Origin of the sequence: Salinicola halophyticus (assembly GCF_003206695.1) — a bacterium.
GTDB classification, from domain to species: domain Bacteria; phylum Pseudomonadota; class Gammaproteobacteria; order Pseudomonadales; family Halomonadaceae; genus Salinicola; species Salinicola halophyticus.
In genome coordinates this window covers 1-56,408 of record NZ_PZJN01000002.1, presented here as the reverse complement: position 1 = coordinate 56,408, position 56,408 = coordinate 1, and the positions used below count along the sequence as shown (strand labels likewise).

At 63.8% G+C, this 56,408-nt stretch carries 51 protein-coding genes (1 of these 51 running past the window's edge); 20 read left to right on the top strand and 31 right to left on the bottom strand.

What is annotated here, in order from left to right:
• The 3 genes from DOM58_RS01835 to DOM58_RS17425 all read right to left on the bottom strand — a co-directional run.
• A protein-coding gene (locus tag DOM58_RS01835) for a cytochrome b (RefSeq protein ID WP_110691553.1) crosses the window boundary here: on the bottom strand, positions 1–305 show its 5' portion. 232 nt of this gene lie to the left of the window's left edge; 305 of the gene's 537 nt are visible here — the first part of the coding sequence; its start codon is at positions 303–305; its stop codon lies beyond the left edge, outside the window.
• A gap of 142 nt (positions 306–447) precedes the next feature.
• Positions 448–1,503: a hypothetical protein gene (locus DOM58_RS01830; protein ID WP_110691552.1), complete on the bottom strand. Its 1,056-nt coding sequence runs from the start codon at positions 1,501–1,503 to the stop codon at positions 448–450.
• A 203-nt stretch (positions 1,504–1,706) separates the two neighbouring features.
• A complete protein-coding gene (locus DOM58_RS17425; protein WP_075562215.1) occupies positions 1,707–2,024 on the bottom strand; it encodes an I78 family peptidase inhibitor in 318 nt (105 codons plus the stop codon).
• Between the two features lie 359 nt (positions 2,025–2,383).
• Between DOM58_RS17425 and osmF the strand changes: the two genes are divergently transcribed.
• From osmF to DOM58_RS01805, 4 genes are read left to right on the top strand one after another with little or no spacing between them, the layout of a single operon-like run.
• A complete protein-coding gene (gene osmF, locus DOM58_RS01820) occupies positions 2,384–3,328 on the top strand; it encodes a glycine betaine ABC transporter substrate-binding protein OsmF (RefSeq protein WP_110691550.1) in 945 nt (314 codons plus the stop codon).
• Between the two features lie 7 nt (positions 3,329–3,335).
• The gene (locus tag DOM58_RS01815; RefSeq protein WP_110691549.1) at positions 3,336–4,529 is read left to right on the top strand and encodes an ABC transporter permease; all 1,194 of its coding nucleotides are present in this window, start codon (positions 3,336–3,338) and stop codon (positions 4,527–4,529) included.
• A 34-nt stretch (positions 4,530–4,563) separates the two neighbouring features.
• Positions 4,564–5,643 carry an ABC transporter ATP-binding protein gene (locus DOM58_RS01810; RefSeq protein WP_110691548.1) on the top strand — a complete coding sequence of 360 codons (1,080 nt, stop codon included), beginning with the start codon at positions 4,564–4,566 and terminating at the stop codon, positions 5,641–5,643.
• Complete coding sequence (locus DOM58_RS01805) at positions 5,640–6,407, top strand: ABC transporter permease (RefSeq protein ID WP_110691547.1); 768 nt, start codon at positions 5,640–5,642, stop codon at positions 6,405–6,407. Before DOM58_RS01810 ends, DOM58_RS01805 begins: the two co-directional genes overlap by 4 nt.
• An 11-nt stretch (positions 6,408–6,418) precedes the next feature.
• Here DOM58_RS01805 and DOM58_RS01800 read toward each other — a convergent pair whose 3' ends face one another.
• The gene (locus tag DOM58_RS01800; protein ID WP_110691546.1) at positions 6,419–7,333 is read right to left on the bottom strand and encodes a LysR family transcriptional regulator; all 915 of its coding nucleotides are present in this window, start codon (positions 7,331–7,333) and stop codon (positions 6,419–6,421) included.
• A 107-nt stretch (positions 7,334–7,440) separates the two neighbouring features.
• Here DOM58_RS01800 and DOM58_RS01795 point away from each other — a divergent pair, with 107 nt between their 5' ends.
• The 4 genes from DOM58_RS01795 to DOM58_RS01780 all read left to right on the top strand — a co-directional run bounded on the left by DOM58_RS01795 (position 7,441) and on the right by DOM58_RS01780 (position 11,321).
• Positions 7,441–8,814 (top strand): acyclic terpene utilization AtuA family protein, encoded by a 1,374-nt coding sequence (locus tag DOM58_RS01795; RefSeq protein ID WP_188113759.1) that lies wholly within the window; start codon positions 7,441–7,443, stop codon positions 8,812–8,814.
• A 7-nt stretch (positions 8,815–8,821) separates the two neighbouring features.
• Entirely contained in the window at positions 8,822–9,151 is a 330-nt protein-coding gene (locus DOM58_RS01790; protein ID WP_110691545.1) for an AtuA-related protein, read from the top strand.
• A 117-nt stretch (positions 9,152–9,268) separates the two neighbouring features.
• Positions 9,269–10,582 carry a CitMHS family transporter gene (locus DOM58_RS01785; RefSeq protein ID WP_110691544.1) on the top strand — a complete coding sequence of 438 codons (1,314 nt, stop codon included), beginning with the start codon at positions 9,269–9,271 and terminating at the stop codon, positions 10,580–10,582.
• Between the two features lie 7 nt (positions 10,583–10,589).
• Positions 10,590–11,321 carry an alpha/beta fold hydrolase gene (locus DOM58_RS01780; protein ID WP_110691543.1) on the top strand — a complete coding sequence of 244 codons (732 nt, stop codon included), beginning with the start codon at positions 10,590–10,592 and terminating at the stop codon, positions 11,319–11,321.
• 112 nt (positions 11,322–11,433) lie between these two features.
• Here the strand turns inward: DOM58_RS01780 and DOM58_RS01775 are convergent, their stop codons facing one another.
• From DOM58_RS01775 to DOM58_RS01755, 5 genes are all read right to left on the bottom strand, one after another.
• Positions 11,434–12,198 (bottom strand): SDR family NAD(P)-dependent oxidoreductase, encoded by a 765-nt coding sequence (locus DOM58_RS01775; protein WP_110691542.1) that lies wholly within the window; start codon positions 12,196–12,198, stop codon positions 11,434–11,436.
• A gap of 67 nt (positions 12,199–12,265) precedes the next feature.
• On the bottom strand, positions 12,266–12,553 hold the full coding sequence (locus DOM58_RS01770; RefSeq protein ID WP_110691541.1) for a MarR family transcriptional regulator: 288 nt from the start codon (positions 12,551–12,553) through the stop codon (positions 12,266–12,268).
• Complete coding sequence (locus DOM58_RS01765) at positions 12,546–14,897, bottom strand: FdhF/YdeP family oxidoreductase (protein ID WP_110691540.1); 2,352 nt, start codon at positions 14,895–14,897, stop codon at positions 12,546–12,548. The genes DOM58_RS01770 and DOM58_RS01765 overlap by 8 nt, the downstream gene beginning before the upstream one ends.
• Positions 14,898–15,198: 301 nt before the next feature.
• Positions 15,199–16,008, bottom strand: coding sequence for a formate dehydrogenase accessory sulfurtransferase FdhD (locus DOM58_RS01760; protein WP_110691539.1), 810 nt, complete (start codon positions 16,006–16,008; stop codon positions 15,199–15,201).
• A 193-nt stretch (positions 16,009–16,201) separates the two neighbouring features.
• The gene (locus tag DOM58_RS01755) at positions 16,202–16,333 is read right to left on the bottom strand and encodes an entericidin A/B family lipoprotein (protein ID WP_075562204.1); all 132 of its coding nucleotides are present in this window, start codon (positions 16,331–16,333) and stop codon (positions 16,202–16,204) included.
• 222 nt (positions 16,334–16,555) lie between these two features.
• Here DOM58_RS01755 and DOM58_RS01750 point away from each other — a divergent pair, with 222 nt between their 5' ends.
• Entirely contained in the window at positions 16,556–16,981 is a 426-nt protein-coding gene (locus DOM58_RS01750; RefSeq protein WP_110691538.1) for an HIT domain-containing protein, read from the top strand.
• A 48-nt stretch (positions 16,982–17,029) separates the two neighbouring features.
• On the opposite strand, the gene DOM58_RS01745 is transcribed toward DOM58_RS01750, so the two are convergent.
• Genes DOM58_RS01745 through DOM58_RS01730 form a run of 4 tightly spaced genes read right to left on the bottom strand, consistent with a single transcriptional unit; the run spans position 17,030 to position 19,849 of the window.
• On the bottom strand, positions 17,030–18,130 hold the full coding sequence (locus DOM58_RS01745) for a nickel/cobalt transporter (protein ID WP_110691537.1): 1,101 nt from the start codon (positions 18,128–18,130) through the stop codon (positions 17,030–17,032).
• On the bottom strand, positions 18,118–18,810 hold the full coding sequence (locus tag DOM58_RS01740) for a DUF1007 family protein (protein ID WP_245392106.1): 693 nt from the start codon (positions 18,808–18,810) through the stop codon (positions 18,118–18,120). The genes DOM58_RS01745 and DOM58_RS01740 overlap by 13 nt, the downstream gene beginning before the upstream one ends.
• Positions 18,807–19,268 (bottom strand): hypothetical protein, encoded by a 462-nt coding sequence (locus DOM58_RS01735; protein ID WP_110691536.1) that lies wholly within the window; start codon positions 19,266–19,268, stop codon positions 18,807–18,809. The genes DOM58_RS01740 and DOM58_RS01735 overlap by 4 nt, the downstream gene beginning before the upstream one ends.
• Positions 19,265–19,849, bottom strand: a complete 585-nt coding sequence (locus DOM58_RS01730) for a hypothetical protein (protein WP_157957472.1) — start codon at positions 19,847–19,849, stop codon at positions 19,265–19,267. Before DOM58_RS01730 ends, DOM58_RS01735 begins: the two co-directional genes overlap by 4 nt.
• Before the next feature lie 311 nt (positions 19,850–20,160).
• Here DOM58_RS01730 and DOM58_RS01725 point away from each other — a divergent pair, with 311 nt between their 5' ends.
• Together DOM58_RS01725 and DOM58_RS01720 are read left to right on the top strand one after the other, a co-directional pair.
• A complete protein-coding gene (locus DOM58_RS01725; protein WP_110691534.1) occupies positions 20,161–21,300 on the top strand; it encodes a glycerate kinase in 1,140 nt (379 codons plus the stop codon).
• Between the two features lie 192 nt (positions 21,301–21,492).
• Positions 21,493–21,972 (top strand): Dps family protein, encoded by a 480-nt coding sequence (locus tag DOM58_RS01720; RefSeq protein WP_075562198.1) that lies wholly within the window; start codon positions 21,493–21,495, stop codon positions 21,970–21,972.
• Positions 21,973–22,034: 62 nt separating this feature from the next.
• Here the strand turns inward: DOM58_RS01720 and DOM58_RS01715 are convergent, their stop codons facing one another.
• Positions 22,035–23,534 carry a DNA recombination protein RmuC gene (locus DOM58_RS01715; protein ID WP_110691533.1) on the bottom strand — a complete coding sequence of 500 codons (1,500 nt, stop codon included), beginning with the start codon at positions 23,532–23,534 and terminating at the stop codon, positions 22,035–22,037.
• Positions 23,535–23,792: 258 nt separating this feature from the next.
• On the opposite strand from DOM58_RS01715, the gene DOM58_RS01710 reads away from it, so the two are divergent.
• Positions 23,793–24,356: a type 1 glutamine amidotransferase domain-containing protein gene (locus DOM58_RS01710; protein WP_075562253.1), complete on the top strand. Its 564-nt coding sequence runs from the start codon at positions 23,793–23,795 to the stop codon at positions 24,354–24,356.
• Between the two features lie 152 nt (positions 24,357–24,508).
• A complete protein-coding gene (locus DOM58_RS01705; RefSeq protein WP_342588575.1) occupies positions 24,509–25,801 on the top strand; it encodes an App1 family protein phosphatidate phosphatase in 1,293 nt (430 codons plus the stop codon).
• A 159-nt stretch (positions 25,802–25,960) separates the two neighbouring features.
• On the opposite strand, the gene DOM58_RS01700 is transcribed toward DOM58_RS01705, so the two are convergent.
• From DOM58_RS01700 to DOM58_RS01660, 8 genes are all read right to left on the bottom strand, one after another.
• On the bottom strand, positions 25,961–26,242 hold the full coding sequence (locus DOM58_RS01700; protein WP_425353380.1) for a HigA family addiction module antitoxin: 282 nt from the start codon (positions 26,240–26,242) through the stop codon (positions 25,961–25,963).
• Between the two features lie 15 nt (positions 26,243–26,257).
• Complete coding sequence (locus tag DOM58_RS01695; RefSeq protein ID WP_110691532.1) at positions 26,258–26,536, bottom strand: type II toxin-antitoxin system RelE/ParE family toxin; 279 nt, start codon at positions 26,534–26,536, stop codon at positions 26,258–26,260.
• A 111-nt stretch (positions 26,537–26,647) separates the two neighbouring features.
• On the bottom strand, positions 26,648–26,941 hold the full coding sequence (locus DOM58_RS01690) for a hypothetical protein (protein ID WP_075562194.1): 294 nt from the start codon (positions 26,939–26,941) through the stop codon (positions 26,648–26,650).
• 396 nt (positions 26,942–27,337) lie between these two features.
• The gene (locus DOM58_RS01680) at positions 27,338–28,813 is read right to left on the bottom strand and encodes an aminoacyl-histidine dipeptidase (protein WP_110691531.1); all 1,476 of its coding nucleotides are present in this window, start codon (positions 28,811–28,813) and stop codon (positions 27,338–27,340) included.
• Positions 28,814–28,929: 116 nt separating this feature from the next.
• Entirely contained in the window at positions 28,930–31,323 is a 2,394-nt protein-coding gene (locus tag DOM58_RS01675; RefSeq protein ID WP_110691530.1) for a tRNA(Met) cytidine acetyltransferase TmcA, read from the bottom strand.
• A gap of 10 nt (positions 31,324–31,333) precedes the next feature.
• The gene (locus tag DOM58_RS01670; RefSeq protein ID WP_110691529.1) at positions 31,334–31,747 is read right to left on the bottom strand and encodes a hypothetical protein; all 414 of its coding nucleotides are present in this window, start codon (positions 31,745–31,747) and stop codon (positions 31,334–31,336) included.
• Between the two features lie 105 nt (positions 31,748–31,852).
• The gene (locus DOM58_RS01665) at positions 31,853–33,403 is read right to left on the bottom strand and encodes a DHA2 family efflux MFS transporter permease subunit (RefSeq protein WP_110691528.1); all 1,551 of its coding nucleotides are present in this window, start codon (positions 33,401–33,403) and stop codon (positions 31,853–31,855) included.
• Between the two features lie 101 nt (positions 33,404–33,504).
• Positions 33,505–34,614, bottom strand: a complete 1,110-nt coding sequence (locus tag DOM58_RS01660; RefSeq protein WP_075562189.1) for an HlyD family secretion protein — start codon at positions 34,612–34,614, stop codon at positions 33,505–33,507.
• A gap of 121 nt (positions 34,615–34,735) precedes the next feature.
• On the opposite strand from DOM58_RS01660, the gene DOM58_RS01655 reads away from it, so the two are divergent.
• Complete coding sequence (locus tag DOM58_RS01655; protein WP_075562188.1) at positions 34,736–35,380, top strand: TetR/AcrR family transcriptional regulator; 645 nt, start codon at positions 34,736–34,738, stop codon at positions 35,378–35,380.
• Here the strand turns inward: DOM58_RS01655 and DOM58_RS01650 are convergent.
• Genes DOM58_RS01650 through DOM58_RS01640 form a run of 3 tightly spaced genes read right to left on the bottom strand, consistent with a single transcriptional unit; the run spans position 35,377 to position 39,160 of the window.
• Entirely contained in the window at positions 35,377–37,611 is a 2,235-nt protein-coding gene (locus DOM58_RS01650) for a xanthine dehydrogenase family protein molybdopterin-binding subunit (protein ID WP_110691527.1), read from the bottom strand. The genes DOM58_RS01655 and DOM58_RS01650 overlap by 4 nt on opposite strands.
• Positions 37,608–38,618 (bottom strand): FAD binding domain-containing protein, encoded by a 1,011-nt coding sequence (locus DOM58_RS01645; protein WP_110691526.1) that lies wholly within the window; start codon positions 38,616–38,618, stop codon positions 37,608–37,610. The genes DOM58_RS01650 and DOM58_RS01645 overlap by 4 nt, the downstream gene beginning before the upstream one ends.
• On the bottom strand, positions 38,615–39,160 hold the full coding sequence (locus DOM58_RS01640; RefSeq protein ID WP_075562185.1) for a (2Fe-2S)-binding protein: 546 nt from the start codon (positions 39,158–39,160) through the stop codon (positions 38,615–38,617). The genes DOM58_RS01645 and DOM58_RS01640 overlap by 4 nt, the downstream gene beginning before the upstream one ends.
• A 340-nt stretch (positions 39,161–39,500) precedes the next feature.
• Between DOM58_RS01640 and DOM58_RS01635 the strand changes: the two genes are divergently transcribed.
• Entirely contained in the window at positions 39,501–41,219 is a 1,719-nt protein-coding gene (locus tag DOM58_RS01635) for a Na+/H+ antiporter (protein WP_110691525.1), read from the top strand.
• Positions 41,220–41,278: 59 nt separating this feature from the next.
• On the top strand, positions 41,279–41,791 hold the full coding sequence (locus DOM58_RS17600; protein ID WP_223162117.1) for a DUF302 domain-containing protein: 513 nt from the start codon (positions 41,279–41,281) through the stop codon (positions 41,789–41,791).
• A 134-nt stretch (positions 41,792–41,925) separates the two neighbouring features.
• Here DOM58_RS17600 and DOM58_RS01625 read toward each other — a convergent pair whose 3' ends face one another.
• Genes DOM58_RS01625 through DOM58_RS01615 form a run of 3 tightly spaced genes read right to left on the bottom strand, consistent with a single transcriptional unit; the run spans position 41,926 to position 45,849 of the window.
• Complete coding sequence (locus DOM58_RS01625) at positions 41,926–44,151, bottom strand: xanthine dehydrogenase family protein molybdopterin-binding subunit (protein WP_110691524.1); 2,226 nt, start codon at positions 44,149–44,151, stop codon at positions 41,926–41,928.
• A gap of 22 nt (positions 44,152–44,173) precedes the next feature.
• Positions 44,174–45,160 carry an FAD binding domain-containing protein gene (locus DOM58_RS01620; RefSeq protein ID WP_110691523.1) on the bottom strand — a complete coding sequence of 329 codons (987 nt, stop codon included), beginning with the start codon at positions 45,158–45,160 and terminating at the stop codon, positions 44,174–44,176.
• The gene (locus DOM58_RS01615) at positions 45,157–45,849 is read right to left on the bottom strand and encodes a (2Fe-2S)-binding protein (RefSeq protein ID WP_083627773.1); all 693 of its coding nucleotides are present in this window, start codon (positions 45,847–45,849) and stop codon (positions 45,157–45,159) included. Before DOM58_RS01615 ends, DOM58_RS01620 begins: the two co-directional genes overlap by 4 nt.
• Positions 45,850–46,177: 328 nt before the next feature.
• Here DOM58_RS01615 and DOM58_RS01610 point away from each other — a divergent pair, with 328 nt between their 5' ends.
• Positions 46,178–46,951: a MipA/OmpV family protein gene (locus DOM58_RS01610; protein ID WP_075562167.1), complete on the top strand. Its 774-nt coding sequence runs from the start codon at positions 46,178–46,180 to the stop codon at positions 46,949–46,951.
• A gap of 104 nt (positions 46,952–47,055) precedes the next feature.
• Here DOM58_RS01610 and nadA read toward each other — a convergent pair whose 3' ends face one another.
• The 3 genes from nadA to polA all read right to left on the bottom strand — a co-directional run bounded on the left by nadA (position 47,056) and on the right by polA (position 52,581).
• Positions 47,056–48,105: a quinolinate synthase NadA gene (nadA, locus tag DOM58_RS01605; RefSeq protein WP_110691522.1), complete on the bottom strand. Its 1,050-nt coding sequence runs from the start codon at positions 48,103–48,105 to the stop codon at positions 47,056–47,058.
• A 13-nt stretch (positions 48,106–48,118) separates the two neighbouring features.
• Entirely contained in the window at positions 48,119–49,534 is a 1,416-nt protein-coding gene (gene gndA, locus DOM58_RS01600; protein ID WP_110691521.1) for an NADP-dependent phosphogluconate dehydrogenase, read from the bottom strand.
• 269 nt (positions 49,535–49,803) lie between these two features.
• Positions 49,804–52,581, bottom strand: coding sequence for a DNA polymerase I (gene polA, locus DOM58_RS01595; RefSeq protein ID WP_110691520.1), 2,778 nt, complete (start codon positions 52,579–52,581; stop codon positions 49,804–49,806).
• Between the two features lie 222 nt (positions 52,582–52,803).
• On the opposite strand from polA, the gene DOM58_RS01590 reads away from it, so the two are divergent.
• The 3 genes from DOM58_RS01590 to speA all read left to right on the top strand — a co-directional run bounded on the left by DOM58_RS01590 (position 52,804) and on the right by speA (position 56,365).
• A complete protein-coding gene (locus DOM58_RS01590; protein WP_245392105.1) occupies positions 52,804–53,109 on the top strand; it encodes a DUF2782 domain-containing protein in 306 nt (101 codons plus the stop codon).
• 203 nt (positions 53,110–53,312) lie between these two features.
• Positions 53,313–54,269 carry a homoserine kinase gene (locus tag DOM58_RS01585; protein WP_110691519.1) on the top strand — a complete coding sequence of 319 codons (957 nt, stop codon included), beginning with the start codon at positions 53,313–53,315 and terminating at the stop codon, positions 54,267–54,269.
• 185 nt (positions 54,270–54,454) lie between these two features.
• The gene (gene speA, locus DOM58_RS01580) at positions 54,455–56,365 is read left to right on the top strand and encodes a biosynthetic arginine decarboxylase (RefSeq protein WP_110691518.1); all 1,911 of its coding nucleotides are present in this window, start codon (positions 54,455–54,457) and stop codon (positions 56,363–56,365) included.
• The last annotated feature ends 43 nt before the right edge of the window (positions 56,366–56,408 follow it).

Genomic DNA, 56,408 nt, shown 5'->3' with positions numbered 1-56,408 from the left:
AGCGGCATCAATATCAGCAGGGCATACATGATGACGTGCCCGGTGATGGCCAGGCGCTGCAGTCTCCCTTCATGGGCGGGCCGCCGTGACAGCTGCGACAGGGCCCACAGCGTGCGTATTGCCATCACGGTCAGGACACTGACCCCGATCGTCGTGTGCCAGGGCAAAATCAGCTGACTATAGGCGTTGTGCTCCCACAGAAAGCTGGAGAACACGCTGGTCAACTGCGCGATGACCAGCAACGCGATCAGCCAGTGAAAGGCTCGGGTGACCGACCCATAGTGTTGCGGGGAATCCTTCAACATCGTCCTGCCTCTGTGAATCACGTCGTGAAAGCCGACTGTCGTACATTCGCAACGCGCAGGCAACGACTCGATGAGCCAGACGCGTCAGCCAAAGATCCGGAGCGTCAGCCTGAGACTCATGGCGTCAGAAGGATTCGCAGCCTCAGTCGATGATCCGAAGCACCGTGTAGGGCGCCTCGCAGGCTTCCCGTTCGTCGCGCTCGTCGATCCGGCCCAGCGTCATGTCGCGATCGTTGTCGTAGGCGACGAACAGCCGCTCGGTATCGAGCACCGCCAACCCCTCGGCCTTGTGTTCGAACTCCAGCACTTCGCCGTGGGCGTCCTCGACGATCGACGGGCTGGCGCCACTGCTCAAGTCGGCCAGCGACATCGACCATAAATAGCCACCGGTCTGTTCGCCCTCCTCGTCCTCGATTTCGAAACTGGCCATCAGATAGAGACGATCGTTGTAGGGGTCGTACTCGAGACTCGAGAGCCCGCAGATATGGCGAACGCCGGCATACTCGGAGGGCTGGAAGCGATAGCGCTCGCAGAGCTCGTCGACGAACTCGAGATTGCCGTCGACCGTCATGCGGTAGTGCACGCCCACCACGCGAGCCACGTACTCGAAGTCGTCATGGGCCTGTCCTTGCTCGCGTACCCCGAACAGCAGCAGGCCGTCGCTCTCTTCGCCAAGATCGGGCCGCGACGGCACTGCCGCCAGCCCTTCGATCTTGTAGTAGGGCACGCCGATGGCGTCATCGAGCTTACGTCTCAGCTCCAGCGAACCTTCGACGCCGTCGCGTGGATCCGGGTCGACGACCTGCACGCGGTCCGGGTCGCCCACCGGCCAGATCAGCAGATGATTGTAGGCATTGAGATCGTGGCTCTCGTCATCGATACGATCGAAACCGGTGGTCGCCAGGATATAGCGGCCATCGACGGTCAGTGCGAAATCCTCGTACTTGACGGCGCGCCGAATGGCCTCGGCCGTCAGGAAGCGATGGCTGGCCGGATCCGGCAGGCCATCGATCAGATCGAAAGCAAAAGCGGCTGACCGGCTTTCACCGGGAATCGGCTTGTCGCTGGCCAGAATCAGGCGCTGGCCGTCGAAAACCACGGCCGAGACCTCGACGTTGACGAGTGAACCGTCGTCGTAGGTCAGCCCGGAAGGAAAACAGGTCAGCGTGCCTTCGGTGATGACTTCGGTACGTAGCATGGTGACTCCTCGTTCAATCGATGCGCGTTATTCCCGCCGATGCCGTTCCAGTGGCGTCCACGGGGATGACATTGGCGCAAAAACGATTGCGTGCCTGACCCGACATGCGGGCATGAAAAGGGCCGGTGATTGGCCGGCCCTCGACGCACGCTGCTGTAGACGATCAACAGTCCGCCCAGGCGGGCGTTGGCGAATTCCTGGTCTCAACCGCAGGCGATATCGGTGATCTTGCGCTGCTGATCGACCTTGATGTTGAGACGCTCGGATCGATAATCCATGGTGTAGTTCTTGCCGGGTTCCACGACACGAATGTTCTCGGCGCGCGAGCGCTCGCCGATACGTGCCTGCAGCTCGTCCGTCAGGATCTCGCCCACCAGACTGCCCACTTTCTGGGCGCCGCAGGCATCTTCAGGAACCGATTTCACATCGGGTGGCGGCGGCGCCTGATCGGGTTCGGGTGCGGTGCTGCAACCCGCCAATAGCATGCCGCTGATAATCATTGCCGCGCCGGGAATCTTCATCGCCTGCTCCTGTTGAGTACGATTTTTTAGATACGACTTTCTGAATACGACTTTCTGAATGCGATTTGCTGGAAACGCTGTTCTGAAAACACCGTGCCGAATGCCCTGTCTCGTCGAACAGAATGTCGCATAAGTATCGAATCGACAACGGATCATCCAACGCCCCACCATGACTCCTAGCCTAGCAGCTAGCGTCAGGCTCGGCATCGGCTGGTCGACCGGGCGCACTCCCGCTAAACTCAGACTCTACCTGCACGAGTCAGGCCAGCCTCGTCGGCGGGCCACCGGGAGTCGCCATTGTCGATGGCTGCTCTGCAACAATCGAGCCTTGAGTTCATCGATCGCAAAGGAATGCCAACATGCGCCAGTCGCTCACGACCCATTTCGTCACTTCCGTCGCCGCAGCGGCGATCACCGCCAGTCTCGGCATCGGTCAGGCCATGGCCCAGGATGACCAGCAACCGATTCGGGTGGCCTCCAAGATCGATACCGAAGGCTCTCTGCTCGGCAACATGATCGTCGACGTGCTGGAGAACGCCGATCTACCGGTCGACAGCCGGCTGGAGCTCGGTCCGACCAACATCGTGCGCCAGGCACTCGTCGCCGGGGATATCGATCTCTATCCCGAATATACCGGCAACGGCGCCTTCTTCACCGACACCACCGACGACCCGGCGTGGAAAGACGAACAGGCCGGCTACGACAAGATCAAGGCCGCCGACAGCGAAGCACACCAGCTGGCCTGGTTGACGCCGGCGCCCGCCAACAACACCTGGGCCATCGCCGTTCGCCAGGACGTGGCCGGTGACAACGACCTCTCTACCATGGCCGACTTCGGTCACTGGGTCAGCGACGGCGGAGAAGTGAAGCTGGCCGCCTCGGCCGAATTCGTCGAAAGCGACGCGGCGCTGCCGAGCTTCCAGCGCGCCTACGATTTCACGCTCAACGAAGATCAGCTGCTGGTGCTCTCCGGCGGCAACACCGCAGCTACCATTCGCGCCGCCGCGGAAGGCACCAGCGGTACCAACGCCGCCATGGTCTACGGCACGGACGGCGCCATCTCTGCTGCCGGCCTCAAGGTCATGGACGATCCGAAAGGCGTGCAGATGGTGTACGAGCCCGCCCCGGTGGTGCGTCAGTCGGTGCTCGATGCCCATCCCCAGATCGAAGGGCTGCTGAAGCCGGTGTTCGAATCGCTCGATCGTGAAACCCTGCAGACGCTCAACGGCAAGATTCAGGTCGACGGCCTGTCGGCGGACAAGGTCGCCCACGACTACCTCGTCGAACAGGGCCTGCTGGACTGATTCGATCATGACGCTGGCACGATCTGCCGACTCTCGCCTGGTCGGCAACCGGGTGCTGCTGACGCTGCTGATTGCGGCGGTCGCCAGCAGCGTGCTGCTGCCGTTTGCCAGCCTGTCCCCCAACCGGCTGTCCTCGGGGCAGCCGATGATGCTGTGGCAAGCCCTGCCGGAGTGGCAGCTCACGGCGCTCGCGCTCATCGGGCTGGCGCTGCTGGCCGCGACATTGGCAAGGCCCTTGCCCCGGCGCACCTCTTTATGGCTTTCGCTGATCGCCACCCTGTCATTGCTGGGGCTGGATTTTTTCGCGCTCGGTGAATATGCCCACCGCGCGCTGGTCGATGCGTCACCGGCCGCACGTGTTTCTCAAGGCGCGACCTTCTGGATCCTGCTGTTCGTCAGCGCGCTGATCGCCATCGACGCGCTACAGCGGCTGCGTCTCGGGCTGGTCAAACGCGCGCTGTTCGGCGCGGCGGTGCTGGCCGTGATCGGCGCCTGCTTCTCCGGCGATCTGCTTTCGCCGCTGTCGATCATGCGCGAATTCGCCAACCAGAAAGCGAATTTCGTCGATCAGCTGATTCGTCATCTGATGCTGGTGGCGGGCGCGCTGATCCCGGCCCTGGCGATCGGCCTACCGCTGGGGCTGCTGGTCAATCGCCGCGACGGTCTGCGCAACGGGCTGTTCAGCATGCTCAACGTGTTCCAGACGCTACCGTCGATCGCCGTGTTCGGCCTGCTCATCGCCCCGCTTTCGGCGCTCGGCCGCGCCGTGCCGTGGCTTGGCGATCTCGGCGTCAGCGGCATCGGCGTGGCCCCGGCGATCATCGCCCTGGTGCTCTATTCGCTGCTGCCGATCGTTCGCAATACTTACTCCGGCCTGGCCGGCGTCTCCGCCGGCACGCTCGAAGCCGCGCGCGGCATGGGCATGACGCCACGCCAGATCCTGTGGCAGGTGGAGATCCCGCTGGCGCTGCCGGTGATTCTTTCGGGGTTGCGTATCGTCACCGTGCAGGCGATCGGCCTGGTGGTGGTCGCCGCGCTGATCGGGGCCGGCGGTTTCGGCGCCTTCATCTTTCAGGGCCTGGGCCAGTACGCCATCGATCTGGTGCTGCTGGGCGCCATCCCGACCATCGTGCTGGCGGTAATCGCCGACTTCGCACTGCAGATTCTGGTCACGCTCAGCCGGCCGCCGGGCACTCGCTGAGCGTACTTTAGGGTCCCAATCAGGGAAGATCCGCATGATCGAGTTGCAAGGACTGACCAAGACCTACGCCGGCAAGAACGTCGTCGACGATGTCTCGCTGACGCTCGATACCGGCGAATTCGGGGTGCTGATCGGCCCCTCCGGCTGCGGCAAGTCGACCACGCTGAAGATGATCAATCGCCTGGTGCCGCTGAGCGGCGGGCGCATCATTCTCAACGGCGACGACGTCACCGAGCTGCCGGCGGAACAGCTTCGACGACGGATCGGCTATGCCATCCAGTCGACCGGGCTGTTTCCCCACTGGAGCGTGGCCCAAAATATCGCCACCGTGCCGCAGCTGCTCAAGTGGCCGAAGTCGCGCATCGACGATCGTGTCGACGAGCTGATGGCGATGTTTCATCTCGACCCGACCGAATTCCGCCACAAGTACCCGCACCAGCTCTCCGGCGGTCAGGCGCAGCGCGTCGGCGTGGCGAGAGCGCTGGCCGCCGACCCCGAAGTACTGCTGATGGACGAGCCTTTTGGCGCCGTCGATCCGCTTACCCGCGAAGTGCTGCAGGCCGAAATGCGCCGCGTGCATCGGCAGACCGGCAAGACCATCGTATTCGTCACCCACGACATGGACGAGGCGCTTCAGCTGGCGACGCGCATCGCGCTGCTCAACGGCGGCAAGCTGGTGCAGTACGACCGGCCCATCGAGCTGATGGTGAAGCCCGACAACGACTTCGTCCGTGAATTCATCGGCCAGGCGGATCTCGGTCTCAAGCTGCTCTCCCGGCGTTGGGTTCATCAGTATCAACGCGAGCCGAGTTTCGAGCACCATGCGACGCTGAAAGGTCTCGATCACTGCTGGCAACTCGACGACGCCGGCCGGCCGATCGCTCTCGAGGGCGCCCGGCTGGACGACGATCATCAAGTGACCGAAGTCAAACCCGAGTGGACCGCCACGCCGGAGATGAGCATGAAGGAAGCGCTCTCGCGAATGGTGTGGTATCGCGTGATGGTACTGCCGGTGGTCGATGACGCCGGCAAGCTGATCGCCGAGATCGGCATGCAGGGGATCATGGGGATCGAGGCCGAAAGCGGACTGAGCGCAGGAAACCCGGCGTCATGAGTGGCACAACTCAGGGGCTCGGCCGACTTCGCGCCGCCTCCGCCGGCAACGGCGTTCTGGGCGTGCTGATCGTGCTGCTGGTCGGACTGACGCTGGGCATGGGTCAACTCGAGCCGCTGTTTCGGGCGCTGTTTCCCGATCTCGGCAACCCGCTCTATTCGCGCGACAGCTTCCTCAACCTGATGCTCGCCCATATCGGCCTGGTGCTGATGTCGTCGCTGATCTCGGTGACGATCGGCGTCGCCGCCGGGCTATTCGTGACCCGCCCGGTCGGGCGCGAGTTCGAACCGATGGTGTCGTCGCTGGCCGCGATCGGCCAGACTTTCCCGCCCGCCGCGGTGCTCGCCATCGCCGTGCCGCTGGCCGGTTTCGGCTTCGCCCCGACGATCATCGCGCTGTCGCTCTACGGCCTGCTGCCGGTGATCCAGAACACCATCGCCGGCCTGGGCACGGTGCCGCATACCACGCTCGAAGCCGCCCGCGGCAACGGCATGAGCCGCTGGCAGATTCTGCGTCGAGTCGAGCTGCCCTTGGCGATGCGGGTGATCATTGCCGGTATCCGCGTCTCGGTGATCATCAACATCGGTACCGCCACCATCGGCTCCACCGTCGGCGCCAAGAGCCTGGGCACGCCGTTGATCGCCGGCCTGGTCGGCAACAACCTCGCCTACGTGATCCAGGGCGCGCTGCTGGTCGGTCTGCTGGCGATCGTCACCGACCTGCTGTTCGAACGGCTGGAGCGGCGATATTCTTTTGGTAGCTAGTCGTCTGGCGGCTAGTCGTCGGTGGCACTCAGGTGCTCGCCGCTGTCAGTCAGCGCGATCTGTTTACGCAGCTGCCGCACGAATGCCTCCAGCGCCGGCGATGAATGCAGTGGCTTGCGCCGCAGAATGCCGATTTCCCGCGGCTCGCGCATGTTGATGGGCAACCGGGTGATCTGCTCGAGGTTGAAGACGTCGACGCTGGACGCCGGCAGCAACGCGTAGCCGAGCTTGGCTCTCACCATGGCGATCGCCGAACTCATGAAGCTCACCTCCCAGCTGGGTTCGATCCGCCTGCCGGCATGGCCCATTGCCAGATCCGCATAGTGCCTGGCGCTGGAGCCCGGGGTCATGGCGATGTACGACATCTCATCGAGCCCGTACCAGGGAGATTCGCTGCGTCTCACCACCCGCGGCGGCGTGATCAGGATCAGGTCGTCGTGAAACAGCGGCTGAAAATCGAGCTCGCGATCCTGATCCAGCGGCGAGCCCAGCCCCATATCGACGTCGCCTCGGCGTACCCACTGGTGGACCTGATCGGCCAGGCCGTCGCGCAAGGCAATGGTCACCCTGGGGTGGCGCTTGCGAAACGCGGCAATGGTACGCGGGAGCAGAGACGAGGCGACCGAGGGCAGCCCTGCCACTGTGAGTCTTCCCTGTTCGAGCTCGCGCACGTTGCGAGTCTCGTCCAACGCTAGAGTCATGTCGGCGAGAATTCGCCGAGCGTGGCCCAGAAACAGTTCACCTCCATCGGTCAGCATCACTGTGCGAGTGTTGCGAGCGAACAGCGCGATACCCAATTCCTCTTCCAACTTTCGTATCAGGTAGCTCAACGCCGGCTGCGACAGGTGAATTTCCTTCGCGGCCCGCGTGAAGCTGGCCATCTCGGCGGTCAACACGAATGCCTGGAGCTGTCGTTGATGAAACATCGCTCTTCCGAATAGATATTTTTTATCAATTCATAAGATATATGGCTTTGCCTGATCTTGTCGCCCTGCGCCATTGTCTCTGCCATCGATGGTTCAACGGATTCCCCATGTCATCTTCTCCATCCATTCGCTACGCACACATCGGCTGCGGTGCCGGGTTCGCCGGCGACCGGCCGGATGCCGCCGTCGCGCTGGTCGAAGCACTCGCCGAGCGAGACGGGGCGCGCTATCTGTTTTTCGAACTGCTGGCCGAACGCACCCTGGCCGAGGCACAGCTACGCAAGCTCGAAGACCCGGCCCTGGGTTATGCCACGCATCTGTTCGCCTTTCTCGAGCCGATCGTCGCGTCGTGCCTGACACACGGCATTCCGATCATCACCAACGGTGGCGCCGCCAACCCGGTGGCAGCGGCACAGCGGCTGCGCCGGCAGCTGAAGACCCAAGGCCTGGACGCGAAAATCGCCTGCGTGATGGGCGACGATCTGGGCGACGCGCTCGACGGCCAGACCGCGAGGGCCGACTGGCTTCCCGCCGACTGTCCGCGCGAGGAGGTCGTCTCCTGCAATGTCTATATCGGTGCGGAAGCGGTCACTCAGGCACTGCGCGACGGCGCCGATATCGTCATCGGCGGGCGGCTGGCGGACCCTTCGATGGCGGTCGGCGCGCTGCGTCACGCCCATGGCTGGGCGGCAGATGACTGGCAGCATCTGGCGGTGGCGACCGCCGCCGGCCACTTGCTGGAATGCGGAACCCAAATCACCGGCGGCTATTTCGCCGATGCCAGGCGCAAGACCGTCGCGGATCTCGCCAATCTTGGCTGCCCGATCGCCGAAGTCGGCAGCGACGCCAGCCTGGTCATTACCAAGACGCCGGGTAGCGGTGGCTGCGTCACCGAGCAGACGGTCAAGGAACAGCTGCTCTACGAGGTTCACGATCCGGCGGCCTATCTGACGCCGGACGTCACGCTCGATGTCTCGCGGGCGAAACTCGAAACCCTGGGCCCGGACCGGGTCGCGATACACGACATTCACGGGCACCCGGCCCCCGCGACGCTCAAGGGCAACCTGGGGCTGCGCGGGTTGTGGTTCGGTGAAGCGGGCATCTCCTACGCCGGCCCTGACGCGGTAGAGCGCGCCCAATTGGCGCTGGAGATTCTGCGTCAGCGCCTGGGCGCCCGATTGCCGCAGCTGAGGCCGCATTTCGATCTGATCGGCGTCGCCAGCCTGTTCAACGACGGCAGCGGCGAGTGGCTGGAAAAGCGCCTGAGGGAAGCCCCGGCGGTGGAAGACGTGCGGTTGCGCCTGGGCATCGTCGACCGCGACCGTGATGCCATCGACACGGCGCTGCAGGAACTCGAAGCGCTCTATCTCAACGGGCCGGCCGGTGGCGGTGGCGTGCGTCGGCAGCTCGGCGAATCGCTGCGCACCCAATCTTTTTTGATCGCGCGCGAACGAGTCACGCCGTTCGTGTCCTGGCAATGAGGCACCGATGACGAACCAAGACGTTTTACTTGCCGACTTCGTCCACGCCCGTGCCGGCGACAAGGGCGACACGCTGAACGTTGCCGTATTCGCCTTCGAAAGCCGCCATTACGCGTGGCTCGAGCAACACCTTGGCGAAGCGGCGATAGCGGCACGATTCGAGCATCGCCACCCGCGCAAGGTGACCCGTTACTGCCTGCCCCATCTCGATGGCATGAACTTCGTCATCGAGGGCGCACTGGAAGGCGGCGTCAATCAGAGTGCGACGCTCGACCGCCACGGCAAGAGTCTGAGCTATCTGCTGCTGGGCATGCGTCTGCCGGCGCCCGACGGCTGAGCGACCCGATTCGACACGATTCAACCGGTTTCGACTTCGGCCCTTCGACATTCACCTTTGTTCTGACCACGCCAAGAGACGCTCGAGCGTCCCACAACGCCAACTCACGGAGCCATCATGATAACAACACTCGGATTCGTGATGATGCTGGGCATCATCGCACTGATACTACTCAAACGACTGACCCCGGTGGTCGCTTTCGCCCTGGTCCCGGTCGCTGCCAGCCTGCTGGCGGGCTTTAGCCCGGCCGAAACCGGCGGCTTCATCAAGGATGGCCTGACTGCCGTCGCGCCGACCGCCACGCTGTTCATCTTCGCCATTCTCTATTTCGGGATCATGCGCGAGCGCGGCATGTTCGATCCGCTGGTCAACTTCCTGATCAAGCGTACCCGGGGCGAGCCGCTCAGAGTGGCCATCGTCACCGTGCTGGTGGCGGCCATCGCCCACCTCGACGGCGTCGGCGCGGCCACCTTCCTGCTCACTATTCCGGCCTTTCTGCCGCTCTATCAACGCCTCAACATGAGCCCGCTGATTCTGCTCTGCCTGGTCGGGCTGAGTGCTGGCGTGATCAACATGGTGCCGTGGGGCGGCCCGACGGCGCGCGCAGCGGCCACGGCCGGCGTGGAAGCCTCCGAGCTGTGGCTGCCGCTGATCCCGGTACAGGCGCTGGGTATGGTGCTGCTGCTGGCGCTGGCGAGCTACTTCGGCATCAAGGCCCAACGCCACAATCGAGCCAACGGCCACGGTCAGGCTGGCAATGGCGGCGACATGAGCGCCTACCTGTTGCCGCCGCGGGAAACGGCACTGCCGATCGGCAACTGGCGCTACTGGGCCAACGTGGTGCTGACGCTGATCATTCTGCTGATCCTGTTCACCGGCGCCTTCCCGCTCTACGCAAGCTTCATGGTCGGCCTGGGTATCGCACTGCTGCTCAACTACCCGCGCCCGGAAGCGCAGGGCAAGGAACTGGCCAGGCACGCCAACGATGCCCTGCAGATGGCGCTGGTGATGCTGGCCGCGGGGATTCTGCTCGGCATACTGGCCGGCGCGGGGATGTCGGAAGGCATGGCCACTGCGCTGATCGATCTGCTGCCCAATGGCTCGGCCAGTGTTCTGCATCTGATCGTCGGCTTCTTCGGCGTGCCGCTGGGCATGCTGTTCTCGCCGGATGCCTACTATTTCGCGCTGATGCCGATCGTGCGTGACATCGCCACCTCTGCCGGCGTCCCGGTCGAAGCGGTTGCCCGCGCGATGCTGATCGGCGAGAACACCGGCTTCAGCATCAGCCCGGTGGTGCCCAGCGTCTATCTCGCCATCGGTCTGGCCGGTGTCGAGCTGCGCGAGCATCTCAAGTTCACTTTCCTGTGGGCGTGGGGCATCGGCATCATTCTGCTCGCCTTCGCCTGGCTGATCGGCGCCATCGGTGGCTAATGGCAACATGACCCTCATGCCGGGCTCGCTGATGGCGCTGCCCGGCACGCTGCTGTCACCGACGATCTTCGACCCGGTACTGCTTGGAAACGGCTGGCGCTGGCAGCCGCTCGACTGGCTCGTCGGTCCGGGCAATGGCGACCTGGAGATCGCCGCCGGAGAGATCGTCGCCCGCTGGCCAGCACGGGAGCTCGGCCATCGGGTTCTGGGTCATCGGGTTCTGGATCGTCGAGTTCTGGTAGGCCACTCGGCGGGCGGGGTCGTTGCGCTGCAGGTGGCGGCACAGCTGGGTTGCGAACTCGACGGGCTGATTCTGATCGATACCGGCGCCAGCGCCGCCCATCATGGCGATCCCGATCTGCCGCAGCGGCTGCTGGCACAGTGGGGAGAAGCCTTCATCGAGACTTTCCTGCTGCGCTGCATCGGTGAAGAACCACTGACTCGCCACGGCGACGAGCTGCGCCGCTACGCGCTTTCCGCAGGCCCCCAACGCGCCTACCGCGCCATGACGAGCCTGCGTCGACTCGATCTCACGGGACGGTTAGGCGACATCCGCTGCCCGACGCTGGTCGTTCACGGCGAGCGCGACCCGGCCCGCTCACTCCAGCACGCTCGAGCGCTGACTTCAGGAATCGCCGGCGCCCGACTCGAGATCCTCGACGCTGGCCACACCCCGATGCTCGAACGCCCCGAAGCGCTGGCCACCTGCCTCGACGATTTCCTTGCCACGCTCGACTAGCGGGCCGTCAGCCAAAACCCTCAACCAAGGCTCTTGATCACAGCTCTCAGTCGTAGCGCTTATTCAAAGCCCTTTATTCAAAACCCTTAGCCACCGCTCTTAACCAAAGCCCTTAGCCAAAGTATTGGGCGCCGTTGATATCGACAATGGTGCCGGAGACAAACGCGGCACCGTCGCTGGCCAGCCAGACCGCTGCCGAGGCGACGTCTTCGGGCAGGCCGGCGCGTCCGGCGGGGATCGTGTCGATAGTGGCGCGCTTGGATTCGTCGGTGGTAAAGGTCGCATGAAACGGTGTCGCTTCGATGAAGCCCGGCGCCAGCGCGTTGACCGTAATTCCCCGCTCCGCCACTTCCTTGGCCAGCCCGCGGGTGAAGCCGAACAGCGCCGCCTTGGCGGTGGCGTAGGCCGTGGCACCGGCATGCCCGCCATTGCGCCCGGCCAGCGATGACACCGTGACGATGCGCCCACCGTTGTCGTGGAATAGCGGCAGCAGATGATGGGTGACCAGAAAGACCGAATCCACGTTGAGCGCCTGCACCCGTCGCCACAGCGAGAACGGCATTTCTTCGATGGTCGAGCGCTGAATCAGGCCGCCGGCGTTGTTGATCAGGATATCGATGCTGCCGACCTCCTCTTTCAGCCAGGTCGCGAAATCCTCGACGGCAGCTTCATCGGTGACGTCCAGCGACCGGGCCAACGCCGTCTCTCCGCCACTGGCGGACAACGCCGCCAGCGCCTCTGCATCCGGCTCGTGGGAGCGGTAGGTGATGACGACTCGCGCCCCGGCGGCCGCCAGTGCCTGCGCGATGGCGTAACCGATGCCCACGCCGCCGCCGGTGACCACGGCGACTCGTCCATTCAGGTGATGATCCGACATGCAGGCTTCCTCTCTACGGTGATCGTGTTCTGCGATGATCGCGACAGTCGTCGATACCGGCATTGAGTCAGCAAGTGGGTGTCAAAATCAACCGCAAGGCAGGGCTGGCGCCACCGGCCGGCCAGGCAGTAACCCAACCGCCGGCCTCCAGCTCGGCCGCCGCGCGCCGGATCAGGGCATGTTCGAGTCCCAGGTGGCGCGACAGCACCGCCGAGGAAACGCCGCTGGCACTCGGCGCATCGGACTGCCGAAGCGCCACCAGCACCAGAGCCGCGCCCGGGTCGAGCTCGGGATGCTCGATCTGCAGCGCCTCCCATTGGCGCTGCAGCTCGATGAGTTCCGGAAGCTCAGGCAAGTCGCGTGCTGGCTTCCAGGCGCACGGCGATGGATTTCGATGCCGGCGTGTGACTCTGCACGCCCTTGTGATCCAACGGCAGCAGCGGGTTGGTTTCCGGGTAATACGCGGCGGCACAGCCCTGGGGCGTGTCGTAGGCGACGATCTTGAAACCGTCGACACGTCGGGTGACGCCGTCATCGGACTCACCGACCAGATCGACCCACTGCCCGGCCTCGAAGCCCAGCCGCGCGATGTCGTCGCGGTTGAGGAAGATCACCTGACGGCCGCCCTCGATGCCGCGATAACGGTCGTTATAGCCGTAGACGGTGGTGTTGTACTGGTCATGCGAACGCATCGTCTGTAGCGTCAGCCAGCCGTCGCGTTTCGCCAGACGCTGGTGCATGACGGCCTGCGGCAGTGCGTCGTCGGAAAACTCGGCCTTGCCGGTCGCGGTAGCGAACTCGAGGCTGGCGACCGAGTTGGACAGCCAGAACCCGCGCGGCTGCCGAACCCGCTGGTTGAAGTCCACGAAGCCGGGAATGACATCGGCGATATGCTCGCGAATGACGTCGTAATCCTCGCGCAGCGAGGCCCAGTCGACCCCGTCGTTACCGAGCTCATCGTTGGCAAACAAGCGTTCGGCGATACCGGTCAGAATGAAGATTTCCGAGCGCAGCGACTTGTCTGCCGGTTTATTGATCCCGGCGGAACCGTGCACCATGCTCATCGAATCTTCCACCGTGATCAGCTGCGACTTGCCCGCACTGTTGGCATCGATCTCGGTACGCCCGATGCACGGCAGAATCAGTGCCTGCTCGCCGGTCACCAGGTGGCTGCGGTTGAGCTTGGTGCTGATGAACGCGGTCAGCCGGCAGTTGGCCATGGCCTGCTCGGTGACGACGCTATCGGAAATGGCGCGGGTGAAGTTGCCTCCCAGGCCAATGAACACCTTGCCCGGCGCGTCACGCATCGCCTTGACCGCGGCCACCGAGTCCACGCCGAATTCCTGCGGCATGGCTCGGGCATAACGCGCTTCGAGAGCGTCCAGCAGGGCCTTCGAGGGTTTCTCGAAGATCCCCATGGTACGGTCGCCCTGCACGTTGGAGTGCCCACGAACCGGCGACGGGCCGGCGCCCGGCTTGCCCATGTTGCCACGCAGCATCAGCAGGTTGATGATCTCGCGCACGGTCGCCACGGAGTGCTCGTGCTGGGTGATCCCCATGGCCCAGCAGGCGATGGTCGCGTTGGAACGCGCGTAAAGTTCGGCGGCCTGCTCCATCTCGTCGCGCGTCAGGCCGGACTGGTCTTCGAGCGTCGCCCAGTCGGTCGCCTCGACGCGGGTGCGGTAGGCTTGCAGATGCGCGGTATGCTCGGCCATGAAGTCGTGGTCGAGCACGTCGTCTCCGGCGGCATCGCGAGCGAACAGCGCCTTGGCCATGCCCCGCACCACCGCCATGTCGCCACCGAGCTTGGGCCGGAAGTAGTGGCTGCTGATGCGGTGGCTGCCGTTATGCAGCATCTCGAACGGCTTCTGCGGATCGGCGAACTTCTCCAGCCCGCGCTCCTTCAACGTATTGAAGGTGACGATGGTCGCGCCACGTTCCGCCGCTTCCCGCAGCACGCCCAGCATACGCGGGTGATTGGTGCCGGGGTTCTGACCGAAGACGAAGATCGCTTCCGCCTTCTCGAAATCTTCCAGCAGCACGCTGCCCTTGCCGGTCCCCAGCGCCGCGTTCATCGCCGAGCCGCTGGCCTCGTGGCACATGTTGGAGCAGTCGGGCAGGTTGTTGGTGCCGAAGAATCGCGCCAGCAGTTGAAACACGTAGGCGGACTCGTTACATGCCTTGCCTGAGGTATAGAAGATGCCGTCATTCGGTGACGGCAGCGCCTTCAATTCCGCCGCAATCAGGTCCAGTGCCGCGTCCCAGCCGATCGGCTCGTAGTGATCCGTTTCGGCGTTATAGCGCATCGGCTCGACCAGACGGCCCTGATCCTCGAGACGATAGTCGTCCCAAGTCTTTAATTCGCTGACGCTGTGCCTGGCGAAGAACTGCCGCGTGACACGCTTGGCGGTCGCTTCCCAGGTCACCGCCTTGACCCCGTTCTCGCAGAATTCGAACGACGACGCATGCTCCGGATCGCCCCAGGCGCAGCCCGGGCAGTCGAAACCGTCCGGCTGATTGAGCTTGAACAGCGAACGCGCATTGAGCGCCGGCGAGCGGCTGTGCAATAGATGCTTGCCCACCGACTTCAGCGCGCCCCAGCCACCGGCCGGATTGTGATAGGCGAATACCTTCGCATCGGGCTGAGTGGTATCAGCACTGGACACGTCTGGGCTGGATTCCTGCTGGGACTGGGACATGCTTCTCCTTACACGTTCGAGGGGTGACGAACGGGAATGGCAGTGACAGACGCGCCCGCCACCGGCACACGGCAGTGCGGCGGCGATGAAGACCGGGATTCGCTATCGGCGCAAGGAAAGCCTCGCGCGCTGGATGAGCAACGGAGCCGACATGAACATTGGTCGTAATACCAAAGTATATTACGCCGCTAACGTTTCAGCTGTCGATAACCTGACGAACGGGGGCTTGCGCGCCAAACGGGATAGCGTATCGGCCGTTACGCGCTGCGCTTGAGGATAACCGGGGGGAGTGGGCGAACTTCTAGTCGTCACCGCGGCTCAGCAGTTCGAGGCGTTTGCCGCGATGGCAGTTGATCAGCGTCAGATTGCAGCTGCGCGCGACTTCGACCGCGAGCCGGGAGGGATACGAGAGCGTCGCCAGCGCCGGGATCCGCGCCCGAACGCTTTTCTGCACCAGTTCCAGACTACAGCGGCTGGAGGTCATCACCAGCGCAGGCATGTTGCCGGCGATCAGACTGGCGCCGATCACCTTGTCCAGCGCGTTGTGGCGGCCGATATCGCGACCCACCGTCATGATCGCACCGGTTTCGGACAGCCCTAGAGCCAGATGCACGCCGGGGGCGGACTCGTTTCGCAGCGCATCCAGCCCGGCGGCGATCGTCGTCGTCTCGGGCAAGGTCGTGGCCGGCAGGCGGGTCAAGCCAAACAGGAGCTGCGACTCTTCCTGCACGCCGCAGGCCCCGCAGCCGCTGGTCGATAGCGTCGCCCTCGCCTGACTCCCGGCACGTCTGGCGATCCGCTCGGCGACCCGCAGGCGGACCCGAAAGCCATGCCGGCTGGTTTCGATGTCGACGGCTTCGACATCGGCATAGCGATCGATCACTCCTTCACTGAACGCGAAACCGACGGCCAGCGCCGCGAGTTGATCCGGCGTCGCCAGTACCGTGGCGTAAGCCGTATCGTTGAAAACGATGGAGACGGGCGATTCCTGCGGGCCGGGCAGCGTATCGTGCGCCAGGCCACTGGCATCCTCGAAAGCCGTCAACGGATCGAGCTCGCGCTGGGGATCCTGCGAGGGGCTCTCAGTGCGAGAGGATAACGGCGCTGTCATAGGTCACTCCATTCCATCGACGGGCGTCGGGAAGCAGTGAAACGATATCACGTGTGAGGTTGAAGACGCGGGGTTTCTGGCGCGGGGGTCGTGCTGACGAAACGACCGGTCTGACGATACGATTAGTCTGACGATACGGCTAGTCTAACGATACAACCGAAACGCCCGATCCTGGGGATCGGGCGTCGCGAACTCAGCTGGCGGCGTCTTGTACGGCTTCGCCACCGCTCTCGATGTCCTTGCCTGCGCCATCGACGGTGTTGCAGCCCGCCAGGATACCGGCACTGAACAGTGCGAACAGAGAGAAAGCAATTAGGCGTTTCATGGTGTCGTCCTCCTTAACGGTTTGGGCGGATGAATTCGTGGCTCATCCGGGCCGTTTTGTTATCGGCCTGTCATCAAGGTAGCAGAGAGTCGCGCAAAGGCGTACGACAACTTGTCTAACTGCCGGATTTGGCGTCTAAACTGCTACCGGTCACCGACTCGCCGTCAGCGGTTCTGGAGCTGGCGTTTCCCCCGTCATTCATCGTTCTCACTCGGAGGCCTCATGCCCACTTTCACCCTCGACTCGCGCCTACAGCAGGACAGCGTCCACGTCATCGATCTGGCGTTGTGTCAGGTTCGCCTGAGTCGGGATGCCCGCTACCCCTGGGCGATTCTGATTCCCCAGCGCGAGCGGGTCGTCGAAGTCTATGATCTGGGCGCCGACGAGCAGGCGACGCTATGGCAGGAAGCGAGCCAGCTGGGGCAGGCGATGATGAGCCACTACGGCGGCGACAAGCTGAACATCGCCACGCTCGGCAATGTAGTGGCGCAATGTCATCTCCATGTGATCGTGCGCTTTCAGAATGACGCAGCCTGGCCCGGGCCGGTCTGGGGCCAGGGCAGCGCCGAAGCCTATACTGACGAAGCGCTCGAGAAGCGCCGTGCGGAGATCGCTCGGCTGGCAAAAGAAGCGGGTCTCGCGCGTTAGACGACGACGTTTAGAGGGCTCTGCGATCCCATGGGCCGAGTCGGCGGGTCAACCTCGCCCAGGGCCAAACGGACCGGGTATTTGACCGGACTGCTGCGTGCTGGAGGCACCGGAGATCGACCCGCCCAGCAAGGGTGGCGCGGCGGCCGGTCCCTGCTGCCACTGGGCCAGAGTCAGCGACAGGCCCAGTACCAGTATCAGCGCGCCCCCCGCCAGACCGACCCAGGCCTGCCACTGACCGCTGGCGGCGGTGGGCTTGAGATGACGCTTGACCCAGTCCCGTGCCAGCACGCTGAGCAAGGCCAGCGAGGAGACGGTCAGCGCCGTTCCCAGCGACATCGCCAGTACCGCAACGACGCCCTTGCCGAACTGATCCAGCAGTGCGGCCGCGCCCAGCAGCAGCACGGCACCGCTACAGGGTCGAATGCCGATCGACAGCACCGTCAGCAGCGCCACCCGCCAGTCTCCCGCCTCGCGCGGGTCGATATGATGTTCGTGCCCGCAGCCGCAATGCGCGTGATGGCCGTGATGGGCGTGGCGCGACGGCAACACCGGCCCAAGCGACGAATGACTCGATCTCGAGCCGGGCGTGACCGGCGTGAAGGCCGAGGGCACGGTCGCCGGGGCGGCGCCGATATGACGCGAACGCCATAGCCGGCGTAGCGAGCGCACGCAGAGCCAGAGTCCGACCAGCGAGACGATCACGAAGCTCGCTAGCTCAGCCTGATCGATACTGCCCATCGCCTGCCGGGTCAGCCATCCCAGCCCGAAGACCAGCACCCCGATGATCGCGATCGCCATGACGCCCTGCAGCAGCGCCGCCAGCACCGATAGCCCCAGCGCGCGGCGCCAGGCGCCGCCCTGAGACGCCAGGTAGGTACTCAGCACCACCTTGCCGTGACCCGGTCCCGCCGCATGGAAGACGCCATAGCCGAAGCTCACGCCGAGCAGCACGCTCCAGGTGGTGAAACTCGGCGCGCGATTCAGCGCGCTGACCGCCTCGACCAGGGCGTGGTAGAGCTTGCCCTGCCAGAGCACGATCTGGACCGCGACGTGTTGCCACCACCCCAGCGAATAGCCGGCAATGCCAATGGCAACCAGCAGGACCAGCGGGATCAGCAATCTGGCCACCACGCTCAACCGGGACACGTAATCTCTCCGGTTTCGGCGAAGAACTGGCCCAGGTTGGGCTCGCCCTGCTGGGTCGTATCCAGCATCGAGGCCTCCATCACCTTATCGGGGTCCGGATCGGCCTTGAGAATCCGCGTATGGCAACCCTGAGGGGCATTTTCCAGCGTCAGCGCACTGGGCAGCGGCTGGGAGCCGTCGGCATTGGCCTCGTGGAGCATTTCGATGTAGTAGGTCGAGTCGAATATCCGATAGCGCAACGTCTGCCCCGCCATCGCCTGGGGTTTGGCCAACGGCAGCACGAAGCTGAAGATCAGGCGCTCGTCGCGATATTCGGTATTGGTATCGGTCACCGTTCCCTGGGCCACCGGCTTGCCGTGCAGCGTGATATGGGTGAGATGATCGTTCGTCTCGAGATTGTTGCGGATCTCGACACCCAGCGCGTCGAGCCGCTGCGCCATCGTGGTCTCGCCTTTCACTTGCGCCATGTCCTCCATCACCACCTGGCTGTAGAACGGATCCATGCGCCAGCGTTGGCGCAGAGCAGTCAGATCGCCCTGGCCGTCGAAGACGCCTTCGACGCTCAGGTCGACCCAGCCATGGGGATGCGCCATGGCCGTCGAAGGGGCCCCTGCCGAGAGCCCGATCGCCACGCCAATTCCCAGTCCACGCCAGCCGCGCAGCAGCGTCCATTTTCTCAAGGCAACAACCCCAGCCGATTCTGAACATCGATGAAAAGAGGATCGAGCTCGACCGCTTCCAGCGGATGCCCGCCGCGCCGACCGCTCAAGGTGAGATAGGTATTGCCGTTCTGCAGAACCAGCCCCGGCGGGCGTTCGCCACCGCTGGTGACTTTGGCGTGCATCTCGTAACCGGAGCGCGACGCCAGCACGGCATCGATCTGGCCCAGGTCGCCATCGCCATGACGAATCACGAACCCGCGCTCCGCCAGCATCGCGAGTGTCGCCTTGAGCGTCTCGTCGGCGGTCGCCTGCACCGCGATGCTTCTCGGCTGCGCCTGGGGCGACACTGCGCAGGCAGTCAGCAACAGGCTTGCGATCAGCAGGCTTCCGAACAACAGACCCGGCCCGACGATTCGTCGAACACCGAATCGCCCATTGATGGCGTCATGCCGTGTCGTCATTTCACGATGGCTCATGGGGCCGCTCCCGCAGTGGGCTGGTTCAGGCGAGATTCAATATCCTGATGTAGCTGCTGGCAGAACGAGGGCTGGTTGTAGCTGCGCGCATCGATCAGATAGCCGTTGTAGTCGACCACCACCGAGTCACGATCGACCAGGGTGGTCGCGTCCGGCGTCACCACCGAAACACGCTCGATCTGGACCGGATCGGTGTTGTAGCCGCCGCCGAAGTTCTGGAACAGACCTAACGAATAACCGTGCCGGCCACCCAGGCCGAAACCGCCCCAGAAGCCGGTACGCCCGAACGGGCTGTTCACGGCGCCGAGGCCCGGCTGTGCGGTCTTGCGCTCGGCGCTGACCAGGCCCAGGGTGGCATCGGTGTCCAGGATCGCGTAGCCCTGGCTTTCGAGGGCGTCGCGGGTCGCCCGCAGACGTTCGAGCGAGTCACCGCTGGCAGGCCAGCGACAGGCGCTCGGTAGCACGTCGCCGCCCGCCGACGAGGTAGGTCCCGGCGCCGACAGCGCCTGGCATCCGCTCAACATCGCGAGCCCGATGCAGAGACTCGACCAGCGCCTAGCTCGACGAAATCGATCGTTCATGACAGCCACCTCGCAGGGATTGCGAACAGTGTTCAGCATGCCATTTTCCCGCCTGCCAATCCACGGTCCCCTCCCCTTTTCGATGTCGTCGAACCTCCATCATTCTGCGCCAGGGAGGTACGACGTCTGCGTCTCGCTAGTGTCTCGCTTCAGTCCCGCTTGTCTCTCGCATAAGTCGTGCTTAAGTCCCGCTCGTGTCTTGTGTGCATCTCGATCGCGGCGCCCTGACGCGCCCGTCGCCGCCAACCGCGAACGACGTTATGCTGACCAGAGCCACAATCCGCCCCGATTCACTCCCAGCCGAGGATGCCATGAACATCGTCATCGCCCCCGATAGCTTCAAGGATGCGCTCTCCGCCCGCGATGCCGCCGCCGCCATCGCCGCCGGCCTGCGGCAGGAACTGCCCGACGCCACCCTCCATCAGTGCCCGATGGGCGACGGCGGCGAGGGGACGCTGGATGCGCTGCTGGCGGCGACGGATGCCGAGCGGCGTACAGCGACCGTGCAGGATGCGCTGGGTCGTGAAGCCACCGCGGCCTGGGGCTGGCACGAAGCCTCGCGCACCGCATTCGTCGAACTCGCCGAGGCCAGCGGCCTGCAGCAGCTCGAGCGCGGCGAGCGTACCGCGCTACATAGCACCACCTTCGGGGTCGGTCAGTTGATTCTGGCCGCGCTGGATGCCGGCGCCCGGTCGCTGGTGCTGACGCTGGGTGGCAGCGCCACCAACGATGCCGGTGCCGGCATGCTGGCCGCGCTCGGTGCGCGCCTGCTCGATCGCGAAGGTCAGCCGCTTCCCCCGGGCGGGGCTGCGCTGGCCGACCTGGAGACGCTGGATCTCGACGGTCTCGACCCACGCCTGGCCGAGCTTGAAGTGCAGACCGCGGTCGACGTCGACAATCCGTTGCTCGGGCCGCGCGGCGCCAGCGCCATCTTCGCCCCCCAGAAGGGAGCGACGGAAGCCGATGTCGCCCGGCTCGACCGGGCGCTGGCGCACTTCGCCGATCTTGCCGCCAACGTACTCGACGTGGATTTCCGCGAACTGCCCGGCGCCGGTGCCGCCGGCGGCATGGGCTTCGCCGCTCGCGCCTTCCTCGGTGCCACCCTGCGCCCCGGCATCGAGCTGGTGATGGAGCAGGTTGAGTTCGACACGCTGCTGGCCGATGCCGACTGGGTCATCACCGGCGAGGGCCAGCTGGACGGCCAGAGCCTTTCCGGCAAGACGCCGATCGGTATCGCCCGCCGCGCCGAGCGCTTCGGCGTACCCACCGTCGCTCTGGTCGGGCGCCTCGGCGATCAGTGGCAGGACGCGTTCGAACACGGCATCACCGCCGCGTTCGCCCTGGCGGACGGCCCGATCACGCTGGACGAGGCCCTGGCCCGCTGCGGCGAACTGCTGAGTGATCGCGCGCGCACGCTGGCCAGGCTCTGGCGTGTCGGCGCCAACCGGTGACGCACCCTGGGACGAACTCACGCGAGACTTGTCTTTTGGTCATGTTGCCCTGACATACATGGGTACGAAACACGCTTCGAAACGCGCTTAACATCCTGATAGAACGACGCTATCCAAGCCATACCGACACTTGGATGGGTCTCCGGAGAGCGCCCGGTTACACTCTCACCATCACTTTCCAGGAGAGATACCATGTCCGATACCGATACCAATGCGATAGGTTTGCACGCGTCCAGCGCCCAGCAGCTCGCGGAGCGACTCAACGGATTGCTGGCCAACTATCAGGTGTTCTATATGAACACCCGCGGCTATCACTGGAACGTCAAGGGCGAGCAGTTCTTCGAGCTTCACGCCAAGTTCGAGGAGATCTACACCGATCTGCTGACCAAGGTCGACGAAGTCGCCGAACGCATTCTGACCCTGGGCTACCAGCCGCTGCATGCCTACAGCGACTACGCCAAGATCTCCCAGATCCAGGAAGACAAGCAGGTTGCCGACGGCAAGCAGTGCGTGCGCGGGCTGGTGGAAGGTTTTCAGGTCCTGATCGAGCTCCAGCGCGAGCTGCTCTCCCAGGCCAGCGATGCCGATGACGAAGGCACCGCCTCTCTGGCCAGCGACTACATCCGCGAGCAGGAAAAGACCGTGTGGATGCTCAACGCCTACCTGGGTTGAACCTCTCCCGCGCGAACCGATCGCTGTCGATGACCGCCGCCCACCCGGGCGGCGGTCTGCGTTTACGAGGCCGGGCCATCATCAGACGACCGGGGATCACGGCTGGAATCCTCGACCTGCCTTGATTCGTCGTCGTCTTCCGGTTCGCCCGGCTCGTTGTCGATATCGTCCTCGGCATCGCGAGTCAGATGCGCCGGTAGATCGCGCTTCATCCGAACGCCCAGCTTGTTGAGCGCCAGCGCCTGGCCGACCAGGCTGCCCTGGCCGGTCGACAGCCGCCCCATCGCCTGATCGTAACTGCCCTGCGCCCGCCCCAGATGCCGGCCCACATCCTCGAGACTCGAAACGAACCCCTGGAACTTGTCGAGCAGCTTGCCGGCACGCTCGGCGATATGCCGCGCGTTCTCGTTCTGGCGCTCGAGATTCCACAGGCTCGCCACGGTGCGCAGGCTGGCCAGCAGCGTGGTCGGCGTGACCACGATGATGTCGCGGGAAAATGCGTCCTGAAACAGGCTTTCGTCATGCTGGAAGGCGACCGCAAAGGCTGGCTCCACCGGCATGAACAGGAACACGAAATCCGGCGAGCGCAGTCCCGGCAGCTGCGGATAGTCACGCCCGGAAAGCGACTCGATATGGCTTCTCACCGCCTGCGCATGCGCACGTAGCGCCTGCTCGCGCTCGACCTCGTCTTCGGCGTTGACGTAGCGCACATAGGCGTTGAGCGAGACCTTGGCATCGACGATCAGATGCTTGTCGTCCGGCAGATAGATGATCGCATCCGGACGCTGACGCCCGTGCTCGCCGTCGATCGAGACCTCGCGGCGGTATTCGATATCCCGCCGCAGACCGGAGCGTTCCAGCACCGACTCCAGCATCATCTCGCCCCAGTTGCCCTGCATCTTCTTGTCGCCCTTCAGGGCGCGGGTGAGATTGGCGGCTTCTTCGGTGATCTGGCGGTTGAGCGAAGCGAGTTGATCGATCTGCACCTTGAGCGTGGTGCGTTCGCGCACTTCCTGACCGTGGATCTCTTCAAGACGCTGACGAAAGCCGCTGACCTGCTCGCGAAACGGCTTCAGCAGCGCCTCCAGACTATCCCGGCTCTGTGCGCTGTAGGCGCGCTGGCGCTCGTCGAAAATGCGCCCGGCAAGCGATTCGAACTCGTGGCCCAGCCGCGTTTTCGCCTGCTCGAGTAGTTGAAGCTGTTCGGCATGCTGGTTCTGCTGCTGCTCGTGGCGGGTCTCCAACCGACCGTACTGCTCACGCAGCGTGGCCAGACGTTCATTGAGCGCCTCGAGCTGCTGTTCGCGGGCGACCAACTGCTGCTGAAGTTGGGCCTGACGCTCGCGAAGATCGTCCTGCTGGCTGTCGCTCTGGGCCAGCTCGTGCTCCAGGCGCAGGCACTGAGCCTCGCTGGCCTGCAAACGGGACTGGAGCGTTTCCCTCTCGCTCATGCAGCGCTGCCGCTGCCACAGCAGACCGACGCCCAACACCACTACCATCAACCCGAGCAGCGACACCATGACAAGACCGCCGCCCGACAGCCACTCCCCCGCTACATTCATCGTTTCGCCTTACTCATCGCTTTGCCTTCTTCTGACCTCGACGCCATTGCGGCGCCACCATCCGCAAGTTATTGACCCAGCGCAAGCCATGGCATCGAAAGCCCCGATTTTCCCTTGAACTTTATTCAGACTATCCCAAACTTTAGGAGTAAGCCGAGACATGGACCGGGACGGCCCATGGGCTTGTGATTGAGGGAAACATCAGCCGATATATCCAGCCGATTTATCGAGCCGATTTACCAGGACCAGGAGGTCAAGATGGCTCAGCAACTCAATGGCAAACGTGTCGCAATTCTCGCCGCCGATGGCTTCGAGGAATCCGAACTCTCCGCACCGCGCGCCGCGCTGCAAAGTCAGGGTGTCGAAACCCACGTGATCACGCCGGACGGCAAGGGCATCCGCGCCTGGGCCGAAACGGACTGGGGCGACACCTACGAAGCCGACAAGAGTCTCAGCGACGTCAGCGCCGCCGACTATCACGCGCTGGTACTGCCCGGTGGCCTGTTCAATCCGGACACTCTGCGCCTGAACGACACCGCGCTCAGCTTCGTCAAGGCCTTCTTCGAAGCCGGCAAGCCGGTCGCCGCGATCTGCCACGCGCCGTGGATCCTGATCAACGCCGAAGTCGTCAAGGGTCGCAAGATGACCTCGGTGCCGTCAGTCGCGCAGGATCTGAAGAACGCCGGTGCTGCCTGGGTCGACGAATCCGTCGTGGTCGACAGCGGCCTGGTCACCAGCCGCACGCCGAAGGATCTCGACGACTTCAATGCCAAGCTGCTGGAAGAGCTGGCCGAAGGGCGTCACAGCAAACAGCACGCCTGATCGTCTTCGGACATGGCTGAACGAACGCCCGCCTTTTGGTGGGCGTTCTTGCGTCAGGCTCCCTCATTTTGCCCGATTCTCCGTCAGACTTTGCACGATGGCCCCCGAGTTCCCATACTCACGGTTAACCAAACCTAGGATTGCCTCTCATCGTGCCCCACTCTTCCGACATTTCCGCCGACACCTCTGCCAATAGTTCAAGCGACAGTTCTGGTGGCAATTCTGGTGAAAGCGCCGGTAGCAGTGCTGGCGGTGACAGCTCCGGAAGCCGTTCCAGAGAGCGATCCCACGAGCGTTTCAGCGCCGATTCCGCTTCGGAATCGAATTCGCTGCCCCGGCTGTTCGTTGCCAAGCTCGTCCATTTCACCAAGAAACTGGTTCGAATCTTCATCCGCCCCATGCGGGGAGACAAGGGTGAAGGCGGCGTCATCGTGCACCCGTATCGCGGCTATGGCTCGCATTCGGAAGCCTTCATCATGGGTCGCGTGTTTCGGCAACCCGGCCGGTTGGCGGGCTGGAAGCAAGGCGGTGTCGCCAGCGACCTGGTCGATGTCGCCCGCCGCGTCGTCAGGCACGGTGTCAGAGATGCCCGCGTCGATATCCGGATGGGCGCGACTCACGCCACCGTCACCACCGACCGTGACGGCTATTTCCACGCCCATGTCGATATCACCCACACGCTTCCCGCCGACGCGATCTGGCATACGGTCAAGCTGCAGGTGGTCTCGGAAGACGACGCCATCAGCACCGAAACCGAAATCTATATTCCACCGGCCAGCACCGACCTGATCGTGATCAGCGATATCGACGACACCGTGATGTACACCGGTGTCGCCAACAAGCTGAAGATGCTCTATCGGCTGTTCATGGAAAAGGCCGATCGACGCACGGCCTTTCCCGGCGTCTCCGCCCTGTATCGCGCGCTCTACGGTGGCGCCGAAGAGAATCGCAAGCGCCCCATGCTCTACGTATCGCGGGGGCCATGGGCCATCTACGAAGTGCTCGAGACTTTCTTCAACATGAACAATATTCCGGTCGGGCCGATCCTGTTCCTGCGCGAATGGGGCATGACGCTGAAGCGCCCTTGGCCACGCAAGGCACAGGACCACAAGTCCGATGTGATCAACAACATGCTGGCGCTCTACGATACGCTGCCGTTCATCCTCATCGGCGACAGCGGCCAGCGGGATCCCGAGGTCTACGCCGAAATCGTCAAGGCGCACCCGGATCGTGTACGCGCCATCTACATTCGCAAGGTCGACAACGACCCGGAACGAGATGCCGCGATCGAAGCGCTGGCCAACGAGGTCAAGCAGGCAGGGTGCGAGCTGATACTGGCCCACGACAGCGTCAGCATGGCGGAGCACGCGCTCTCGAAGGGATATATCTCTGAGCAAGGTTGCGAGGCGGTACGCGAGGACACGCGCCAACAGCGGGGAGAATGACAACCGATAAGCGGCTGTCACCGCCTTTACTACCGCCCCTGAATTAACGCCTTTTGCAGACAATGGGGCCAGCCCAACTGCTGGGCGTCTGGTCTATGGAAATGAATTGATGCGAGTTAACGCGCCATAAACGGCGCGAGACTTGGTGATATCGCTTTCCTATGCGGCAACTAGCCTCTTGACTCTAAGATCTTTTCGATGCTGCTCGGCATGCCAAAGCTCATATTGAGACTGTTGGATTAGCCAGCTCTCTGACGAGGTATTAAAAGCAATAGAAAGCCGGATCGCCATTTCCGGACTAATGCCGGCCTTTCCATTCAGAACGGCACTTAACGTTTTTCGGGTTACGCCTAGCGCTTCCGCAGCTGCGGTTACTGATAGGCCAAGGGGTTCCAGACAAAGCTCTCGTATGACTTCACCTGGGTGGGGCGGGTTGTGCATCAACATAAGAGCACCTCAGTGATAATCTTCATAGTTCACTATCTCGGCGTCTCCATCTTCAAACCGGAACGTCACGCGCCAGTTTCCGCTTACCGTCACCGACCAAACATCAGTCCGATTACCGGAAAGCTTGTGGAGTCGAAGGCCCGGCAAATCCATATCTTCGGCGCCTGTCGCCGCATTGAGCCTACCGAGAATAAGCCGAAGCCTCTTTGCATGGGCAGCCTGGATCCCTGCGGTACTACCGGACTCGAAGAATTTGGCCAAGCCCTTGTGTTTGAAGCTTCTGATCATGCCCTAAATGTACCCTGCAACGTATCAGGTGTCAATTCGCACAAAAGCCAGTAGTAATGCGCGCCAACGAAGTACTGCGGCTTGGCGTCGCGGTGCCCACCTTATTCAAACTCATAGCTCGTGTACCACAAGATGCTCGGGTTTGAAAATGTTGGATTGCCCAGTCTCATACTCCTTGAGTCTCCAGCGATAACCACCCTGCCGCATGTAGTGAATTGCTTCGGCAACCTCGATGATTCCGGAAACTTTGTTCTCCGCTTTCTGGATCCTGTCGCTTCCGTTTTTCCGGTAAAGCTCTTCAGAGAAAATGGGAAAACCACCGTCTCTCTCCCGGTAAGGAACGAATACCCTGTCAATCACTTGACCCTTCATACCTAGAGCATAGATGATGTAATTGATCGCCATACGCATCCTTATTGACTGTTTAAATGCAGCACTCTCGCTTTAATCTCGCAACACGAACCCGAAGTTAAAGTACTTTTTGGTGGCAAGTCGCTGAGCTTCTCGATGCTCTGCATTCTTTTCCAATTGGCAATGGTCTCCCAGCTTCCCCAGTAGGATACAGTGATGCCCAAATCCGCTGGACGAACTCCATACCCAAGAAGCTAGATTGAGCTGAAACCAACTCAATCATCCCGTCTTCCATTTCCCCTTAACTATTGTTTCCCTCGGTGCGATGGCTACTGAAAATGACCGTGTAATACTAGGAAGGCGCTTGAGGGAATGGGCTTTCACCCGTGGCGAACGGTCTCTTGAATTGCTACGAGAGAACCGCTCGCCATGTTTAGCTTCAGGTCGGCTTCAGGCGGCCTTGCCGGAGGCTATATCCGCCACTAGGGCCTTGAGGACTTTCCAGAACTCTTCGACGGATGAAAGCTCGGTGCGCTCGGTCGGTGAATGCGCGCCGCGAATCACCGGGCCGAAGGAGATCATTTCCAGCTGCGGATACTTGCCGCCGATGATGCCGCACTCGAGCCCGGCGTGGATCACCTTGACCGCCGGATCCTCGCCCAGTTCTTCTCGATGCAAGCGACGGAAGCGCGTCAGCAGCGTGCTGTCGGCGCTCGGCGTCCAGCCTGGATAGACGTTTTCGACCCGCGTCTGGGCGCCAATCAGGCCGAACAGCGCGGTGAAACGGTCGGCCAGGTTGAGCGTCGCGCTATCGCGCAGCGAACGTACCAGCGCGCAGAGATGGAAACGCCCGTTCTCCAGCGAGACGACGCCGAGATTGTTGGAGGTCTCGACCACGCCCGGCACTTCGACGCTCATGCGGTCGACGCCGTGAGGCGCGGCGTGCAGGGCGGCGACCAGCAACTGAGTGGCGGTATCGGTCAGCGCTTCGGCCTCTTCGCAGGAGGTCGCTGCAGGTGACAGCGACAGCGTCACGCCGTCGTCCACGCCCGCCAATTCTTCGCGATAGAGCGCCTGCAATGTGGTCAGTGTCTCTTCCACGGCCGGCAAATGATGCTCGTCGACCACGATGGTGGCGAATGCCTCGCGAGGCAGGGCGTTGCGCAGCGTGCCGCCGTGGTAGTCCACCAGGCGAATTTCCAGATCGCTCAGCCCGCGCAGTGCACGGACCAGCAGCTGGTTGGCGTTGCCGCGCTCCTTGTGGATATCCGCCCCGGAATGCCCGCCGACCAGCCCGGTCAGGGAGATCTTGCGCATCACCTCTTCTTCGTCGCATCCGCGCATCGGCAGATCGGCATCGACGACCACATCGGCACCGCCGGCGCAGCCGATGTAGACCTCGCCCCGATCCTCGGAATCGAGATTGAGCAGGTAGCGCCCTTCAAGCCAACCTTCGTCCAGCGACAGCGCACCCTGCAGCGAGGTCTCTTCTTCCAGCGTGAACAGCGCCTCGATCGGGCCGTGGTCGATATCATCCGCTTCCAGAATCGCCAGCGCCGCCGCCACGCCGAGACCGTTGTCGGCACCGAGCGTGGTACCGCGGGCATGCAGCCAGCCATCTTCGACGTAGGTATCGAGCGGGTCGTTGAGGAAATCGTGGGGGTGATCGCTGTTGGCCTGGGTAACCATGTCGAGATGGCCCTGGAGGATCACGCCGGGCACCGACTCGCAGCCGGGGCTCGCGGCTCGGCGGATCCGCAGATTACCGTAGCTGTCGCGGTCGTGGGTCAGACCATTGTCGTCGGCCCAGCGTTCCAGAATCTCGACCAGTTTCGCTTCGTGACCTGAGGAGCGCGGCGTATTGCAGAGCGTACGAAAATGACGCCACACGGGCTCGGGAGAGAGTTGCAGCAGATGATCGTTCATGGTCGATTCCAGCCTCGTCGCGCGGCGAGCAGCTCGCCGCAACGGGTGTCGAAAGAGTGATGAAAGAAATCTGAGCCGGCGGCGCAAACCGCGGCTCGTTTTGAGGTGCCAACACCTTACTCGTCTAGTTGCGGCTTGACCATATCCGGCCGGCCGGCGCTCTTTCCGGGCTTTTCGCCCTCATTCTCGGCGATCCATGCCAGCAGGGCCGCCGCCAGCCGGCGCGCCGCGCCCTGCTGCTCACGCCGCCCCCGCGATGACAGTGCGCCGTCCCGATACTGGAACAGCGCCGCTACCGCGGCAGCCACGTGAGGCGCTTCCGTTAGATCCGGGTTCTCTCCCCCGTCAGCCGAGAAACCGCCCGCGCGATCGGACTCGAGCGTCTGCGGAACGCTGGTCGGTGGCTGTTGCCGCCACCAAACGAGCCAGGCAAGCCGCAGCCAGGGTCGCACCAGCGCCAGTTCGCCGCCGCCCGCGGCAAACCAGGCGATTCGTTCCGGCAGATCGTCAGGCAGCGATGCCGCCGCTCCCTCATGCAGCCAGGCCGCCGCGACGAGGGGTTCGATGTCACGCAGCGTATCGGCCAGCAGATCCGGCAACTGGCAGACGTGGTCCGCGTTCATGCGAGCCGTGGCCTGTTCGGCGTCGAGCGTCAGCCCGCGGCCCATCATCTGCGCCGGTTCGCCGCTGGAGGCCTCCCGCGTCAGCCCGATTCTCAACGTGCTGAAACCTTGCTGACGCCAGAAATGAATCAGCGCCGGCTCGGCGCCGAAGCTCACACCCAGGCGATCGAGGCCATGACCCCGTACCGCGCTCGCAACCTGTTCGATCATTGCCGCACCCAGCCCTCGACGTCGGACCGCGGGATGCACGGCAATGCGCATGATGCGCCACCAACGCGCGAGCGCGGCGGCCTCGAAACCGCCGTGGGTGGCCAGCGACTGTGCCAGCAGATGACCCCGCGGGCGCCGTTGCCCATGATAGATGGCATTGGCCAGTTCGGCGTCGAAGCCGCCCTCCTGCTGCACCACGCACAGCCCCACCACGTGCTTTTCCCCGGCCTCGCCGGCAAAAACCGCCAGCAGTTGAACATCGGGCCCATCCAACAGCTGACGCAGATCGCTGGGCGAGGTGCGATAGTGGGCCTGCACCAGCAGCCCGAAGACCGGGTTCAACAAGGCCTCGTCCCGAGCCAGCGATGCTCGGTCCAGCCATTCATAGCTGACCGATGCGCGCATGGCGTTCGAAACGGAATCGTCCGAGGCGATCTCGGCATCCAGACACAGCAGATCGCGAGTCAGCGTTTCCAACGGATCGCCAGCATTCCAGCGGATCGGTGTCTGCAGCGTCAGCCGCTTCCACTCCGGCGTCAGCCGATCCAGCGCATCGCGCAGTCGCACCTCGAACCCGCGCCCGGTTCCTTCGTAGCCGTGCACGGTCGTGGCGAAGGCGATGCGCGGAAAGCGGCGCAACCAGGCGATCAGCCGCGCGGCGGGAATCGCTGCCGCCTCGTCGACGAACAACGTCGGCGGAGATTGCGCATCGATATCGGCCGCCGCCAGCGCTGCCGTTACCTGCTCAGGGGGCAGCCACTCCACGCAGCAGTCGCGGCCATCCAAGGTGACCTCGAAACGGTTCGATTCGCGGCGGCCGTCTGGCAACAGTTGCGCCAGCCGCTCGAACACGGCCTCGACTGCAACGACACTCGACGCCGTGATCCACAGTCGACGCTCGCCTTGCATCAGGCGGCGCGCCGCTGCGATGCCCAGCGCGGCACTCTTGCCGCGGCCACGGTCGGCGATCAGCACCACCGGGCGGCGGCGGCGCATCCGCGTCAGCCGCGACACCGCCGCTGCCTGATCCCGAGTCAAACAGTCGCGGTCGTCGACGCGCTCATCGATGCGAGAGTCCGGTTCGAACTCTGAATCGGAGAAGACCGCTGAAGACGAAAGCGGCAACGCGGTATCAGGCGGCCACACCGCCAGATCGGCGCTGTCTCGAAGCCTGCCGGCGAGGCGCTGCAGGTAGTGCGTCGACAGGGTTGCTGCATCGTGGGGCCAGTGCGCCATCCGTCGATAGTCGGCGTCCGGCAGCCAGTTTGCGCCGGTAGGCTGCTGCCAGTGCTTCGGCGTCAGCAGCACCAGCCAGCCCCCGGCCAGGACGGTGCCGCTGATGGCCCCGAAGGCGTCCGGATCGAACCCGGATTGTGCGGAAACCGCATCGAACACCACCAGATCGTGCTCGCTGCCCAGTTGGCTGCGGGCGCGGGAAGCACTCAATCGCGCCAGGCTTTTCGGCAACTCCGGCAGCTCGGGGCCGATCCATAGCGGCGATTGCCAATCGGCCGATGCGATCCAGGCCATCGCCTTGCGGACTGCATTCGAAGCGTCGTCGGCAATCCACAGCACGCCGCGCCAGCGCCGTCGGCTCAGGCCATCGCGGCGATCCGCCAGCCACTGGGTGAGTGCAGAGTCCGCCTGCGGCGTTGGAACGGAAATCGGCGTCGACATGGAGGGCGACCTAGCCGAAAGCGCCGCCGAGATCGGGTTTCATCGTCGGGCAGTAGCGTGCGACGACCACCGCCAGCGCAATTCCGCCCAGCGTCAACGCCACCGGCAGCCAGCTGAACGCGACGCCGGAGGAGACATAAAGATAGAGGAAGAACACCGCCATCACGCCGCCGCCCATCAGCCGACCGGCCTTGATGCCGGCGAGATAGACGCTGACCATTACGCCCGCGAACGGAATCAGCACGCTGAACAGATTGATCACGAACTCGCGCCCGCTGGCCGCCACGCCAGGCAGAATCAGCCGCGCCACCAGCTCCCAGGCCACCAGATAGATCACTACCGGCGCGGCGAAACTGCCGATCAGGCGCATTACGGTACGGGTGGGTTCGTCGGCGCCGGGTTTGGAAGATTGGGGCGAAGGCATCGTGAGGATCCTGAGGGTCGTCGAGCGGAAGATGACGCCATTGAATCATTGGCGCCTAAGCCTTACCAGCCGACAGGACCGCGAGAGGAAATGCAGGGGGCGCCTCTAATGCTCGATCTTCTTGAGCAGGAACACCAGCGGCACGCAGAGCAGATAGATGCAGCCGAGCCACAGGAAGATGTCGTTGTAGGCGAGCACCTGGGCCTGAACGCCGAAGCGCTGGCCGAGCAGCGCCACCGCGCTGTGGTAAGGGTCAGCGACGTGGCCGATCAGCATCGCCTGATAGTTGTCGATCTGCTGCTGCACCGCGAGGCGACCCTGGTCGAGCGCGGGTATCAGTTGGTTCCAGTGATAGTCCTCGCGCCAGTCGCGCACGGTATCGAGCATCGCCAGCCCCACCGCGCCGCCGAGGTTGCGCATCACGCTGAAGAGCCCCGCCGCGTTGCCCAGCTCCTGCGGCGGCAGCGTGCCCAGGGCAATGCGAGAGGCGGGGATGATGCACATGATCATGCCGATGCCGCGCACGATCTGCGGCCAGAAGAACTGCCAGAAACCCGACTCGCTGGTCAGATTGTTGTTCATCGCCGTGCCGATACCGATCAGCGTCAGGCCGAAGAACAGCAGCACGCGCAGGTCGACCGAGTTGGTCAGCCGCCCCACGATCGGCGCGGTAAAGAACATCGCCACCCCGGTGACGAACATCACCTCGCCGATCTGCAGGCTCGAGTAACCGCGAACGTTGCCCAGGAACAGCGGCATCAGATAGACCAGTCCGTACATCGCGATCCCGACCACGAACACCAGGCCGGTGCCGATCGAGAAATTGATGTTGCGGAAGGCGCGTAGATCAACGATCGGGTGCGCATAAGTGAACACGCGCCAGAAGAAGCCGATGCAGGAAGCCGCGCAGAGTAGCGTCATCCACACGATCAACTGGCTTGCGAACCAATCGTCGCCGGGGCCTTCCTCGAGCACGAACTCCAGACTGCCGAGAAACAGTGCAATCAAAAACAGACCGCGGAAATCGAGGCGCTTGGCAACGCTCTTGTCGCCCTCGTCGATATCGAGGAAGCGCCATGCGGCCAGCGTGACGCAGATGCCGGGGATGACGTTGGCCAGAAACAGCCAATGCCAGCTGAACAGCTCAGTGACATAGCCGCCCACAGTGGGGCCGATCGACGGTGCCATGGTCACCACCATGCCGATCACGCCCTGGACCGCGCCCATCGCCCGGCGCGGGAACAGCGTGAAGCTGACCGCCTGGGTGATCGGGATCATCGCGCCACCCATGAAGCCCTGGATGGCGCGCAGCACGATCAGCTGTTCGATGCTGGAGGCCAGCGCGCAGCCGAGACTCGCCAGGGTGAAGCCGGCACAGGAAACGACGAAGGCGACACGGGTCGAAAGCCAACGCGTCAGCACGCCGGAGAGCGGGATCATGATGATCTCCGCCACCAGGTAGGAGGTCTGGATCCAGGAAATTTCGTCGCTGCTGGCCGAGACGCCGGCCTGGATCTCGTTCAGCGAGCTGGCGACGATCTGGATATCCAGGATCGCCATGAACATGCCGAACACCGCCGCGATGAAACCGAAGCGGTAATGCCAGGAGGGCATCTCCTGCGGACCACCCCCCGAAGGCGGTGCCACTTCACTCATGACCGACACTCATGAACGATACTCACGGCAGACATTTTCATGACAGACATTCGCGACAACACTCATGAACGATAGGCATGATCGACACACACGGCGCTGATTCACGACTTATCGTCGACGGCGCGGTCCGAACCGTCGTCGAGATGCGGGCCGGGGTCAAAGTAGATCGCCTGGCCGTCGACGCTGCGGGTATCCACCGAGGGCACCACCGACAGGCCGGACTGCAGCCGCCATAGCTGATCCTTGGGCTCCGTGACGCGAATCTTGACCGGCACGCGCTGGACGATCTTGTTGAAGTTGCCGGTGGCGTTGTCCTGCGGCAGCAGGCTGAACTGGGTGCCGGTGGCCGGTGCCACGCTGTCGACCTTGCCCTTGAACTCGATATCCGGGTAGGCATCCACCTCCAGCGACACCGGCTGACCGACGCGCATCCGCCCGATCTGGGTTTCCTTGTAGTTGCCGACCACGTACGCGGTCTGTACCGGAACCAGCTGCATCAGCGTCAGCGACGGCTGGGCCAGATCGCCGGGCTCGACGCTCAGATTCCCGATCACGCCATCGCGTCTGGCGACGATACGGGTCTTGTCCAGCTGGCTCTGGGCGTAATCGATATCGGCCTGGGCGGCATCGCGGTTGGCCTTGGCGCTGTCGATCGACGCCCGATCGGCGGACAGCCGGCGTTTCGCCGATTCGACACTAGCCTGACGCGCCGCCAACGTCGCCTGGGCGACTCGCAGCGAGGCCTGATCGTCCTGCAGCTGCTGGCGCGAGGCGTAATTGTTCGCCGCCAGCGACTGCGAGCGCTGGAGATGCTGTTGCGCCTGGGACACGTCCGACTGTGCCGCCGTCACCTGCGCCTGGGCTTCGTCGATGCTGGCCTGGTCGAGATCGACCTGACGCTCGGCCTGGGTCACGTTGGCAGTGCTGACGGCCAGCTGCGCCTGGGATTGCGCCAGCTGGCTGCGGGTATCGCGGTCGTCGAGCCGGACCAGCAGATCGCCTCGTTCGACGCGCTCGTTGTCGTCCACCGCCACTTCCATCACTCGCGCGCTGACTTCGGCCCGCACCGCCACGGCGTCGGTATGCACGTAGGCGTTGTCCGTCTCGACGAAATAGCGCCCCGTGTGCCACCAACGCCACACGAGAACCAGCGCCACTACCAGCACCACCAGAACGATCACCGCCGAATAGATTTTCTTCTTGATCTTCATGCAGAGCCTTTTTCATGCCAGTGGCGCACGCTCACTCAATGTGTAGTGTAGACTACACTATCTTTTAAAAAACGCCATCGCGTATCAGAAAAAACCGGCCGGGCCGGCACGAGGAAGCGCCATGTCATCGACATCTCCCAAGGATTCACCGCCAACGACCGAACGCGGCCGCCAGCGCCGGGACGCACTGCTCGATGCCGCACAGCGGCTATTTCTCGAACGCGGCTACGGCCAGGTCAGCGTCAACGATATCGTGGCCCACGCCGGGGGCTCGCTGACGACGCTCTATCGGCACTTCGGCAGCAAGGAAGGCCTGTTCCAGGCGATGATCGAACGACGCTCCCATCATATCTACGACACGCTGACGGCCGACGGCATCGACGAGCTGCCGATCCAGGTCGCGCTGGAACGTCTCGGCATCGATCTGCTGGTCAAAATAATGGACGAGGAAACCCTGGGCATCTATCGCGAGGTCGTCGCCGAAAGCCCGCGCCAGCCGTTGCTGGCGCGGCTGTTCTTCGACGGCGGGCCGGGGCGCGTTCGACACGCGCTGGCGGACTACCTCGAGCGCCGGGTGCAACGGCAGCTGCTGCCGGCGTGCGACAGCGTCGAACTCGCCGGGATCTTTCTCGGCATGCTGCTGGGCGAATGGCATCTGATCCGGGTTCTGCAACTGGAATCGCCGCCCTCACGGACGGCGATCGAAAACCGGGTCAAACGCTGCGTCGAGCTGTTCCTGAACGGAACAGGCGACACTCGCCGCTAGGACGCAGCCAGTAGCGCTTCTATCGTGATCGGCAGGTCCCGATAGCGTTTGCCGGTGGCGTGATAGATCGCATTGGCGATCGCTGGTGCCACCCCGGTAAGACCGATCTCGCCGACACCCCGGCCCCCGAATTCGTTGTGCTTGAAGTCCGGGTAGTCGAGCAGCTCGACATCGATGTCCGGCGCATCGGCATGCGTCGGCACGATGTAGTCGGCCACGTTGGCATTGATCAGCCGGGCGTCACGCGGGTCGTAGTCGAGCTTTTCGAGAAGCCCCATGCCGAGCCCCATGACGATGCCGCCTTCGACCTGATTGCGCGCCGTCGGCGGATTGATCGCCCGGCCGATGTCGATGGTGGAGACGACCCGGGCCACGCGCACGCGCGAGATGTCGGGATCGATCCGGATCTCGACGAAATGCGCGCCGAACGAGCGGAAGCTGTACTCGCTTCGTTCGTCCCCCGGCGCCGCGCTCCCCTTGCCGTTGACGCTGGAGAGCTTGCCGGTCTCGAGAATCTCCTCGAAGCTCACGCGTCGCTTGCCATCGGTAAGACCGCCCTGCTCCGCCTCGAGCGAATCGGCATCGCTGCCTTCGAAAGCGCCGCCGCTACCGGTCGCCACTTCCTTGATCGCATCCAGCGCGTCGCGCACCGCGGCGGCCACGGCCGGCAGCACCGTGGCTGTCGCCATGGAGCCGCCCGAGAGCGGTCCGGCCGGGAGGCTGGTCTCGCCCAGCTTGACCTCGATACGCGAGAGATCCGCACCGGTCAGCTCGGCGACGGCCTGCGCCACGATGGTATAGGTGCCGGTACCGATATCCTGGGTGCCGCAGGCGGCGAACAGCGAGCCGTCGGCGCGCAGTTCGACCCGCGCTTCGCAGGGCTGACGCCCGGCGGACCAGGTGCACGACGCCATGCCGTAGCCGACGATCTCGTCACCGTCGCGCATCGAGCCGACGGCCGGATTGCGTTTGTCCCAGCCGAACCGACGGGCGGCACTGGTGAGGCACTCGTCGAGATGCTTGCTCGACCACGGCAAGCCGCTGGCCGGGTCCTGCTCGGCGTTGTTCTTCTGGCGCAGCTCGACCGGGTCCATGCCCAGCTCGACGGCCAGTTCGTCCATCGCCGTTTCCAGCGCGAAGATACCCGAGACTTCACCGGGTGCGCGCATCGGGCAGGGCGTGCCGTGATTCACTTCGAGCACGCGCTGGCTGGTCGAGACGTTGTCGCAGGCGTAGAAGCTCGGCGTGGCACTGCCGCAGGCATCGACGTACTGATGCACCAACGATGTCTCGGTGGTGCTGTCGTGTATCACCGAGGTCAGCTTGCCGCTGCGATCGGCGCCCAGGCGAACGCGCTGGCGCGACGCGGGACGATTGCCGCCACCGGTCATGTCCTGCTGGCGCGGCAGTACCACCTTGACCGGCCGGCCGGCCATGCGCGCCGCCACGGCGGTCGCCACGGCATGGGGCCACATGAACAGCTTGTTGCCGAAGCCCGAGCCGATATAGTGCGAGATGACCTCGAGATTTTCCTGGGCGAGCCCGAAGATGCGCGCCATGGCATTGCGCTGGAAGAAGACGCCCTGGGTCGATTCGTGCACCACCAGGCGCTTGCCGTCGTCGCGCCACTCGGCGAGCGTCGCGTGCATCTCCATCTGCAGATGGCTTTCGGCCGCGATCTGATAGGTCGAGTCGATCTTCACCTCGGCACCCCCGAACGCCGCCTCGGGGTCACCGCGGGACGTGCCCGCGCTCTCCTGGAGTTCGCCCTGGGCGTCGGTGTGCAGGAGCCCGATGGCGGCACCGTCCTCTTCCTTGTACCGGGCGATGACACGATAAGCGGCAGCCCGTGCCTGCTCGAAGGTTTCCGCCACCACGAGCGCCACGTACTGGCCGTGATAGTAGATGCGCTCGTCCTCGAACGGCAGGCGCACTTCGCTGACCATATCGCCATGGGCCATGGAGTTGGGCGAGCGGTGCAAGTGCTCGAAGTGACCGTGGTGAAGAATATCGACCACGCCCGGCATGGCCAGGGCGTCATCGAGTTCGAGCGATTCGAGCACGCCGTTGGCGATCGTCGCCGGCACCGGATAGCCGTAGAGCATGCCCTCGGCCAGCAGTTCGCCGGTGTAGCCGGCGCGGCCGGTCAACTTGAACTCACCGTCGATGCGCGGCGTTCGCTGGCCGACCACGCGCGGCTTGTTGAATGCGGATTGGGTCAAATCGTTCATGCCTGGCCCTCCTGTTCTCCGCTCTGACGGGCGAGACGCGTCGCCTCGCGCAGCGCACGGATGATGGATTGTCGCGCCAGCGGAATCTTGAACGCGTTGTGCTCGAGGGGTACGGCATCACGCAGGGCGATATCCGCCGCACGCTCGAAAGTCGCCATTTCGGCAGGTTGGCCGACCAGTGCCGCTTCGGCCTCGGGACAGCGCCACGGCTTGGTGCCGACGCCGCCGAGCGCCACCCGCGCTTCACCGATCATCTCGCCATCCAGCGACAGCTGCGCCGCCGTCGAGGCCAGGGCGAACTCGTACGACGCCCGGTCCCGCAACTTGAGATAGTACGATCCCGCCGGGACCAACGGGGCGTCCAGCGTAATGGCCGTGATCAGCTCGCCATCGGCCAGATCGTGCTCGATATGCGGGGTATCGCCGGGAAGACGATGGAAATCCTGGAACGCCACTTCGCGCTCACCTTCCGGGCCTTGCAGTGTCAGCGTCGCGCCGATGGCAGCCATCGCCACGCACATGTCGGAAGGATGCACCGCGACGCATGCATCGCTACCACCCAGCACGGCGTTCAACCGATTGAGACCGTGCCGAGCGTCGCAACCGCTGCCCGGTTCACGCCGATTGCAGGCCGCGGCGGGATCGCGGTAGTAAGGGCAACGGGTGCGCTGCATCACGTTGCCGGCCGTGGTCGCCATGTTGCGCAACTGGGTCGAAGCGCCTGCCAGCAGCGCCTGAGACAGCACCGGATAGTGCTGCTGGACATCGGGATGGTGGGCGAGATCGGTATTGGTCACCAGCGCGCCAATCTTGAGCCGGCCGTCATCGAGCCACTCGACGTTCTTGAGCGGGAGACGATTGATATCGATCAGTTCGCTGGGGCGCATCACGTCGAGCTTGACCAGATCCAGCAGGGTCGTGCCGCCGGCCACGAATGCCGCTTCGGGTGCCGTCTGATGGGCAGCCTGTGCGACGTCATCGGCGCGGGAAAAGGCAAAAGTTCTCATGCAACGCCCTCCTTGCGCGGCGCGGTCGCGTCGTGGGCCAACTGCGTTCGCGCCTGCTGAATTGCCGTCAGGATGTTCTTGTACGCGCCGCAGCGACAGATGTTGCCGCTCATCGCCTCCTTGACCGAGGCGTCGTCGGTGCCGATGCGCTCATCTTCCAGCAGCGCTGCCGCGGACATCATCTGGCCCGGGGTGCAGTAGCCACACTGAAAGGCGTCGCACTCGAGAAAGCTCTGCTGCACCGGATGCAGCTCACCGTCTCGCGCCAGCCCTTCGACGGTGGTGACGTGCTGCCCTTCGCACATCACCGCCAGCCGCAGGCAGGAGTTCATCGCCTGGCCATCGATCTGCACGGTACAGGCGCCGCACTGGCCATGGTCGCAGCCTTTTTTGGTACCGCCGAGTCCGAGCTGCTCGCGCAGTACATCCAGCAGTACGGCGTTAGGGGCCACCTGCAAGGTCAGTGGCTCACCATTGAGCGTCAGATTGAGTGACTGCGTCTCGGAAGACGCGGTCCGGGAATGCACGGAATCATCCATCATGCCGGCTCCTCATCAGGGGATCGAAAACCACGGCAGCGAGGCGCGTCACTGCGCCATGCCACGGTTCGTTGTCTGGTTCGTCTGGTGTGGTGGACGTGCGATTGAACAAGCGCTTTTCGTCACGGAACTTTGTCACGGAACTTTGTCACAGAACTTTGTCACGAAGTCATGGGGCGGCTGGCGTTGTCAGGACGCCGATGCCGCCTATCGACAACAGCATAGACACCCGGTCCCGATCTCGCCCGGCGAGAGATCAAGAAATTTTGTCGCACCCGCCCCCAACGCATCCGACTTCCGCTAAGCTCGTCGGCCAATGGCTCCCAACCGGTTGATCGGGTCGATGAATACGCTGTTACTGGTTCTGATTCTGCTGCTGGTCGCCTCCGCGACCGGTGTCATCACGCGCTTTGTCCCCACGCTTCCCACGCCGCTGGTACAGATATTCCTCGGCGCCCTGCTGGCATGGCCCGCGTCGGGGCTGCATGTCGAACTCGAGCCGGAAATCTTTCTGCTGCTGTTCATCGCCCCGCTACTGTTCGCCGATGCCAGACGCTTCCCTCAGCGCGAGTTCATGATCCTGCGCGGGCCGATCCTGGCGCTGGCGCTGGGCCTGGTGCTGTTCACGGTGGTCGGCGTCGGCTACTTCATTCATATGCTGCTCCCGGCGCTGCCGCTGGCGATCTGTTTCGCCCTGGCCGCGATCCTCTCGCCTACGGACGCAGTAGCGGTCTCCTCGATCTCCGGCCGCCTGCCCGTGCCACCACGACTGATGCGAATTCTCGAGGGCGAGTCGTTGATGAACGACGCCTCGGGACTGGTGGCGTTCAAGTTCGCCGTCGCCGCCGCGATCACCGGCACCTTCTCGCTCGCCGACGCCTCGTTGAGCTTCGTCGTCATCTCGGTGGGGGGCCTGGTGGTAGGCGGTCTGCTGGCTTTCGGCTTCAACTTCCTGCGCACGCGGCTGATCGAGCGGCATCTGGGCGAGGCCACTACGATTCAGGTCATTCTGCTGGTGCTGCTGCTACCTTTCGCCGCCTATCTGCTGGCCGAGCATCTGGGCATGTCCGGCATTCTCTCGGCGGTCGCCGCCGGCATGGTGATGAACCGCGCGGATAGCAAACGGGTCGGCCAATTGCATGCGCGGATGCAGACTCAGAGCGTGTGGGAGATGGTCGAGTTCATACTCAACGCGCTGGTCTTTCTGCTGCTGGGCTTCCAGCTGCCGGCGATCATCAGCGGCGCACTGGATCATTCACTCCACGACATCGGGGATTTCGAATTCCTGCGCCTGCTGGGCTACGTCGCGGCGATCTCGATCGCCCTGCTCGCTTCGCGCTTCGCCTGGATCTGGCTCGCCAGAGAGGTGGGGCGTGGCGCGACCCGGCTGAGCGCCTTCCTGCGCGGGCAGCCTCGCCTGAGCTCGCCGGACACTGACGGCCGGGTGCCGTTCAAGCTGATGCTGGCGGCCACGCTCGCCGGTATTCGCGGCACCATCACGCTCGCTGCCGCCATGTCGCTACCGCAGGTCATGGCCGATGGCACCACGTTCCCCGGCCGGGAGCTGCTTATCTTTCTCGCCACCGGCGTGATCCTGTTCACGCTGGTCACCGGCAGCGTTGGTCTGCCAATGGTGCTGCGCAACCTCAAGATTCCCGCCGACACTCACGAGTTCGAGGAAGAGCGCAGGGCGCGCATCGCCGGCGCCGAGGCCGCGATCTATCACATCGAGCGCTACCATCATGACCGTACCGGCGAGTTCGCGCGCAACAAGACCAACGACGAGACGATCATGGCCTTCAACGACATCAGCTCGCAGCTGATGAGCTACTATCGCGAGCGCCTGACGCTGCACTCGGCCGATACCGCAACGCCCCAACTCGCCGCGTCGCGGCAGCTGGAGCGCGAGACCCGGCTGGAGGCCCTGCGCGCCGAACGCCGTCAGTACTACAAACTGCGCCAGCGTGATCACATCAACGACAGTGTTCTCCGCAAGCTGGTCCGCGAGGTCGACCTGGCCGAAGCCGCGCTGACCGGCGATCAGAGCGCCGCCCATCACTGATCGCAGCACTGGCCGATACCTTCAACACGCCGACAGATATCAACACCTGGAGACTTCGCATGCCTCGATTCCTCGCCCGCTCGGCACGTGCCGCATTGTTCGCCGCCGCGCTACTGGGGCTGGCCAATTCCGCATCGGCCCAAGAGCCCGAGTCGACGGCTTCGGGGGACACAGCGCCCTCGGTGCCGGGGCTGATCGTCGCCAAGAGCGACGCCAGTGTTCACGATACGGCGTCTCGATTCGCCGAACAGGCCCGCACCAGCGGCATGACCGTGTTCGCCCGTGTCGATCATCGCCAGGGCGCGATGTCACGCAGCATGGCGCTGCTACCCAACGAAGTGATCATCTTCGGTGACCCCAAGGGCGGCACGCCGTTGATGCAATGCGCGCCGAGCGCCGGCATCGACCTGCCGATGAAAGCGCTGATCTGGCAGGACGACGACGGCCAGACCTGGCTCGGCTACAACGATCCCGCCTGGATCGCCGAACGCCACGGCGCCGCCGACTGCCCGGCGGTCAAACCGCTGCAGCAGACAATGCAGAAACTGGTGGAAGCGACTTTGCAGAAGTAGTGTCGCGAAAGAAAAAGCCGCCGCGCCGCCTGACATAAACGTCAAACGGCGCGGCGGCTTTCGTTTGCCGCGAGAACGATCATTTCACGCTGCGCGTGCCTTTCGAGGCATTACGCGCTTCGTGCCTTTCTAAACTACGCGCTTCGCGCTTGGGGCACGTCGTCCATCAGCTTGTCGAGGGTGATCGGCAGTTCGCGGATGCGCTTGCCGGTGGCGTGATGGACCGCATTGGCAACCGCGGCTGCAAGGCCAGTGACGCCGATCTCGCCGATGCCGCGGGCGCCGTATTCGTTGAACGCCAGGTCCGGATGGTCGAGCAGGATCACGTCGATTTCCGGCTGGTCGGCGTGCACCGGCACCACGTATTCGGCGTAGTCGTTATTGACCGGGCGGGCGTTGCGCTCGTCATATTCGGTGGCCTCGAACAGGCCCATGCCGATGCCCATCACCACGGCGCCTTCGACCTGATTGCGAGCGGTGGTTTCGTTGATCACCTTGCCCACGTCGATGGCGCTGACCACCCGCGCCACCCGAAGATGCGAGATGCCCGGATCCCAGCGCACCTCGACGAAGTGAGCACCGAAGGATCGGTAGGAGTACTTCGAATCCGCCCCTTCGGTATGCGCTTCCCCATCGGCGCTGCCGTAGCGTCCCGCCTCGAGAATATCGGCGAAGCTCGTTTGTTTGCCGTCGGCATTGCGCAGGCCGCCGTCGGCGACTTCCAGCTCATCGCTGGACGCTCCGGCGAAGGCGCCGTTGCTGCCGGTAGCGTAGCGCTTGATCTCGTCGAGCGCCTTGCGCGCCGCCCCGGCAATCGCCGGTAGCGTGGTCGCCGTCGCCCAGGAGCCGCCGGAAACCGGCCCGTCCGGATAGGACGAATCCCCCAGCTTGACGGTGATGCGATCGATCGGGATGCCGGTCACGTCGCTGACCGCCTGGGCGACGATAGTGTAAGTGCCGGTACCGATATCCTGGGTGGCGCAGGAGGCAAACGCCGTGCCGTCGGCACGGATCGAGACACGCGCGTCGCAGGGGCGTTTCAGCGCTTCCCAGTTGCAGGCTGCCATGCCGTAGCCGACGATCTCGCGGCCCTTGCGCATGCTGCCGATCTCGGGATTGCGGTCGGCCCAGCCAAACTTCTCCGCCGCCCGATTCGTCGCTTCGACGATATGGTTGCTGGAGAAATCCAGATCCTGGCTTTCGTCACGCTCGGCGTAGTTGTCGAGCCGGAACTGCACCGGGTCGACACCGGCAGCGTCGGCCATCTCGTCGATCGCCGATTCCAATGCGAACAGCCCCGGCGCGGCGCCCGGTGCGCGCATCGAGGTCGGCGTGCCGCGATTTACCTGGGTGGTCTCGTGGCTGACCGTGAGGTTAGGACAGCTATAGAGACTCTTGGTCACGCTGCCGCAGGTCTCGACGTACTGGTCGGTATAGGACGTAGTGTTGATCGCTTCATGACGCAGCGACACCAGCTTGCCGTTCCCGTCCGTCGCCAGGCGCAGGCGCTGACGTGTTTCCGGCCGATGCCCGGTGGTGGTGAACATCTGCTGACGCGGCACGACGAGCTGCACTGGACGCCCGAGTTCCCGGGACACCGCCGCCGTGGCGATGGCGTGCGGCCAGGTCCACAGCTTGCTGCCGAAACCGGAGCCGATGTAGGGCGCGTGCACGGTGATCCGCTCCGGCGGAATGGCGAATATCTTGGAGAGCGCGTTTCGCGCCACCACGACCCCCTGGGAGGCATCGAAGATCGTCAGATGCTCGTCGTCCCACCAGGCAGTGGAAGCGTGCATTTCCATCGGATTGTGGGTCTCCACCGGCGTACGGTAGGTCGCATCGATGGTGGTCGCCGCGCTATCGAACGCCGAGGCCGCGTCTCCGCGATCATGATTGCCGCTGCCCGCCTGGGTGCCGTTCGCCTCGACGCCCTGGTCGAGATTGGCCACGGTCTTGTCGGTCGAGTAAGTCACCTTGACCCGCCGCGCCGCCGCTCGGGCATTCTCGAAGGTGTCCGCGATCACCAGTGCCACGAACTGCCCTTCGTAGTAGACGCGTTCGTCCTCGAACGGCAGCCGGGTCTCCTCGACCTTGTTGCCCTGGGCGAAGCTCGATGGCGTCCGGTACAGCGACGGAAAGTGGCTGTGGTGGAAGATATCGATGACGCCCGGCATCTTGCGGGCTTCGTCGACGCTCAACTGCGAAACCTTGCCACTGGCGATGGTGCTGAAGACCCCGTAGCCGTAGGCCAGATTGGGCGGCAGGTTGTCGGCGGCATAGTTGGCGCGGCCGGAGAGCTTGTCCGGGCCGTCGATGCGCGGCACGCCGGCGCCGATGATGCTTTGCTGTTTGTCGCTCATGGTCGATTCTCCTCGCGGGCGATCAGGCGGCGGTCAGATCGGAAAGATTGCGCACGATGGCCTGCTGGCCGAGCGGAATCTTGTAGCCGTTGTGGGCGTAGGCGACGGCATTCTCGAAAGCGAGCTTTGCGGCGTCGGCAAAGAGCCGCTCGCTCGCGGCCTTGCCCTTGAGCGCCGCTTCCACTTCCGGCGCGCGCCAGGGTTTGGTGCCGACACCGCCCATCGCCACCCGCGCCTCGCGAATGGTGTTGCCATCCATCTGAACGATCACCGCGCTGGAGGCGAGCGCGAACTGATAGGACTGACGATCGCGCAGCTTGAGATAGGCCGATCGGCTGCCCTCGAGCGGCGCGTCGAGAACGACGTGAGTGATCAGCTCACCCGGTTCCAGCGCATGCTCTCGCGCCGGCGTCTTGCCGGGTAGCAGGTGGAAGTCGGCGAAGTCGATCTCGCGCGAGCCTTCCGGCCCTTGAACGACCACGGTGGCGCCGATCGCGATCATGGCGACGCACATGTCAGACGGGTGCGAGGCGATACAGTCATCGCTGGTGCCGAGCACCGCATGAACGGTGCGGTTGACGCCGCCGATCGCCGCACAGCCGCTGCCGGGCTCGCGCTTGTTGCAGTCGGAGACACCATCGCGGAAATAGGGACAGCGCACCCGCTGCATCACGTTTCCGCCGGTGGTCGCCTTGTTGCGCAGTTGGGTCGAGGCGCCGGCCAGCAGAGCTTGTGACAGCACGGCGTAGTCATCGACCACGCGCTTGTCGCGCGCCAGGGCGGTGTTGGTCACCATCGCGCCGATACGCAGGCGGCCGTCGTCCAGCCGCTCGATCTCGTCCAGAGCGACGCCGTTGATATCGACGATCTTGTTCGGCTGCATGACGTCGAGCTTGACCAGGTCCAGCAGTGTCGTGCCACCGGCCAGGAACGAGACCTCGCGGTCGCTCCCATGCGCGGCGACCGCCTGTTGCGCACTGTCGGCGCGGGCGTATTCGAAATGTCTCATGCGTTGCCTCCCTTCACGGCGCCTCGAGCTGACTGGATCGCCGCCACGATGTTCTTGTAGGCGCCGCAGCGGCAGATATTGCCGCTCATCGCCTCGCGCACGTCAGCGTCACTCTTGCCGATGTCATCATCCTGGAGGATCGCCACGGCACTCATCATCTGACCCGCCGTGCAGTAGCCGCACTGATAGGCATCGTGTTCGAGAAACGCCTGCTGGATCGGATGCTGCTGGCCATTCTTCTCGAGCCCCTCGACGGTGGTGATCTCGTCGCCGTCGTGGGTCACCGCCAGGCTCAGGCACGAGTTGATTGCGGTGCCGTCGACCAGAATCGTGCAGGCGCCGCACTGGCCGTGGTCGCAGCCTTTCTTGGTGCCGGTGAGCTTGAGCCCGTGGCGCAGCGCATCGAGCAGAATGACGTTGGGCGCCACGTCCAGCTGCTGGCGCTGGCCGTTGACGACCAACGTGATACGTTGCTTGCCCTCGGCGGGCGGCGCGTCAGTCTGCGTTTCTGGCTGGTCCGGCGAGCCGGCGTAGCTCACCTGGGAAAGCGCCGGCGCCGCCGCTACGGCCAACCCGGAAATACCGGCGGTCTGCAGGAAGCGACGGCGGCCGGGCGAACTCGGTCGCGTCGCGTGATCGTCGGGATCGTAGATGGCTACGCTCGAACTCGAACGCTGGTTATCGTCCATGGAATCGTCCTCATCAGTTTCTGCCCGGTCGTTTTCGTTGTGGCTATCGGTATCGTTCGGAACGGGTGCGCCTCGCAGCGCGAGACGACGAAGGCAGCGAGAATTCGCTGCCCGGGAAGTCGGTAGACACCGTCGTGTCAGGCGACGGAGATTTATTCAAATTAGGGGAGGAAACGAGGCGGTGCAAAGCCCGGCGGCGGATTCAGGAGTATCCCGCCGCGATTGTGGAGAAATGGGCATGAAGAACAGCATCTTCTGCGACTGGCCTTTTTACCTACACTGCCGTATGTTTTCGCCATCTCCCGAGTCCGCCGCAAGGATGAATGACATGATCGATTCACGGAAATTGGCCTGGCAGTTCGCGCTTGCCGCAGGCAGTGTCGCTATCAGCTCGGCGGTCTTCGCCGCACAGCCCGAGTGGGAGGGCACCGTGGGTGCCGGGGCGATCTACAGCCCGGACTATCTGGGCAGCGACGATTACGAATGGAACGCCTGGCCGTCACTGGATGCCACTTACGGCGATACGTTCTTCGTCAGCGTCACCGACGGCATCGGCTGGAACGTGATCAAGCAGGATAACTGGCGGGTCGCGCCGTTCATCGGCTACACCTTCGGCCGTGACGATACCGGCGACATCGACGATCTCGACCAGGTCGACGGCGGCGTCACCGGCGGGCTGCGGGTCAGCTATGTCGATCAGGCGTGGCGCTACAGTGGCGCCGCGGAAACGCCGTTCAGCGGCGACATCGACGGCTACCGCGTCAAGTTTAAGGCGACTCATATCACCAAGCTCGGCGAGCGCGCGGTCTTTACCATCGGGCCGCGCTTCGAGTACACCAGCGCCGCCTGGACCGACGACATGTTCGGCGTCTCGAATCGCGAGAGCGCGCGTTCAGGTATCGACGCTTACGATCCGGACGACGGCTATTTCGCCATCGGTGGCGACGCCTCGCTCAGCTACTACCTCACGCGGCAGTGGTCGATCACCGGCCTGGTCGGCGTCTCGCGCCTGACCGGCGATGCCGCGGACAGCTCGATCGTCGATGATGAGGGCGATGCGACCCAGTGGCGGGCGGGTGCTTTCGTCAATTATCACTTTTAAGTCGTAGAGATATAAATCACAGAAACGTAAAACATAGAGACGTAAAAGCGCCCGCCCCNNCGGGGCGGGCGCTTTCGTTTCTTGGAGAAAGAAGCGGAAAAAACCTAACGGCGTTTGAGTTCGGCCCCGAACTCCAGCATCCGATCCAGTGGCACCAGCGCCCGTGCGGCAATCTCGGGATCGACGTGGATCTCCTGACCGCAGCCGTTGGCGTCCTCGAGTACCGCCAGCGTATTCTCGAGACCGTTCATCGCCATCCACGGACAGCTGGCGCAACTGCGACACGTCGCACCGTTGCCTGCCGTGGGCGCAGCCATGAAGGTCTTGTCGGGCATCAGCTGCTGCATCTTGTAGAAGATGCCGCGATCGGTGGCGACGATGAAGCTGGGACTGTCGAGCTGCTGCGCCGCCGCGATCAGTTGCGACGTCGAGCCGACCACGTCGGCGATCTCCACCACCGACGCCGGAGACTCCGGATGCACGAGCACCGCTGCTTCCGGATGCAGCGCCTTGAGCTCGACAATGCCCTTGGCCTTGAACTCGTCATGAACGATGCACTCGCCGTCCCAGCAGAGCACGTCGGCTCCGGTTTTCTCCCGGACATAGTTGCCCAGATGACGATCCGGCGCCCACAGGATTTTCTCGCCCTGCCGATCGAGATGATCGATCAGTTCGACCGCGATGGAAGAGGTCACAACCCAGTTGGCGCGCGCTTTCACTGCCGCCGAGGTATTGGCGTAGACCACCACGGTGCGATCCGGATGCTGGTCGCAGAAGTCGGAGAAGGCATCGGCCGGGCAGCCGATGTCCAGCGAGCAGGTCGCTTCCAGCGTCGGCATGAAGACCCGCTTCTCCGGGCTCAGGATCTTGGCGGTCTCGCCCATGAAGCGCACGCCGGCGACGATCAGCGTCGTCGCCGGGTGATCCTTGCCGAAGCGCGCCATCTCCAGCGAATCGGCCACACAGCCGCCGGTCGCTTCCGCCAGCGCCTGGATTTCGGGATCGGTGTAGTAGTGCGCGACCAGTACCGCGTTGCGGGCCTTCAACTGCGCCGCGATACGCTCCCGATAATGCGCCTTGGCGCTCTCGTCGAGCACAGGCGGCGTGTTACCCGCCAAGTGCTCGCGAACCCGATCCCGCTCCAGTTCCGCCATCGATCCGTCTCCGTCAGTCCTGCAGCCACTCGGTGTGGAACGTCCCTTCCCGATCGACACGCTTGTAAGTGTGGGCGCCGAAGAAGTCGCGCTGGGCCTGGATCAGGTTGGCCGGCAGTTTCTCGCTGCGATAGCTGTCGTAGTAGGCGATCGCCGAGGAGAAGGTCGGCACCGGAATGCCGTTCTGGACGGCATGGGAAATCACGTCCCGAAGCGCCGATTGATAGTTGCCGGCGATCTCGCCGAAGTACGGCGCCATCAGCAGGTTCTTGAGCTCGGGATTCTCTTTATAGGCGTCGGTGATCTTCTGCAGAAAGCGGGCGCGAATGATGCAGCCGGCGCGGAACAGTTTGGCGACTTCGCCGTAGTTCAGGTTCCAGTCGTAGTGCTCGGAAGCGGCGCGCATCTGGGCAAAGCCCTGGGCGTAGGAGGCGATCTTGCTGAAGAATAGCGCCTTGCGCACCTTCTCGATGAATTCCTGCTTGTCGCCCTGGAGCGGTGTTTCCTTGGGGCCGGTGAGCACCTTGGAGGCTTCGACGCGCTCGTCTTTCAGCGCCGAGATGAAGCGCGCGAAGACCGACTCAGTGATCAGCGGCAGCGGCACGCCGAGATCCATCGCGCTCTTGCTGGTCCACTTACCGGTGCCCTTCTGACCTGCGGAATCGAGAATGATGTCGACCACGTCCTGGTCGCTCTGGTCATCCTTCTTGGTGAAGATCCTGGCGGTGATGTCGATCAGGTAGCTGTCGAGTTCGCCTTCGTTCCACTCGCTGAAGATGTCGGCCAGCTCGGCGTTCGACAGCCCCAGCGAACCCTTGAGAATCGAGTAGGCTTCGGCGATCAGCTGCATGTCGCCGTACTCGATGCCGTTGTGAACCATCTTGACGTAGTGGCCGGCACCGTCCGGGCCGACATAGGTGACACATGGCTCGCCGTCGTCGGCGCGCGCGGCGATCTTCTCGAGGATCGGCGCGACCATGTCGTAGGCTTCCTGCTGGCCGCCCGGCATGATCGACGGGCCTTTCAGCGCGCCCTCTTCGCCACCGGAGACGCCGGTGCCGATGAAGTTGAAGCCCGCTTCCGAGAGCTCCTTGTTGCGCCGAATGGTGTCCTCGAACGGCGTGTTGCCGCCGTCGATCAGGATATCGCCCTTGTCCAGATGCGGCTTGAGCGATTCGATCGTCTTGTCGGTGGCGTCGCCCGCCTTGACCATCAGCAGAATGCGCCGCGGCGTCTCGAGAGACGCGACGAACTCCTCGACGCTGTAGAACGGCACCAGCTTGCTGTCAGGATTTTCCTGCATGACTTCATCGGTCTTCTCCCGCGAGCGGTTGAAGATCGACACCGTGTAATCCCGGCTCTCGATGTTGAGCGCCAGATTGCGGCCCATGACGGCCATGCCGACGACACCGATTTGCTGTTTGGCCATGATCTTGTGCTCCTTGCGAAAATAAAGCCGTCACGCGGCGATAAACGATAACGATAGTGTAAGCCACAGACGCGAATCATCCGAATCGCGTCCGAATTAACGCTGCGAGGCGGGAAGCGCTGAAGACATCGTCGAGCGGAGTAAGACGCAAGGCGTACGGAGCACAGGAACCGGAGCCTATGGGGTATAGGTGAGGATTCCGATCGGACCGGCGCCCCGGCACCGCACAACGCAGCGTATTGCCCGCGCAGACATGTATTCAGTGTTTCCTAGTGGGCTTCGTCCCAGTTCGCCCCACTATTGGCCTCCACGATCAGCGGCACATTGAGCTGGGCAGCGTTCTGCATCCGCCCACTGATGGCGCCGAGGAAGTCCTGGGTCTGACTCTCCTTGACCTCGAACACCAGTTCATCGTGAACCTGCATCACCATCCAGGCATCGAACTCTGCCTCTTCCTTGACCGGGTTGAGCCAGTGGTGCACATCGATCATCGCCAGCTTGATGATATCGGCGGCGGTACCCTGCATCGGCGCGTTGATCGCGGTGCGTTCCGCTGCCTGACGCCGGGCATGGTTCTGGGCCTTGATCTCCGGCAGATAGAGCCGGCGACCGAACACGGTCTCGACGAAGCCATCCTCGCCGGCCTGGGCGCGAATGTTGTCCATGAACTTGGCCACGCCCGGATAACGGTCGAAGTAGCGGTCGATGTAGACCTTGGCCTGCTTGGCCTCGATATGCAGCTGCCTGGAAAGGCCCCAGGCGCTCATGCCGTAGATCAGGCCGAAGTTGATCGCCTTGGCGCTGCGGCGCTGATCGGTGGTGACCTTGTCCAGCTCCACACCGAAGACTTCGGCGGCGGTGGCGGCGTGAATGTCACGATCGTTGGCGAAGGCGTCCAGCAGGCCCTTATCGTCGGAGAGATGCGCCATGATCCGCAGCTCGATCTGGGAGTAATCGGCGGCGACGATCCGGTAGCCCCCGCGGGCCACGAACGCCTGACGGATCTTGCGCCCCTCTTCCGTCCGGATCGGGATGTTCTGCAGGTTGGGATCGGAGGATGACAGCCGCCCGGTCGCCGTCACCGCCTGGTGATAGCTGGTGTGCAGCCGGCCGGTCATCGGATTGACCAGCCGCGGCAGCTTGTCGGTATAGGTCGACTTGAGCTTAGTCATGCCGCGATGTGCCATGATCAGCTTGGGCAGCGGGAAGTCCAATGCCAGCTCTTCGAGCACCGCTTCCGCCGTGCTCGGCGCGCCCTTGGGCGTCTTCTTGATCACCGGGATCTTCTGCTCCTCGAACAGAATCTCCGCCAGCTGCTTGGGCGAACCGAGGTTGAACTCCTTGCCGGCCAGTTCGAACGCCTCACGCTCCAGCTCGCGGATCCGCCCTTCCAGCTCCTGGCTCTGGGTATGCAGGCGCGTGGCGTCCAATGCTACGCCGCCACGCTCCATGTGCGACAGCACCGGAATCAGCGGCCGCTCGAGGGTATCGAGCACCTCGGCCAGCCGTCCGGCTTCCTCCACCTTGGGCCGCAATGCCTGGTGCAGGCGCAGGGTGATATCGACGTCCTCGCAGGCATAGGGCACGGCTTCTTCGAGGGCGATCTGGTTGAAGGTCAACTGCTTGACGCCCTTGCCGGCGATATCCTGAAAACTGATGGTCTTCTCGCCAAGATATTTGAGCGCCAGCGAATCCATGTCATGCCGCGTCGCGGTGGAGTTCAGCACGTAGGATTCGAGCATGGTGTCGTTCAGCGCGCCGGCGACCCGAATCTGATAGCGCGCCAGCACCGAGATATCGTACTTGAGATTCTGGCCGATCTTACCGATCTCGGGGTTTTCCAGCAGCGGCTTGAGCGCCGCCAGCACCGCCGTTCGGTCGAGCTGCGCCGGGGCGTCGAGATAGTCGTGGCCGACCGGGATGTAGGCCGCCTCGCCGGGTTCCAGCGACAGGCCGATACCCACGATATCGGCCTCCATGTAGTTGAGACTCGTGGTTTCCAGATCGAAACAGAACGCTTCGCTGGTTTTCAGCCGTTCGAGCCAGGCGTCGAATTCCGCCTGGGTCAGCAGCGTCTGGTCGTGACGCGCCGGTTTGGTCAACGTCACGTCTTCGTCGATTTCCGATTTGCCGGCGTTCTCGGCGCCCACATCGTCGACGCCCTCGTCCCGGCCCTCGAGCAGTTCGGTCAGCCAGTTCTTGAACTCGAGCCGCTGATAGAGCGCCTTAAGCGCCTCGCGGTCGGGTTCGGCCAGATGCAGATCGTCGAGCCCCACCGGCAGCTCGCAGTCGGTCTTGATCGTCGCCAGCTGGTAGGAGAGGAACGCCTGTTCGCGGTTTTCCTCCAGTTTCTTGGGCATCGTCTTGGCGCCGCGGAAACTCAACGTCGTGACCTTCTCCAGGTCGGCGTAGATCGCATCCAGCCCGCCGCCGATGCCCTGCAGCAGTCCCAGCGCCGTCTTGCCGCCGACGCCGGGCACGCCGGGAATGTTGTCGACCTTGTCGCCCATCAGCGCCAGATAATCGATGATCAACGACGGTGGAATGCCGAACTTGGCCTCGACGCCGGCCACGTCGAGCGTCTCGTTCTTCATGGTGTTGACCAGGGTGATGTGCTGGTTGACCAGCTGGGCCATGTCCTTGTCGCCGGTGGAGATCACCGCGTCGCGGCCGGATTCGGTGGCCAGTCGTGCCAGCGTGCCGATCACGTCATCCGCCTCGACGCCTTCGATGCACAAAAGCGGCAGGCCGAGCGCGCGGACGCAGTCGTGCAGCGGCTCGACCTGCGGGCGCAGATCGTCCGGCATCGGCGGGCGGTGGGCCTTGTACTCGGCGTAGATCTCGTCGCGGAAGGTCTTGCCCTTGGCGTCGAACACCACCGCCATGGGGCTCTGCGGGTACTGCTTGATCAGGCTCTTGAGCATCGAGAGCACCCCGCGCACAGCGCCGGTCGGCTGCCCGTCGGAGGTGGAGAGCGGCGGCAGCGCGTGAAAGGCGCGATAGAGATAGGACGATCCGTCGACGAGGACGATGGGGGCATCTGCCATGAGCTGCGTGATCCGTGGCTGGCTTTCGATGCCCTCATGATACGCAAGCCACGGCTCGGCGTCAGGGCATCCGCCTACGCGACCCTAACCTGGCCCCATGCGTCCGGATGGCGGAAAGCGATACAATGGGACGATTCAGACACCGGTCAGATACCGGTCAGATACCGGTGGATCCGCAATCCACAGCGAGCGAAGGAGTCTGCGATGAGAATTGGGTCGCAAATGACCTCATGGCCGCGAATGAAGACGTGGCTGCCGGCCATGCTGGCGGCACTGCTGATCGGCGGGCTATCGCTGCCCGCCCTGGCGCAGTCCGCGGTTCAGCCCGAGATCACCTCACAGAAGGATGCCCAGCGCACGATCGACGAGTACCGCGTCAACGGCAAGCTCTACGCGATCCGGATCGTCCCCACTGGCGGAGAGGACAAGGGCGCCACCTACTTTCTCTACGACGACAACGGCGACGGCGACTTCAGGCGCGTCGACGCGTCCAGCGTGCCGGTGCCGAAATGGGTCCAGAGCGAGTGATCGATCGTGTTGATCGATTGAAGCGAAATTCGGCGCCGCTCGACGGTTCCATCACGGCCGGTGCCGCTCGTCGCTTATTGCTGGCGCCCGATAGCCGGTAGGAGAGCGCCCCGCTAGCCGCTACAATGCGCGCTGTCTTTTATCCTGCGGTTTTTCATCAGCGGTTCTTTACCCCTAATGTCCGCCCCCGATTCCGAGATCCCATGGCCGTATTCACCCCGTTGAGCGACGATCAGGTCGCCGAGTTTCTCGAACGCTACTCTGTCGGCCGCCTGCAGACGCTCAAGGGCGTGCCGCACGGCACCGAGAACAGCACCTTCTTCGTCACCACCGAGCAGGACGAGTGGGTGCTGACGCTGTTCGAGCAGGGGGGATTCGAGGATCTGCCGTTCTTCGTCGATCTGCTGGATTACCTGGCCGCGCGGCAACTGCCGGTGCCGGGCCCGGTTCATGACCGCGATGGCGTCGCGCTGCAGCGCCTGGCCGGCCGCCCCGCGCTGCTGTTCCCGCGCATGCCGGGCAGCCACCCCAGCGCCCCCAATCTGACCCAGTGCGCCGCGCTCGGCGATGCCCTGGGACGGATGCACCAGGCCTCGCAGGACTTTACCGGCGAACGCGCCAATCCGCGCGATCTCGCCTGGCTCCAGCGCCGTCATCGCGAAGTGCTGCCGTTCCTGTCGGAGGACGACCAGGCCTTGATGAGCCGCGAGATTGCCGACTATGCCCAGGTATTCTCGGATGTCGAGCTGCCACAGGGCGCCATCCACGGCGACCTGTTCCGTGACAACACGCTTTATGACGGCGACCGGCTCGGCGGCATCATCGACTTCTACAACGGCTGCAGCGGCGAGCTGCTGTTCGATCTGGCGATCGTGATCAACGACTGGACCAGCGACGATGCCGGCGACATCGACGAGGCGCGCTACGCCGCCATCCTCGGCGCCTATCTCGCGCATCGCCCGCTGACCGAGCAGGAGCGCGAGCTTTGGCCGGTCATGCTGCGGCTGACGGCGCTGCGCTACTGGCTGTCGCGGCTGCTGGTGATCCACGTCGATCCGCCGGCCCACGACATCACGCCCCACGACCCGGCGCGCTTTCGCACCCTGCTGGGCAGACGTCTCGAAGGTGCCGTGCCGACGCTGCCCATTGCCGCCGAATGAATCACGATTTTCGCCCAAAAGGCTGTGCCGATAGCGACTTTCGACTAGTTTTTCCCTGACATTCAGTGGTCGTCGCGTTCCCGCGCCGTCATAATGCGCGCCATTCGCGTTCCCGGCCTTTTCGTCACCATTCACGCCGGGGGCTACTTGTTTTCTGTTTTGTTGCCGGCCGACCGGAGAGCGTCATGACGAATCCTTCACCCGCTGCACGAGCTCGCCGTACCTACAACATCGATCAGTGGGGCAGTGGCTATTTCGATGTCGATGACGAGGGCCGCACACTGGTTCGCCCGCTGGGCAGTGAAGTTCCCGGGCCCACGCTGGTGCTCGACACCCTGGTCGACCGGCTGCGTGATGCCGGGCTGAGGCTGCCGGTGCTGGTGCGTTTCATCGATATCCTCCACGATCGCGTCGAGCAGCTCTGCATGGCCTTCGACAACGCGATGAAGGAGGAGGATTACCAGGCCAGCTACACCGCGGTCTATCCGATCAAGGTCAATCAGCAGCGCCGCGTGGTGGAGGAGATTCTCGCCACCCAGGAGCGCGGCCGGGGCCGGGTCGGGCTGGAAGCGGGCAGCAAGCCGGAACTGATGGCGGTACTCGCCCTTTCCGGCGACGAGGGTTCGTCGCTGATCGTCTGCAACGGCTATAAGGATCGCGAATACATTCGCCTGGCCCTGATGGGCGAAAAGCTCGGCCACAAGGTCTACCTGGTGGTCGAGAAGTACTCGGAGCTGAGCCTGATCCTGGAAGAGGCCGAAAACCTCAAGGTGAAACCGCGCATCGGTCTGCGCGCGCGGCTTTCGTCCGTGGGCAAGGGCAAGTGGCAGGATACCGGTGGCGAGAAGTCGAAGTTCGGGCTTACCGCCAGCCAGCTGCTGGCCATCACCGAACGGCTGCGTGACGCGGATGCGCTGGACAGCCTGCAGCTGGTGCACTTCCACCTCGGCTCGCAGATCGCCAACATTCGCGACATCCAGCGTGGCCTGCGCGAGTGCGCACGCTTCTATCACAGCCTGCGCGATCTCGGTGCGCCGATCGACACGGTGGACGTCGGCGGCGGCCTGGGCGTCGACTACGAAGGCACCCGCTCGCAGAGCTTCTGTTCGATCAACTATTCGATGCAGGAGTACGCCACCAACGTGGTATGGGCGTTCCGTCAGATCTGCGAGACCCACAACCTGCCGCATCCGCAGCTGATCTCGGAATCCGGCCGCGCGCTGACCGCGCATCACGCGGTGCTGGTCACCAACGTGATCGGCGAAGAGCGCCTGGGCCATATCGAGCCGGAGCGCCGGGTCGAGGGCGACGCCCACGTCGCCGAACTGTGGCGCGTCTACGACCGGCTCGAAGGCATGCGCGAACCCCGCGATCTGGTCGAGGCCTACCACGATGTGGTCCAGGCGGTGGGCGAACTGCAGGATCGTTTCGTGCTGGGGCTGGCCAACATGCAGGCCCGCGCCGAGGGCGAGTCGGTCTACTTCGCCGCCTGCCAGCGTCTGCACAAGCGGCTCGACAATCGCAATCGCGCCCATCGCGAGATCGCCGACGAACTGGCCGAAAAGCTCGCCGACAAGCTGTTCGCCAACTTCTCGCTGTTCCAGTCGCTGCCGGACGTATGGGGGATCGATCAGGTCTTCCCGGTGCTGCCGCTGACCGGTCTGGATCGCGAACCGACCCGGCGCGGCGTGATTCAGGACATTACCTGCGATTCCGACGGCCGGATCGATCTCTACGTCGACGGCCAGGGACTCGAGAGCACCCTGCCGCTACCGGAGTGGGACGATGACGACGACAAGCTGATCGGGCTGTTTCTGGTCGGCGCCTATCAGGAAATCCTCGGCGACCTGCACAACCTGTTCGGCGATACCGATTCGGTCGACGTCGCTCTCGACGAGAACGGCGAATGGCGCCTTTCCCACGTCCAGCAGGGCGATGCGGTGGCGGACGTGCTCGGCTACGTCAATTTCGACGCCGTGGCACTCAAGCGCAAGCTCACCGAACAGCTGATCGCCAGCCCGCTGACCGTCGAAGAGCGCGAACTGTTCGTGAACGAGCTGTCGGAAGGCTTGAGCGGCTATACCTATCTGGAGTGATGGGCGGCGAGCCGCGAAAGCCAAAATGGGCTTATTGCGAGAA

Bases quoted from the DNA above. Each gene is read 5' to 3' on its own strand.
- DOM58_RS01805 (WP_110691547.1), top strand. From the start codon at position 5,640: ATGAGTGGCACAACTCAGGGGCTCGGCCGACTTCGCGCCGCCTCCGCC.
- DOM58_RS01720 (WP_075562198.1), top strand. From the start codon at position 21,493: ATGTCCGATACCGATACCAATGCGATAGGTTTGCACGCGTCCAGCGCC.
- DOM58_RS01610 (WP_075562167.1), top strand. From the start codon at position 46,178: ATGATCGATTCACGGAAATTGGCCTGGCAGTTCGCGCTTGCCGCAGGC.
- nadA (WP_110691522.1), bottom strand. From the start codon at position 48,105: ATGGCGGAACTGGAGCGGGATCGGGTTCGCGAGCACTTGGCGGGTAAC.
- DOM58_RS01675 (WP_110691530.1), bottom strand. From the start codon at position 31,323: ATGTCGACGCCGATTTCCGTTCCAACGCCGCAGGCGGACTCTGCACTC.
- DOM58_RS01585 (WP_110691519.1), top strand. From the start codon at position 53,313: ATGGCCGTATTCACCCCGTTGAGCGACGATCAGGTCGCCGAGTTTCTC.
- DOM58_RS01615 (WP_083627773.1), bottom strand. From the start codon at position 45,849: ATGGACGATAACCAGCGTTCGAGTTCGAGCGTAGCCATCTACGATCCC.
- DOM58_RS01775 (WP_110691542.1), bottom strand. From the start codon at position 12,198: ATGTCGGATCATCACCTGAATGGACGAGTCGCCGTGGTCACCGGCGGC.
- DOM58_RS01755 (WP_075562204.1), bottom strand. From the start codon at position 16,333: ATGAAACGCCTAATTGCTTTCTCTCTGTTCGCACTGTTCAGTGCCGGT.
- DOM58_RS01695 (WP_110691532.1), bottom strand. From the start codon at position 26,536: ATGATCAGAAGCTTCAAACACAAGGGCTTGGCCAAATTCTTCGAGTCC.
- DOM58_RS01590 (WP_245392105.1), top strand. From the start codon at position 52,804: ATGACCTCATGGCCGCGAATGAAGACGTGGCTGCCGGCCATGCTGGCG.
- DOM58_RS01650 (WP_110691527.1), bottom strand. From the start codon at position 37,611: ATGAACGATTTGACCCAATCCGCATTCAACAAGCCGCGCGTGGTCGGC.
- DOM58_RS01670 (WP_110691529.1), bottom strand. From the start codon at position 31,747: ATGCCTTCGCCCCAATCTTCCAAACCCGGCGCCGACGAACCCACCCGT.
- DOM58_RS01700 (WP_425353380.1), bottom strand. From the start codon at position 26,242: ATGCACAACCCGCCCCACCCAGGTGAAGTCATACGAGAGCTTTGTCTG.
- polA (WP_110691520.1), bottom strand. From the start codon at position 52,581: ATGGCAGATGCCCCCATCGTCCTCGTCGACGGATCGTCCTATCTCTAT.
- DOM58_RS01620 (WP_110691523.1), bottom strand. From the start codon at position 45,160: ATGAGACATTTCGAATACGCCCGCGCCGACAGTGCGCAACAGGCGGTC.
- DOM58_RS01785 (WP_110691544.1), top strand. From the start codon at position 9,269: ATGATAACAACACTCGGATTCGTGATGATGCTGGGCATCATCGCACTG.
- DOM58_RS01655 (WP_075562188.1), top strand. From the start codon at position 34,736: ATGTCATCGACATCTCCCAAGGATTCACCGCCAACGACCGAACGCGGC.
- gndA (WP_110691521.1), bottom strand. From the start codon at position 49,534: ATGGCCAAACAGCAAATCGGTGTCGTCGGCATGGCCGTCATGGGCCGC.
- DOM58_RS01680 (WP_110691531.1), bottom strand. From the start codon at position 28,813: ATGAACGATCATCTGCTGCAACTCTCTCCCGAGCCCGTGTGGCGTCAT.
- DOM58_RS01715 (WP_110691533.1), bottom strand. From the start codon at position 23,534: ATGAATGTAGCGGGGGAGTGGCTGTCGGGCGGCGGTCTTGTCATGGTG.
- DOM58_RS01765 (WP_110691540.1), bottom strand. From the start codon at position 14,897: ATGTCCCAGTCCCAGCAGGAATCCAGCCCAGACGTGTCCAGTGCTGAT.
- DOM58_RS01790 (WP_110691545.1), top strand. From the start codon at position 8,822: ATGACGAACCAAGACGTTTTACTTGCCGACTTCGTCCACGCCCGTGCC.
- DOM58_RS01635 (WP_110691525.1), top strand. From the start codon at position 39,501: ATGAATACGCTGTTACTGGTTCTGATTCTGCTGCTGGTCGCCTCCGCG.
- osmF (WP_110691550.1), top strand. From the start codon at position 2,384: ATGCGCCAGTCGCTCACGACCCATTTCGTCACTTCCGTCGCCGCAGCG.
- DOM58_RS01815 (WP_110691549.1), top strand. From the start codon at position 3,336: ATGACGCTGGCACGATCTGCCGACTCTCGCCTGGTCGGCAACCGGGTG.
- DOM58_RS17600 (WP_223162117.1), top strand. From the start codon at position 41,279: ATGCCTCGATTCCTCGCCCGCTCGGCACGTGCCGCATTGTTCGCCGCC.
- DOM58_RS01660 (WP_075562189.1), bottom strand. From the start codon at position 34,614: ATGAAGATCAAGAAGAAAATCTATTCGGCGGTGATCGTTCTGGTGGTG.
- DOM58_RS01800 (WP_110691546.1), bottom strand. From the start codon at position 7,333: ATGTTTCATCAACGACAGCTCCAGGCATTCGTGTTGACCGCCGAGATG.
- DOM58_RS01690 (WP_075562194.1), bottom strand. From the start codon at position 26,941: ATGGCGATCAATTACATCATCTATGCTCTAGGTATGAAGGGTCAAGTG.
- DOM58_RS01640 (WP_075562185.1), bottom strand. From the start codon at position 39,160: ATGATGGATGATTCCGTGCATTCCCGGACCGCGTCTTCCGAGACGCAG.
- DOM58_RS01750 (WP_110691538.1), top strand. From the start codon at position 16,556: ATGCCCACTTTCACCCTCGACTCGCGCCTACAGCAGGACAGCGTCCAC.
- DOM58_RS01780 (WP_110691543.1), top strand. From the start codon at position 10,590: ATGACCCTCATGCCGGGCTCGCTGATGGCGCTGCCCGGCACGCTGCTG.
- speA (WP_110691518.1), top strand. From the start codon at position 54,455: ATGACGAATCCTTCACCCGCTGCACGAGCTCGCCGTACCTACAACATC.
- DOM58_RS01625 (WP_110691524.1), bottom strand. From the start codon at position 44,151: ATGAGCGACAAACAGCAAAGCATCATCGGCGCCGGCGTGCCGCGCATC.
- DOM58_RS01795 (WP_188113759.1), top strand. From the start codon at position 7,441: ATGTCATCTTCTCCATCCATTCGCTACGCACACATCGGCTGCGGTGCC.
- DOM58_RS01760 (WP_110691539.1), bottom strand. From the start codon at position 16,008: ATGACAGCGCCGTTATCCTCTCGCACTGAGAGCCCCTCGCAGGATCCC.
- DOM58_RS01735 (WP_110691536.1), bottom strand. From the start codon at position 19,268: ATGAGCCATCGTGAAATGACGACACGGCATGACGCCATCAATGGGCGA.
- DOM58_RS17425 (WP_075562215.1), bottom strand. From the start codon at position 2,024: ATGAAGATTCCCGGCGCGGCAATGATTATCAGCGGCATGCTATTGGCG.
- DOM58_RS01665 (WP_110691528.1), bottom strand. From the start codon at position 33,403: ATGAGTGAAGTGGCACCGCCTTCGGGGGGTGGTCCGCAGGAGATGCCC.
- DOM58_RS01710 (WP_075562253.1), top strand. From the start codon at position 23,793: ATGGCTCAGCAACTCAATGGCAAACGTGTCGCAATTCTCGCCGCCGAT.
- DOM58_RS01830 (WP_110691552.1), bottom strand. From the start codon at position 1,503: ATGCTACGTACCGAAGTCATCACCGAAGGCACGCTGACCTGTTTTCCT.
- DOM58_RS01645 (WP_110691526.1), bottom strand. From the start codon at position 38,618: ATGAGAACTTTTGCCTTTTCCCGCGCCGATGACGTCGCACAGGCTGCC.
- DOM58_RS01725 (WP_110691534.1), top strand. From the start codon at position 20,161: ATGAACATCGTCATCGCCCCCGATAGCTTCAAGGATGCGCTCTCCGCC.
- DOM58_RS01730 (WP_157957472.1), bottom strand. From the start codon at position 19,849: ATGAACGATCGATTTCGTCGAGCTAGGCGCTGGTCGAGTCTCTGCATC.
- DOM58_RS01810 (WP_110691548.1), top strand. From the start codon at position 4,564: ATGATCGAGTTGCAAGGACTGACCAAGACCTACGCCGGCAAGAACGTC.